Origin of the sequence: Celeribacter halophilus (assembly GCF_900114135.1) — a bacterium.
Taxonomy (GTDB): domain Bacteria; phylum Pseudomonadota; class Alphaproteobacteria; order Rhodobacterales; family Rhodobacteraceae; genus Celeribacter; species Celeribacter halophilus.
The window spans coordinates 237,438-295,108 of the sequence record NZ_FORY01000001.1 but is presented as its reverse complement, the minus strand read 5'-3'; the positions used below and the strand labels follow the sequence as shown (position 1 = coordinate 295,108).

Here is a 57,671-nt window from a genome sequence, read left to right as displayed (position 1 = left end):
CGTAAGGCAGCGTTGCGCCCACTTCGCTCGAAAGAGCACGCAGGATCGCCCAGTTCTCTTTCGCCTCACCCGGCGGGAAAGCCGCACGAAGCGCCAGTTGCGGACGCCCTTCGAGATTGACGAACAGGCCGGTTTCTTCGGTATAGGCCGCTCCGGGCAGGACCACATCGGCACGATGTGCGCCCAGATCGCCATGCGAGCCTTGGTAGATCACGAAAGGACCATCAGCGATTTCGACTTCATCCGCGCCGAGGTTGTAGATCACCTCCGCACCATTCGTCGCCGCATCAAGACCGCCTTCGGTCACAGCATTGACATCCATCGCCCCGACACGGCTTGCTGCGGTGTGCAGCACCATGAGTTTCGAGCCGGTGGCCTCGCAAAGCTTTTGCGCCGCAGCCAGAACCGCTTCGCCATCGGCCTCGTTGATTGCACCTGCGCCGACGATGACGATGGAGGGCTGATCGACAACCGCACCATAGTCCTTGTTCAACAGGCTTTCGAGCGCCGCGCGATCCGTGCCCACATGGGTGTAACCATAGGTCAGATCGACCGCCTCGCCGACCAGCCCGACCTCGGCACCTTTCACCCAAGCCTTGCGGATACGTGCATTCAGCACCGGCGCTTCGTCGCGCGGGTTGGTGCCGATCATCTGGATGAATTTCGCGTCATCAATATCTTCGATCTTCGCCGTGCCAGCATAAACGCCACGGTTGCCGATTGGCAGTTTCGCACCGTCCACACGACATTCCACATGGCCGCCAAGCCCTTCGACGAGACCTTTCAAAGCGTAAACCGCTTCGACAGGGGCCAGATCGCCCACGATGCCCGCGACTTTCTTGCCCTTCATGGCATTGGCTGCGGCAGCGAGGGCTTCAGCCCATGTCGCTTTGGTCAACTTGCCATTCTTACGGATGTAGGGCGTGTCGATACGCTGGCGTTTGAGACCGTCCCAGATGAAACGGGTCTTGTCGGAAATCCATTCCTCGTTCACGCCATCATGGTTGCGCGGCAGAATGCGCATCACTTCACGGCCCTTGGTGTCCACACGAATGTTGGAGCCAAGCGCGTCCATCACGTCGATGGTCTCGGTCTTGGTCAATTCCCAAGGACGCGCGGTGAAAGCATAGGGTTTCGAGGTCAGCGCGCCCACCGGACACAGGTCAATGATGTTGCCCTGAAGGTTGGAGGCCAGCGTCTCGTTCAGATAGCTGGTGATCTCGCTGTCCTCGCCACGGCCTGTCTGGCCCATCTGGGTGATGCCCGCGACCTCGGTCGTGAAGCGCACGCAGCGGGTGCAGGAAATACAGCGGGTCATCGCGGTACTGACGAGCGGGCCGAGGTTCAGCTCCTCGGTCGCGCGTTTGGGTTCACGGTAGCGCGAGAAGTCCACACCGTAAGCCACCGCCTGATCTTGCAGGTCACATTCGCCCCCCTGATCACAGATCGGGCAGTCGAGCGGGTGGTTGATGAGCAGGAACTCCATCACCCCTTCGCGGGCTTTCTTCACCATCGGCGAATTGGTTTTCACCACCGGCGGCGCACCTTCCGGCCCCGGACGCATGTCCTTGACCTGCATCGCACAGCTTGCCGCAGGTTTCGGCGGACCGCCCACAACCTCGACCAGACACATGCGGCAGTTGCCCGCAATGGACAGCCGTTCGTGATAGCAGAACCGCGGCACTTCGATCCCGGCCTCTTCACAGGCCTGAAGGATCGTCATAGCCGGATCGACTTCGATCTCGGTCCCGTCAATGATGATTTTGCGCTTGTCTGCCATTCTGCATCACCTGTTCTTCATGAGCTTGCCCAGCGGGGTCCGCTTCGCAACCTGCGCTTTGCCGAAGGCGCACATCGCCTCCGTATCCCGTTTTTCAATGCCGTTCGCGGCAAAGAAGCTTTCCGATTTCTCTGCAAGCGTGGCAAGAAATGCCGGATCTTGCAGCGTTTGTATCTCTTCGGCCCCGTAGCCCTTGGCGGTGATGGTTTCCATCATCGCTTTGGCCTGTTTGTTCACCCGCGCCGTGCGGGCCGACAAAGAGGGGCAGATCGTCGTCAGTTCTGTGACGATCATATTGTCCACGAGAACGGAGGTGATCTCCGCATCTTCCGTGATGCTTTGCGCCATCACAGGGCTCGCCATCAAGGCCATCAGGCCCGCATATGTCATCTGGCGGATCATTTTGTGCTCCTCAGAAAAGACCCGATCACAGAACCGCGCTTGATTTCCGCCTCGCCAAAGGCACAAAGCCCCTCCGCCGTGGTCGGATCAAAGCCGGCCTGACGCACATAGTCCTCGCCCAATCGACGGATGCGCGCCTCTTCCCTGTCGCTTTCGACATAGGCGCGGATTTCGTCGTCGCTGTAGCCCATTTCCGAGGCCTTGTTCTTGAGGCCCCAGAGAAAGGACAGACCTTTCAGCTTCTTGACGTCAATCGTCGGACATTCATCCGCCACTTCGACCGCGAGACCGGCCCAAAGCATATTCCGGTCGATCTCCTTGACCTCGCGAAGCGGCGGCAAATCTGCCGCAGCGGCCAGAGCTGATGTGCCAAGGCACAGGCTCAAAAGCATCGTCTTAACCAGTTTCATTGACAGGTTCCCTTTTGCAGAAAGGTTGCTGTCCCCATGTCGTCTCGTGACCTTCCGTTCATGCGGTCGGTCTTTTTTATCCGTCATACAACCGGACACAGGCCCGCGCCCCATCAGAGCGCCTGAACGCCCGATGTTGAAACCCGCGATATGTGTGTCCGTAGAAATCACGACAGCTCGGCTCCGTTACAAATTAAAAATGAGGTCGACGAGAAGGGCAACACCGACCACGACTGCAGCGATGAGGATGGCGCCGAACCAGCGCCGAAACGTTTCGCCCCATGTTTCGAGAAAAAACCGGACTTCCGTTGGATCGTCATTGACCCATCTGCCACATTTCTCGCACCAGTAATGTCCGAACCCCGGCCCATTTTCATGGCCGCAGTAAGGGCATTTTCCGTCGCGAGGGCGTGGCATTGGATCATAACGTAGAAACCTCCTCAGGCTCATTTACTCGGCAGCAAACGCTGCCGTCACACGGCCGGTTTTCTTGGCTTTGATACGGTCTTCGATGTCATCGCGGAAGTGACGGATCAGACCCTGGATCGGCCAGGCTGCCGCATCACCAAGCGCACAGATCGTATGACCTTCGACCTGTTTGGTGACGTCCAGAAGCATGTCGATCTCTTCGATCTCCGCATCCCCCGTCACCAGACGGTCCATCACACGCATCATCCAGCCGGTGCCTTCACGGCACGGCGTGCACTGCCCGCAGCTTTCATGTTTGAAAAACGAGGCCAGACGCCACACGGCTTTGACCACGTCCACAGAATTGTCCATGACGATCATACAGCCCGTGCCGAAGGAGGATTGGTTCTCCCGCATCCAGTCAAAGTCGAAGATCGCATCTTCGAGCTTTTCTTTCGGCAGCACCGGACAGGAGGCCCCGCCCGGAATGATAGCTTTCAGATTGTCCCAGCCACCGCGGATACCGCCACCGTGTTTCTCGATGATCTCGCGCACGGAAAGCGACATTTCTTCCTCGAAAACACAGGGCGTATTTACGTGACCGGTAAGCGCCATAAGCTTGGTGCCCGCGTTGTTCGGACGTCCGAAGGAGGCGAACCATTCCGGCCCGCGCCGCAGGATCGTCGCCACAACAGCAATGGATTCCACGTTGTTCACCGTGGTCGGGCAACCATAGAGACCCGCGCCCGCCGGAAACGGCGGTTTCATCCGCGGCATGCCCTTTTTGCCTTCAAGGCTTTCCAAGAGCGCTGTTTCTTCACCACAGATATAGGCCCCTGCCCCGTGGTGCAGATAGACGTCGAAATCATAGCCGGACTTGCAGGCATTGCGCCCGATGAGACCGGCGTCATAGGCCTCGTCAATCGCGGCCTGAAGGGCTTCTCTCTCGCGAATATATTCGCCGCGAATGTAGATATAGGCGGCACAGGCCCCCATAGCGAAACCGGCGATCAGCGCACCTTCGATCAAGGTGTGCGGATCGTGGCGCATGATTTCGCGGTCTTTACAGGTCGCAGGTTCGGACTCATCGGCGTTGATCACCAGATAGGCCGGACGCCCGTCGGATTCTTTCGGCATGAAGGACCATTTGAGACCGGTCGGGAACCCCGCCCCGCCACGACCACGCAGGCCGGAGGCTTTCATCTGGTCAATGATCCAGTCCCGCCCGTTGGCGAGAATACCTGCCGTGCCGTCCCAATGCCCGCGCTTCATGGCGCCCGCAAGGCTACGGTCATTCATACCGTAGAGGTTGGTAAAGATCCGATCCTGATCCTTGAGCATCGCTCTTGTCCCTTCAGTCCTGCTGACGCCCTGCGCGCCAAATCTGATAAATCACCACAAACGCCCACACGAAGGCGGCGAGCGCCGCAAGGTCAAACAGGAACGCGTATCGCGTTGGCAATCCGAGTTGCCCGCCCAACCATTGGACCCCGATCCAGACCAGCATTGTCGCGGCAATAACAATCGCGACCATCCGCGCCTGCCTCGCCACATGCCGGTCCTTATCGGAACCCATGTTCTTTCCCCTCAATACACGTCACCGTCTTTGACGCGTTTCGAGAATTCCGTTTCCCCGCCAGCGGCAAGGATTTTGGCCTGTTCGACCCATTTGGTCAGCCGCGCTGTCGACGCACCTTTGATGGCCTCGCCCAGCGTTTCAATGTCGTCGCTACCCAAAGCCGCCACCTGCGCATAGGTCGTGATCCCGCGCTCGTGAAGCTGGGCCTCGATCTTCGGCCCGACACCTTTGATCGCCTTGAGATCATCCGGTGCGCCTGTGGCTTTCGAAGCGGAAACCGCCGGCGTTTCTTCCGGAGCAACAGCTTCCTCCGCCACCGTCTCCGTCACGATGCCTTCTTCAGCCGCCGTGTCTTCGACCTCTTCGGTCACAACCGGTTCAGCCGCAACCTTGTCAACAGGCGCGACATCAACAGCCGTATCTTCTTCGACCGGATCAGCCTCGGGTGCCGCTGCCGCAGCCGCCGAACGCACCTCTTTGGTGTCGGTCGTATGAGGCTCCGGTGCGATCTCGTCAGCGGCAGATACCGGCTCGTCGCCAATGCCCGTCGTTTGCATCAGACCGGCAGAACTTACTTCCGCTTCCGGTTTGCCCACCGTCTCCGGTGCGTCTTCTTCATACCAGCCGATCCACAAAAGGATTGCGACAAGGCACGCCACCAGAACGCCGACAATAAAGGATGCGCCGGTTGAATAGCCCGCGATCCACATCAGCGCCAGAAAGGCGAGAATTCCGCAAATCGCGGCGATCAATCCAATTTTCGGCATCTTTGCCTTCATAGCTTCCGTCATCTGTTACTCCTGAAATTCCCTGTTGGTCACTCTGGCGGGCCGTTTGTTTTATGGCCTCTAGAGCTTGAGTATCAGTATTTCGCGCGTTTCGAGAATTCTGTCTCGCCACCTTCGGCAAGAATCTTTGCTTGTTCGATCCAGCCATCCCGTTCGATCCGGCCTTTGAACTTCAATCGGGCATCGACCCAAGCCACTTCTTCCGGCGTCCACTTGGCCACCTGATCGAAATGCCAGAAGCCCAGCTCGTTGAGCGTCTGTTCCAGTTTCGGCCCGACGCCTTTGAGCATTTTGAGGTCATCCGCCCCCGCCTTGCGCGGAGCTTTCATGGTGCGCGGCTTCTTCTCCGCGATCTCGCCCATCGCAGGTTCGGCTTTGGAGGCCGGTTTGCCCTTCGACTTGGCATCTGCTTCCTGCTTGGTCACGCCAGACTTGGACGCAGATTTGTTCGCAGCTGGTTTCGGTTCGGCTTTCTTGGCCGCCGCCTGTTGCACAGCGGATTTCGGCGTCGGCGCGGGTTTCGGCGTGTTGCCATGCCCTGCCCCTTTGGAAATCCACGGCGTCAGAAGCGGCACTTCGGTGCCGTCGATCCGCTTGAGCGTATCGCCAATATCGACCGCGCGCTGCACGGAGCCGTTATATTGCGCGCCCGTGCCCTTGTGTTCGGCCAGAACCACCGGACCACCGGCGGGTTCGGAAGAATACCGCCCGATCTGCGATCCCGGCACAGGCACATTGCCCGCAGCCATGTCGTCCAGCAGTTTGGAGAAATTCTCGGCACTCAGGTCTTCGTAGTAGTCCTTACCGATCTGGGCCATCGGTGCGTTGGCACAGGCGCCCAGACATTCGACCTCTTCCCACGAAAACTTGCCATCCGCAGAAAGCGTATGCGGCGTGGGGGCGATCTTTTCCTTGCAGACGGAAATGATGTCGCCGGAGCCGCAGATCATGCAGGTCGTCGTGCCGCAGACCTGAATATGAGCCACGGTCCCGACCGGTTGCAGCTGGAACATAAAGTAGAACGTCGCCACTTCCAGCACGCGGATATAGGGCATGCCGAGCATGTCACCTACATATTCGATCGCCGGTTTGGTGAGCCAGCCCTCCTGCTCCTGCGCCCGCCACAACAGCGGAATCACGGCAGATTGCTGACGTCCTTCGGGGTATTTGGCGATTTGTCCTTCGGCCCAGGCGAGGTTCGCCGGAGTAAATTCGAAAGACGCGGGTTGTTCGTGATAAAGACGGCGGAGCATTAGCGGTCGACCTCCCCGAAAACGATGTCCATGGTGGCGATGAGAGCGGAAACGTCAGCCAGTTGGTGACCTTTCGCCATGTGATCCATCGCCTGCAAGTGAAGGTAGCCCGGCGCACGCAGCTTGGCGCGGTAAGGCTTGTTGGTGCCGTCCGAATAGAGATAGACGCCGAACTCGCCCTTGGGCGCTTCGACGCAGGCATAAACCTCGCCCTCGGGCAGTTTGAACCCTTCGGTGTAGAGTTTGAAGTGGTGGATGAGGGCCTCCATCGAGGTCTTCATGTCCTTGCGCTTCGGCGGTGTCAGCTTGCCACGCGCCAGCACGTCACCCTGATTTTCCGGTTCGCGCAGCTTGGCGATACATTGCTTGATGATCTTGGTCGCCTCGGCCATCTCCTGCATCCGAACCATGTAACGGTCATAGCAGTCGCCGTTGGTGCCCACCGGAATCTGGAAGTCGAACTCGTCGTAGCATTCGTAAGGCTGGCTGCGACGCAGGTCCCACGCCATGCCGGAACCGCGCACCATCACGCCGGAGAAGCCCCAGTCGAGCGCTTCCTGTTCCGTGATCACGCCGATATCCACTGTCCGCTGTTTGAAAATGCGGTTGTCCGACAGCAAGTAGTGAATGTCGTCAAGCACTTTCGGGAACGCGTCGGCCCATGTCTCGATGTCGTCGATCAGATCCGGCGGCAGGTCCTGATGGACACCACCGGGACGGAAATAGGCGGAGTGCAAACGGGCACCACAGGCGCGCTCGTAGAAAATCATGAGCTTTTCGCGCTCTTCAAAGCCCCACAGCGGCGGGGTCAGCGCCCCCACGTCCATCGCGCCTGTGGTGACGTTCAGGAGGTGGTTCAGCACACGGCCAATCTCGGAATAGAGCACACGGATCAAAGAGGCGCGGCGCGGAATTTCAACGCCTGCGAGACGTTCGATGGCCAGACACCATGCATGTTCCTGATTCATCGGCGCCACATAGTCGAGGCGATCCAGATAAGGCAGGTTTTGCAGGTAGGTGCGGTTCTCCATCAGCTTTTCGGTGCCGCGATGCAACAGGCCGATATGCGGATCGGCACGTTCCACGATCTCGCCGTCCAGCTCAAGAACCATCCGCAACACACCGTGGGCCGCAGGGTGCTGGGGCCCGAAGTTGATGTTGAAATTGCGGATCTTCTGTTCCCCGCTGCCCGCATCGTGCGAACCGTCATCATAGGTGTTTTGCCGGATGTCGCCGTCCATCATTCAGATCCTCGCCATATTCGCTTGCCACCCGGCGGGCAGCTTGCCAAAGGTCTTTTCCACATAGGCATATTGCGGGGCCAGAAAGCGCGCCGCCTCATGCCGTTGCTTGTCACTCAGTTCCAGTTTCACGCCCTCATGGGCATGGGGGTCTTTCTCGACGGGTCTCTCCGCGATACCCAAAAACCGGCACAACGTCCCAAGCCCCTCGCCCGTCAGCAAATCTTCGGTGAACCCGACGAGCAGCTTGTCTTCGGGCACCGCCCGCTTCAGTTTCTCAATAATCCCCGCGTAATCTCCACGCGGGGCGATATGTTTTTCCAGATCACGGTTCACCACGCGGTTCATGATCCGCTTGGCCTTCACCTCGACTTCCTCACCGGGGCGGCGCTGGCGCTTGGCCTGCATCCGCACATGGGACCAAAGACGCTCCACAGGGTCGCGCATCAGGAACACAAACCGCACGTCAGGGGCCATATGCGCCATGTCGCGCAAACAGTCCTCCGACAAAAGCCCGTATCCCGGCGTGATGTCGCCCGCGAGTTTTTTGTCCCCGATTCCGTCCAGAAGATAGAACAGATAGTCCGACACCCCGTCTTCGCCCAGTTCCAGAATGCGCACGATCTCGTCGACATCCTTGATCTGGCGGTCGAGATTGGCCACTTTCCACCGGTTTCCGTTCTGGCGCGCCACGTCCTGACGCCGGACCAGATCCGCACGCAAACGCGCGAACACATCGAACTGGAACGCGTAATCCTCGTTCTCCACCGTGTCGAAATAGTGGATCTCCTTGACGGAGCGCATGTGGCAATCCGGATGGTCATGCAGATAGCGGTAAAGCGAGCTTGTGCCCGCTTTAGTCGCGCCAACGCAGATCATGATGGCCGGATCGCCGCTCACATCAGGCCCCCTTCTCGTCGCCGGGGAGGATGTATTTTGCCCCTTCCCACGGGGAAAGGTTGTCGAACTGGCGGTATTCCTGCACGAGGCTCACCGGTTCATAGACGACGCGTTTGAGCTCTTCATCATAACGCACTTCGGTGTAGCCGGTGGCCGGAAAATCCTTGCGCAGCGGATGGCCGCGGAAACCGTAATCCGTCAGCAAGCGCCGCAGGTCCGGATGGCCGGAGAAGATGATCCCGAACATGTCGAAGACTTCCCGCTCGAACCAGCCCGCAGAGGGGTGCACGGAGACGATGGACGGGATGGTTTCCTCTTCGCGCAGCGCAGCCACCACGCGGATGCGCTGGTTCTGATACATCGAAAGGAAATGGTAAACGACGTCAAAACGCTGTTCGCGGCTCGGATGGTCCACAGCGGTGATATCCACCAGTGTGGAGAAATTGCTGGTTCCGTCGGTTTTCAGAAACTCGACGAAATCAACAATCCCCGCAGATGTCACCCGCAGGGTCAGTTCGCCATAGGCCAGCTCGGAAGAAAGCACATCATTCGGGCGCTTCATCTCGATATGGGCGGCAAGTTCTTGGAGGGCTTCGCTCATCACATCCTCTCCTTAACGGACAATCGTGCCGGTGCGGCGCATTTTACGTTGCAGTTGCAGGATGCCATACATCAGCGCCTCGGCTGTCGGAGGACACCCCGGAACATAGACATCCACCGGCACAATACGATCACAGCCGCGCACGACAGAATAGCTGTAGTGATAATAGCCGCCGCCGTTGGCGCAGGACCCCATAGAGATCACATAGCGCGGCTCCGGCATCTGGTCATAAACCTTGCGCAGAGCGGGGGCCATTTTGTTGGTGAGCGTTCCGGCCACGATCATCAGATCGGACTGGCGCGGGGAGGCGCGCGGCGCGGTCCCGTAGCGTTCGATGTCATAGCGCGGCATGGAGGTGTGCATCATCTCGACAGCGCAACAGGCCAGACCAAAGGTCATCCAGTGCAAAGACCCCGTGCGGGCCCAGTTGATGATGTCCTCGGTGGAGGTGAGCAAAAAGCCCTTATCCTGCAGTTCCTTGTTGAGAACCTGCGTGGAATGCTCCTTGTCCACACCTGCGGTGTTGGCTCCGGTTGTCACGCCCATTCCAGCGCTCCCTTCTTCCATTCATAGCAAAAGCCCACGGTCAGCACGCCGAGGAACACCATCATCGACCAGAATCCCACCATTCCGATATCCTTGAACGCAACGGCCCAAGGGAACAGGAACGCGATTTCGAGATCGAAAATGATGAACAGGATCGACACGAGGTAGAACCGCACGTCGAACTTCATCCGCGCGTCGTCGAATGCGTTGAACCCACATTCATAGGCCGACACTTTTTCAGGGTCGGGATTGCGCACGGCGAGGATGAGGGCTGCGAAGATGAACACGAGGCCCAGCGCAATGGCGAGGCCGAGGAAAATGACGATGGGGAGATATTCCCGAAGCAAGTCTTCCACGAGCGGCTCCTTGATGGGCGCGCCTCTTCGCGGGACGGGATGTCAGGCGATCGCAGGCACGCTGCTTTGCTAGCTTGTCGTGGTTTATCCCTCTGCGGCACTGTGGTCAACCAACGCAAAGGTGAGAAAGACCCTTGTTACAAGGGGCTTTAGAAGATTTTTTTCGCCGACCGTCCGGTTTTGCTCTCCGGTGCGCCACAAATCACGTCCTGTTTTGATTCGCGGCTTAATTCTTAGTTTTTTTATCAGAATTATCCCAGATCACAACCGCAGACTTGCGAAGGGACACAAAACAAAACGGGCCGCTCAAACAGAACGGCCCGTGTCGATGATATGTCAAAGGGACCCCTGACCCATTGCTATTAAGCCAATGTCAAGCGAGGTGGAGGCGCTCGACCTCCGAGCGAATAATCCGCGCCAATGTTGCGCAATCCTCAAGGCTGAAGGTCAGCGGCAGGCGTATATCCATGATCGAGCGCAGCACGCGGTCACTTTCAGGCAGGCTTTGCGGCTCCGCATAGCGCCAGCTTTCATAACGCGAGGTAAAAGCAACCGGCTCGGGCGCCCCGAACCATTTCAGCTCCACGCCACGCTTCATACAGGCCGCAACCACAGCTTCGATCTTGGCGTCTGGCCATTCCAACAGCAGGAATTGAAAAGAGGAACCGACATAGTGCTCTTGCTGGGGCCGTTCGATCAGGGTCAGCCCCGCCGTGCCACGTAGCCCCTCTTCGAGCACACGATACCGCGCGTTCCACTTGTCCACCTGACTGTCGAGCGCCCGCAACTGCACCCGCAGAATTGCCGCACGCAGATGATCCATCCGCCCCGACACATTGGGCGTGGTGTATTTGATCTTTTCGAACACTTCAGGGGCCGGACCGGCGAGATGCTTGGGGTATAACATATACGATCCCGACAACATGATGGCCCGCGCGGCGATATCTTCGTCATCGGTGACGAGAAATCCCCCCTCCCCCGCATTGATATGCTTGTAGGTCTGGGTCGAATAGCAGCCGATCAGCCCGTGCCGGCCCGACGGTACACCTTCCCACGAAGCCCCCATTGTGTGGGCACAATCTTCGATCACAGCGACGCCTGCGCCGTTACAGATATACATGAGCGCATCCATATCGACGATATGCCCTCGCATATGGGAGAGCATCAGAACCTTCGCGCCCGTCTCCGCGATTTTCACCTGTAGGTCATCAAGATCGATCACCAGCCCCTCGGTCACGCCGACGAACACCGGCTTGGCCCCGACAGAGGCAATCGCGCCGGGCACAGGCGCAAGCGTAAAGGCATTGGTCAGAACTGGCTCTCCCGGCTGAACCTCCAAGGCGCGCAAGGCACACCCCAAGGCATACCCCCCCGACGCCACGGCCAGCGCGTAGGTCGCCCCCGTGTAGGCGGCAAACTCTTTTTCCAGTAAGGCGACCTCCCCCGCTTCGCCAGCTGCGGTGTTATACCGATGCAACCGGCCGGACCGCATCACTGCAACCGCCGCCTCGATGGCCTCTTCGGGGATAGGCTCCTGCTGGGTGAAGTTTCCGGTGAAAACCTCGGTGCTCTCGTTCGCGTTCATCCGATCAACTCCTTGGTGATCCGTGACAGGTCATTGTAATGCGCCAGCAAAGCCTCCGGCTCCAGCTTCTTCACCCCGTCTCCATCCGGCCCGAAGGTGACAAGCACACAAGGCACGCCCGCCGCTTTCGCCGTATTGCGATCCGTCTCGGTGTCCCCGACCAGAAAGGACTGCGCAAGAACGCCTCCGGCCTCTTCCACGGCGGCCACATAGGGTTTCGGATCCGGCTTCGACACGCCCACGGTCTTGGCCCCGATCATGGACCCGAACAGATCACGCACCCCCAGCCTCATCAGCAAACGATCTGCCAGATCCTCCGGCTTGTTGGTGCAAATCCCCACGGCATAACCACTTGTACGCAGCCCTTCGACCGCCTCCACAGCCCCGTCATACAATCGCGTATGCGTGTCGATCTCCTCGGCATAGGCCTCAAGCAGGATCGGGTATTGCTCCATCACCTCCGCCGCTGTGAAGCCCGGTCTGACCTTCGAGAACCCGAGACCAAGCATCGCTCGCGCCCCGCGAAAGGCCGTATGCGCATCGCCCACAGGATCAAGCACATCTCCATAGCCCAGATTGCGGAAACAACTGTTCGCCGCAGCGATCAAATCCGCCGACGTATCCGCCAGCGTTCCATCAAGGTCGAAAATCACGGTTTTCATCGTATCGGGTCTCCTGCAACATCATCAAAGCGGTATTCTTTGGCAAAGACCCGCGCAAACCTGTAATCAGGCGTCAGAAACTGTGATGCGACTACTCTTGCGGCTTTGCGCATCATGGGTAAAACGGCACAGAGATAAAGAAAAGAGCAGATCGGGACGAAAATCATGGCAACAGCCCTCATTCTTCTGGCCGCAGGACAGGGAACACGGATGAATTCCGACCTGCCGAAGGTTTTACACCCGATCGGCAACGCCCCGATGTTTGCCCATGCGCTGGCATCCGGCGCAGCACTGGCGCCTGAGCGCACGGTGCTCGTCGTAGGTCATGGTGCAGATCAGGTTGCCGCCGAGGCTGCCAAGATCGACGACAACATCCTCATCGCCCGCCAGAACGAACAGCTTGGCACAGCGCATGCGGTATTGAAGGCGAAAGAGGCGCTGTCCGGTTTTGAAGGCGATGCCATCGTGTTGTATGGCGACACGCCCTTTATCTCCGAAGCCACGATCTTGCGCATGGTCGAAGCGCGCAAAACGGCGGATGTGGTCGTGCTGGGCTTTGAAGCCGCGGATCCGGCCCGCTACGGACGGCTGGTGACGGAGGGCGACACGCTTCGCCGGATCGTCGAATACAAAGACGCTTCCGAGGCGGAACGCGCCATCACGTTTTGCAATTCCGGCCTGATCGCGGCAGAGGCTTCTGTGCTGTTCGATCTGTTGGAACAGGTCGGCAACGACAATGCGGCGGGGGAGTATTACCTGCCCGACATCATTGAAATCGCGTGGAAAACCGGACGCACGGCAACGGCGGTGGCCTGCGATGAAGCCGAAACACTCGGCGTCAACACCCGCGCCGAACTGGCCCGCGCCGAAGCGATTTTCCAAGCTTCCAAACGCGCAGAGGCGCTGGAGAACGGCGTGACGCTCATGGCCCCAGAGACGGTGTTCTTCTCGCTCGACACCTATATCGGGCGGGACACGGTTGTGGAGCCGAATGTCATCTTCGGCCCCGGTGTCACCGTCGAATCCGGCACCCGCATCCGCGCCTTTTCCCATTTCGAGGGCTGTCATGTCTCGATGGGTGCCACCGTCGGCCCCTTTGCCCGACTGCGCCCCGGCGCGGAACTGGCGAACAATGCCCATATCGGCAATTTCGTCGAAGTCAAAAACGCCCAGATCGGCGAAGGCACCAAGGTGAACCATCTCACCTATATTGGCGATGCCGAGATCGGTGACGGCACCAACGTGGGCGCAGGCACGATCACCTGCAATTATGACGGCGTGTTCAAGCATCGCACGACCATCGGGCGCAACGCCTTCATCGGTTCGAACACCATGCTGGTCGCCCCCGTGACAGTGGGCGACGAAGCGATGACCGCCTCCGGTTCCGTCATCACCTCCGACATCGAACCGGGTGCTCTCGCGATTGCCCGCGCCAAACAGGTGAACAAACCCATGCTCGCCGTGCGGATGTTCGAAAAGTTAAAGTCTTTGAAGGCTAAAAAGCAAAAAGGTCAGTAAAATGTGCGGTATTGTAGGGGTTTTGGGCAATCACGAAGCGGCTCCCATTCTGGTTGAGGCGCTCAAACGGCTGGAATATCGCGGCTATGACAGCGCGGGGATTGCCACGGTTTCCAACGGCAAGCTCGACCGCCGTCGCGCCGTTGGCAAGCTGGTGAACCTCTCGGACCTTTTGGTGCATGAGCCGCTCGCGGGAAAGTCCGGCATCGGGCACACCCGCTGGGCCACCCACGGCGCGCCCTCGGTCACCAACGCCCACCCGCACAAGGCCGGTCCGGTCGCCGTGGTGCATAACGGGATCATCGAAAACTTCCGCGAATTGCGCACCGATCTGGCCGCGAAAGGCTACCCTGCGGCGACGGAAACCGACACGGAGACCGTGGCCTTGCTCTGCCAGAGCTACATGGATGCGGGCAAAGCCCCTGAGGACGCGGCGATGGCCACGATTGACGGGCTCGAAGGTGCGTTTGCGCTGTGTTTTCTCTTTGACGGCGAAGACGATCTTCTAGTCGCCGCACGCAAGGGCTCGCCGCTGGCCATCGGTCACGGCAAGGGCGAGATGTTCGTGGGCTCCGACGCCATCGCTCTGGCACAAATGACCGACCAGATCACCTATCTCGACGAGGGTGACCGCGCCATTCTGACCCGTAACGGGGTCGATATTTTCGACGCAACCGGCGCACAGGTCCAACGCCCGCGCCGCACCATCGCTATGGATGCCGCACGGATCGAAAAAGCCGGCCACAAACACTTCATGGCCAAGGAAATTGCGGAACAACCGACCGTGATTTCCGAAGCGCTGGCCTATTATCTCAACGCCGATGAAACGGGCATCACCCTGCCCGACCCCGGCCTTGATTTCTCCGCCTTCGACCGCATCGTGATGGTGGCTTGCGGCACGGCCTATTACGCCTGTTTCACGGCAAAATACTGGTTCGAACAGGTGGCCCGCATCCCTGTGGAGATCGACGTGGCCTCCGAATTCCGCTACCGCGAACCGCCCGTAAGTGCCCGAACTCTCGCGATTTTTGTCAGTCAGTCGGGGGAAACGGCGGACACTTTGGCCGCACTCAGATATATGTCGGACAAGGCGGACACGATCGTCTCCGTGGTCAATGTCGCAGAAAGCTCCATCGCACGCGAAAGCGACATTGCGCTGCCGATTCTGGCCGGTGTCGAGGTCGGCGTGGCCTCCACCAAGGCCTTCTCCTGCCAGCTGACCGTTCTGGCGCTGCTCGCTTTGGAGGCCGCCCACCAGCGCGGAGAAATCGACGGAGACACGCTGTCGAAACGGCTGACGGAACTGCGCAGCCTGCCCGGCCTTCTGACCCGTGCACTGGATCTAGACGAGACGCTGAACATCATTTCCAACACGCTCTCCGAGGCCAAGGACATTCTCTTCCTCGGTCGCGGCATGATGTATCCGCTCGCCCTCGAAGGCGCGTTGAAACTAAAGGAAATCAGCTACATACATGCGGAAGGCTATGCATCCGGCGAATTGAAACACGGGCCGATTGCCCTGATCGACAGCCACACGCCAGTCATCGTTTTCGCCCCGCATGACGCGCTTTTCGACAAGACCGTGTCGAACATGCAAGAGGTCATGGCGCGTGGCGGAAAGGTGCTTCTGGTCTCCGACCGCAAGGGGCTGGAAGTGGCTTCCGAAGGCGTCTGGCAAACGGTGCAAATGCCCGAAGTGCCCGACCTTTTCGCCCCCCTGCTCTACGCCATTCCTGCCCAGCTCATCGCTTATCACACGGCGGTCGCCAAGGGCACGGATGTGGACCAACCGCGCAATCTGGCGAAATCCGTGACGGTGGAATGAGCGGGCGACACAGGCCCGTTTCGCCCCGCCCAGACCGGTCGGCCCCGCGTCGGACTTATGTCGGACACCTGTCGGGCAGGCCCGCTGTGGCCCAATGGCACGTTGCGCGGCGCGGCACTCTCATCTATCACCGCCTGTAATTGGTCTGCTGGAAAGACCCGGCTGGAAGGAAAGCTGTCCCATGATGTTTGACGACGCGCTCGGAGCGCTCATGACCCACGCCGATACGGCCCGCGCGACCGAATTGGAAAACCGCTTCGGCGCTGGCAGCTATCTCGGCGTGGCCCCGCAGGCGATGGAAGAACTCGCGCGCAGCTGGCGTCAGGAGATCGGCACACCCGAACGCCTCGCACTGGCGCGTGCGCTTTGGGCCGATGGCCCGTTCGAAGCCCGCATCATGGCGGCGAAACTTCTGACCCAAGCGCGGATCAAGGACGATGCCGAAATCTGGGACCAGATTTGCGCATGGATTTCCGAGGCCGCCAACTGGGCCGAACTGGACGCGCTGGCCGCCGCCGGTGCGCGCAGGATCGTCACCGACCTGTCGCGGATGGAAACCGTCCATACGCTTGCCAAATCCGAACGCGTTCTGGACCGCCGCGCCGCCCTCGGCCTCTCGCTGCCGCTGGCGAAACTCGCCCACCCCTCCGAGGCGGAAGTCAACGCCATCGACGATGTGCTCTACTGGCTCACCCATGCGCTCGAAGATAGTGACAAGGACGTGTCGCGCATGGCCGATACATGGCTCAAGAGCCTCGGCAAACATGACCGCAAACGCGCCAGCATGGTGCGCCGTGTGGTGCAGTCTCGCGCAAGTGATGCCTGAAAGGCTTGGCGACACCGCCAAAGCGCCCTAGATTGCCCCGTATGACATCCGCAACGCCCCGCCTCATCGACCCGTTTGCCCGACCGATCACCTATCTTCGGGTGTCGGTGACGGACCGCTGCGATTTCCGCTGTGTCTATTGCATGGCGGAAAACATGACCTTTCTGCCGAAAAAAGAATTGCTGACCCTCGAAGAACTGGACCGCATGTGTTCCACCTTCATCGGGCTGGGCGTCGAAAAACTGCGCATCACCGGCGGCGAACCTCTGGTGCGGCGCGGGATCATGACCTTTTTCGATGGTATGACACGGCATCTGGACAGCGGCGCGTTGAAGGAACTGACCGTCACCACCAATGGCTCGCAACTGTCACGCTTTGCCAAAGTCCTCTATGCGGCGGGCGTGCGGCGGATTAACGTGTCGCTGGACACGTTGGACGCGGCAAAATTCCAGCGGGTGACACGCTGGGGACGGCTTGAACAGGTTCTCGGCGGGATCGCAGCCGCCCGCAACGCAGGGCTGCGGGTCAAGATCAACACGGTTGCCCTCAAGGGCTTTAACGAAGACGAACTCTTCACCCTCACCGACTGGTGCGCCCGCGAGGATATGGACCTGACCTTTATCGAAGTCATGCCGATGGGTGACTTGGGCAACGAGGATCGCGTCGGGCAATACTGGTCGCTCGACGACCTGCGTGCAGATCTCTCTGCGCGGTTCACCCTCACGGACCTGCCGGAAAGCACGGGCGGTCCGGCGCGCTATGTGCGGCTGGAAGAAACAGGACAGAAGATCGGCTTCATCACGCCTTTGACCCATAATTTCTGCGAAAGCTGCAATCGCGTGCGGATGACCTGCACAGGCGAGTTGTTCATGTGTCTGGGACAGGAAGACAACGCCTCCCTGCGTGACATCCTGCGCGCCTCGCCCGATGACGACACCCCGCTGATCCAAGCCATTGAGGCCGCAATCCTGCGCAAGCCCAAAGGCCATGATTTCGACTATTCGCGCCAACGTGCCGACGGTCAGGTCTCCCGCCACATGAGCCACACCGGCGGCTGATCCGCACGATCCCAACACCGCAAATGAAAAGCGCCCCCTGTCAAATGGGAGCGCCTTCGTGTTTCCTTTGTGCCTCAAATACTCAAATCCCGAATACACGGGCACAGACCTCCGTCACGCGGCTGTCTGTTAGGCTGCGGGCAAACGGCTTTCCACCATTTCCGCATACCACGAACAGCCCGCAGGCAGGGCTTCGTCGTTGAACATATATTTCGGGTGGTGCACAGGCGCGCCCGGACCGTTGCCGAGGATGATATAGGCGCCAGGGCGTTCTTCGAGCATATAGGCGAAGTCCTCGCCGCCCATCACCAGCGGGTATTCTCCGCAATCGCCCACGACTTTGGTGGCCGCCTCGATCGCATATTCGGTTTCCCGCTCATGGTTCACCATCACCGGATAGCCGAGGTGGTAGTCCACTTCGATCTCCGCGCCATAGGTCGCGCCGACACCGGCACAGATGGCTTCCAACCGTTCGCGGGCCTGTTTGCGCACATCGGCGTCCAGCGTGCGCACGGTGCCTTTGAGCAGCACGGTGGCGGGCAGGACGTTATGGGCTTTGGAAGAGCTTTCCACGGTGCAGATGGAGACCACGACCTGTTCGGTCGGATCAACATTGCGCGAGGCGATGGTTTGCAGGGCGATGACCAGATGCGCGGCGGTCACGGTGCTGTCGACGACCTCATGGGGTTTTGCCGCATGGCCACCCTTGCCGCGCACCACGATCTCGAATTCGTCCGCAGCGGCAAAGAACGGGCCGGGACGGATGGCGAATTTGCCGGCTTCGAGGTTGGGCCAGTTGTGCATGCCGTAGACTTCGTCGATGCCGAACCGGTCCATCAGGCCTTCTTCACACATCACACGCCCGCCACCGCCGCCTTCTTCGGCGGGTTGGAAGATCACCACGGCGGTGCCGTCGAAATTGCGGGTTTCGCAGAGGTATTTCGCAGCGCCCAGAAGCATTGCGGTGTGACCGTCATGGCCGCAGGCATGCATAACGCCAGGATTTTTCGAGGCAAATTCGGCACCGGTTTCTTCGAGAATCGGCAAGGCATCCATATCGGCGCGCAGCCCGATGGTGCGGCCTTTGGTGTCGGTCTTGCCCTTGATCACGCCCACGACGCCGGTTTTCGCCATGCCTTCGACAACCTCGTCACAGCCGAATTCGCGCAGCAGATCCGCGACTTTTTTCGAGGTGCGCGGCAGGTCGAACATCAATTCGGGGTTTTCGTGAATATCGCGTCGCCATGCGGTGATTTCCGGCAATAGCTCGGCAAGGCGGTTCTTAATCGGCATTTTCTTCTCTTTTCATCGTCTGGACAGGTCCGCCAAAGCGGCGGTTAAATAAGCGTTTTTCAAAACGCATCAGCCAAAGCCTTCGATCGGCTCCAGCACGAAGTGCCCTTTGGACACTTCGCGGTAGGTGGATTTTGCAGGCACATAGTCTGCGGGGAAAATCGGGGACGGAATCGGTTTGAAGGACAGGTCCGCCCTGATTTTCTTGTTATGCGGGTCGGCGATGGGCACGGCCAGCATGAGAGATTTCGTGTATTCGTGCTGCGGGTTCTCGAACACCGCCTGACGCGGGCCGATCTCGACAATCCGGCCAAGATACATCACCGCCGTGTGGTGGCTGACCCGTTCGACCACGGCCATGTCGTGGCTGATAAAGAGCATGGCGATGCCAAGTTCGGCCTGAAGCTCCATCAAGAGGTTCACCACCTGCGCCTGCACGCTCACATCAAGGGCGGAAACCGCCTCGTCCGCGATCACCAGCTTCGGATTGATCGAGAGGGCACGGGCGATGGCGACGCGCTGGCGTTGGCCACCCGACAGTTCGTGCGGGTAACGTTTCAGAAAGGCGCGCGGCAGCTCGACACGGTCGAACAGAGCCGCGACGCGGTCGGTGACATCGGAGCCATGCGCCAGCCCGTAGTTGCGCAGCGGTTCGGCCACCTGATCAATGAGCCGCACCTGCGGGTTGAGCGAGGCAAACGGGTCCTGAAAGATCATCTGCATGTCCTGACGCAACCGGCGCAAATCGCGCGGGTTCTGGTCCAGAACCTCTTTACCGTCCAGACGCACAGAGCCGCTGAGCGGATCGACAAGGCGCAGGATCGAACGCCCGCAGGTCGATTTCCCGCAGCCGCTTTCGCCGACAAGAGACAGCGTCTCCCCCGGCTTGATCGCAAAGGAGACATCTTCGACCGCGTGGACATTCGCCACAGTCTTGCGCAACAAACCGGCCTTCACCGGAAAGCGCGTGACCAGATTGTTCACTTCGAGAACCGGCTTTGTCCCCTCCGGCGCATAGGGCACCGGCGACACGGACACTTGCGGCACGCCGATCAGACGCATCGGTTCGGGCGCCGGTTTGCCGGTCATCTCGCCCAGCTTCGGCACCGCGGCCAAAAGCGCCTTGGTGTAATCTTCTTTCGGAGAATCAAAGATTTCCGCGACCGTGCCCTCTTCGACCACGTCGCCACGGAACATCACCAACACCCGATCCGCCATCTGCGCGACCACGGCCATGTCATGGGTGATGAACAGCACCGCCGTGTTGTGTTCGCGCTTCAGCCGGTCGATCAGCGCCAGAATCTCTGCCTGAATCGTCACGTCCAGCGCCGTGGTCGGCTCGTCACAGATCAGCAGCTTCGGCTCGCAAGCCATCGCCATTGCAATCATCACACGCTGGCGCATACCGCCGGACAGCTCATGGGGATACTGGCTCAGACGCCGCTCCGGTTCGGGGATGCGCACGTCTTTCATCAGTTCGAGCGCACGGGCGCGGGCCTGTTCCTTGCTCATCCCCTTGTGCAGACGCAGTCCCTCGCAAAGCTGGCGCTCGATGGTGAACACCGGATTGAGCGAGGTCATCGGCTCCTGAAAGATCATGCCGATATCGTCGCCGCGCAACGCCCGCATTTTCTCGGGGTCCATCGCGGTCAGATCAATGATCTCGTGTTCCTTGCGCAGCTTGATCTCGCCACCGGCAATCTTCCCGCCGCCGAACTCGATCAGGCGCATAATTGCCAGAGAAGACACGGATTTTCCCGAACCCGACTCACCCACAACACAGAGCGTCTCGCCCGCGTCGATGGAGAAGGACACATCCTTGACCCCGACCACAAGACCGCCGCGTGTCGGAAACTCGACCCGCAGGTGGGAAACGTCGATCAACGCTTGGCCGTCGGACGTATCGGGAGCCGAATCAGGAGTTTTATCAAGCATGAATCGCCTTTCAGATCAGGTGCCGGATCACCGCGCAAAACACCGTGAATCGCATAAGTGACAAGACCGTCCCGCGGGCCGGACGCGCCGCATAAGGACCGATCATGACGCTAAGCCTGCCACGCGGGGGCTGTCAAATCGGTTTGTCTGAAAAGCGGGCAAACGCTGAACCGGCAGGCAAAGAGAACGTCACGACATGGGCTTAACGCCATTTTTATCAAAGAAACTGCCTTGCTTTGCCTAAGTTTTTATCATTCGATAAATTTATATCACCGGAATCCGGCGAGTCGCCTTGCCTTGCGCAAGCAGGACCACGCAGGTTTCGACACAGTAACGCCGGTGCGGGGTCACAATAATTTGCGGTTTACGCAATCTCCCGTCACCGGTCCAACAAGGAGAGGTCATTCAATGACGTTTAAAACAGCCCTGATGGGTGCTGTCGCATCGCTCGCGCTGGTTCCTGCCGCTTTCGCCGAGCGCGGTGCGGACGGTCATGTCAATATCATCTATTACCAAGCGCCCTCGACGATGAACCCCTATCTCTCGGGTGGCACCAAGGAGCTTGAGTCTGCCTCATTGGTTCTGGAGCCTCTGGCACGCTACAACGAAGCGGGCACGATTGTGCCCTATCTGGCCGAGTCTGTGCCGACCGTGGAAAACGGCGGCGTGTCCGAAGATCTGAAAACGATCACATGGAAGCTCAAGGAAGGTCTCAAATGGTCGGACGGCACGCCGCTGACCTCCGAAGATGTGAAATTCACATGGGAATATTGCACCACCGAGGGCGGTGGTTGTTCCCAATCCGAGAAATACAATGATGTGGTCGAGGTCGAGACCCCTGACGAGCTGACCGTTGTGGTGCATTTCGGCGTGCCGAAGCCCTTCCCCTACGGTCCCTTCGTCGGCGCTCAGGCTCCGATCGTGCAAAAGGCCCAGTTCGCTGATTGTGTCGGCGAAGCGATGGCGTCCTGCACCGAAGAGAACTTCAGCCCGATTGGCACAGGGCCTTTCGTCGTGGACGAGTTCAAAACCAATGACGTGGTCTCGCTCTCCGCGAACCCGCATTATCGTGACCCGAACAAACCGGCCTTTGCGACCGCAACGCTGAAAGGCGGCGGCGATGCGCAATCTGCGGCGCGCTCCGTGCTGGAGACCGGCGAATTCGACTATGCGTGGAACACACAGGTGTCCCCCGACCTGCTCGAAGCCATGCTTGCCAAGGGCAAGGGCCAGCTTGTCAGCGCCTTCGGCACGCTCGTCGAGCGGATCATGGTCAACATGACCGACCCCGATCCGGCCTTGGGCGATGAACGCGCCACCGCCGCCCATCCGCACCCGATCCTCTCCGATCTGGCCGTGCGCAAGGCGCTGTCGATGGCCATCGACCGTGCGCTTCTGACCGAAATCGGTTATGGCGATGCAGGGCGTCCGACCTGTAACGTGCTGCCCGCACCGGCGATCTACAACTCCACCGCCAATGATGCCTGCCTCACGCAAGACATCGAAGGCGCGAAAGCCATACTGGAAGAAGCCGGCTGGGTGGACAGCGATGGCGACGGCATTCGCGAGAAAGACGGCAAGAAACTGTCGCTTCTGTTCCAATCCTCGACCAATGCCATCCGTCAGGATTTTCAGGCGATCATCAAACAGTGGTGGGGCGAGATCGGTGTTGAAACCGAATTGCGCAACATTGACGCCTCCGTGTTCTTTGGCGGGGATGCCGGTTCGCCGGATACCTTCCAGAAGTTCTATGCAGACGTAGAAATGTATGCCAACAACTTCGACGGGACCGATCCGGAAGCCTATATGGCCAACTGGGAATGCAAACAGGCACCGCGCCCCGAAACCCAGTGGCAGGGCAACAACATGCCGCGCTTCTGCTCTGACGAGTATGACGCGCTGGTCGCGGAAATGGCGAAAACCGGTGACATCAACAAACGTGCCGAGCTGGCGAAAGCCATGAACGACATGCTGATGCAGGAATATGTCATCATCCCGCTGGTGGACCGTGGTCGTCTGTCCGCACATTCCAACACGCTGGGCGGTGTGATCCTCAACACCTGGGATTCCGAGCTTTGGAACGCGGCCGACTGGTATCGCATCAAAGAGTGATCTCTCTACGGGCGTCCCGACCCCTCGGGGCGCCCGCTCCCCAATGACAAAAGACCTGAACCAAGGCACCCTTCATGCTCCATTTCACGATCCGCCGTCTGATCCTCTCCGTTCCGACGCTTCTCTTCATTTCATTGGTGATCTTCCTGCTTCTGGATCTGGCTCCGGGCGATCCGATGGCCTCCATCCCGCTGACCGTGCCGCCTGAGGTGAAGGAAAAGATGCGCGAGGCTCTGGGCCTTGGCGAACCTGTCCATATCCGGTTTCTGAACTGGCTCTACCAGTTCTTCGTCGTCGAGCCGCAAGTGGCCTTCGACCATATCTTCGGCACCGATTTCTCCGAAGGCAAACAGCGGATCATCTCCTTCCAGTCGCGCTCCCCCGTCATGTCCGTCGTGGCCGAACGTATGCCGCAGACACTGTGGGTTGTGGGCCTGTCCTATGTCTTCGCCACGCTGATCGCCGTGCCCATCGGCATCTTCTCCGCCTATCGCCAGTATAGCTGGTTCGATCAGCTGGGCACGTTTATCTCCATGGTCGGGTTTTCCATCCCGACCTTCTTCTCCGGCGTCCTGCTGATCGTGGTGTTCTCCGTCATTCTCGGCTGGTTCCCGTCGATCTATGACACCACGCACACCATCACCGACTGGGGATCGTTCTGGTTTCAGGTCAAACAGATGGCCATGCCGGTCTTTGTCCTGACGCTCTACAACGCCGCGCAGGTCAGCCGGTTCATGCGCGCCTCGATGCTCGACAATCTCAATCAGGACTATGTGCGCACCGCCCGCGCCAAGGGCCTCTCCGAGCGCGTCGTCGTCCTTGTCCATGTACTGCGCAACTCCATGATCCCTGTCGTCACCGTGATTGCTCTGGGCGTGCCCAACATCTTCGGCGGCGCGATCATCACCGAACAGGTGTTTCAGGTGAACGGTCTGGGACAGATGTTGATCTCCGCGATCTACGCCTCTGACGCACCGATGGTGCAGACGCTGACCTTCATCTTTGCCGTACTCATCGTTCTGTTCAACCTCATCGCGGATATTCTCTACGGTATCCTCGATCCACGCATCCGCTACGATTAAGGGAGGTTGACCATGACCGATACAACAACCGCAGCCGCTATCCCCTCCGAAAAACCCCGCAACCAGTGGTGGGATGTCTGGGACCAGTTCAAAACCCACAAGGGCGCGATGGCCGGACTGGTCTTTTTCGTCTTTATCATTCTGGCGGTCTATCTCGGCCCGCTCCTCTGGACCATCGACCCGACGCACATTGACATCCGCGCGCGCAACACGGGCCCCTCTCTGGCCCACCCGCTCGGCGCAGACCAACTGGGCCGCGACATGCTGGCGCGGATGCTGCAAGGGGGACAGGTCTCGATCTCCGTGGGCCTGACCGCCATGGCGCTCTCACTGGTGCTGGGCACGTTCATCGGTGTGCTCGCAGGCTACTGGAAAGGTCTCGACGGGCTTCTGATGCGCTTCACCGACCTGTTCCTCGCCCTGCCGCTGCTGCCGCTGCTGCTCGTCATCATCATGCTGTTCCGCGACCCGCTGCGTTCCGTCTTCGGGCTGGAAACCGGCATCTTCATCCTGATCGTCTTTGTCATCGGCATCACAAGCTGGATGCAGGCGGCGCGGATCGTGCGCGGCGATGTTCTGGCGCTCAAGGAACGCGAATATGTGCTGGCCGCACGCTCCATCGGCACCTCTTCGGGCAAGATCGTTGTGCGCCATATCCTGCCCAACATCATGTCACCCATCATGGTCTCGGCCACCTTGGGCATCGCCAATGCGATCATCACGGAAAGCGCGCTGTCCTTCCTCGGCCTCGGCTTTCCGCCGGACTATCCGACATGGGGCCGCCTGCTCTTTGATGCCAAGGATTTCATCCAGCAATATCCCGAACGCGTCATCTGGCCGGGTCTGGCGATCTCGCTCACGGTGCTGGCGGTGAATTACATCGGTGACGGGCTGCGCGATGCGCTCGACCCGCGGATCAGGGGCCGGTAGGGCACAGCCCCAAAACACAAAACGGAAAACACAAAACGCGCCGAGACCACTGTCCGGCGCGTTTTTTCCTGCGTGTTTGAACGGGGTTTATTCCAGATGCTGCTTTTTGATCCGGCGCAGACCAAGCCAGACGGCCAACACAACCAGCGGCGTGAGCATCGACTGAGCCAGACCTTTGGACAGCCCCAGAGGCTCCAGCGCCGGATAGACCAGATAACCCGCAAGGCTCACCGCATAGTAGCTGATCGCCACGACCGAGAGCCCCTCGACCGTCTCTTGCAACCGCAGTTGCAGATCGGCGCGTTTGTCCATGCTTTCCAGCAGTTTCTGGTTCTGGGCCTGACGCCCGACATCGACCTTGGTGCGCAAAAGATTCGCCGCCCGCGCGGTCCGTTCGGCAAGGCTCTCAAGCTGTGATTTCGCCGCCTGCACCGTGCGCATGGCCGGATCGAAACGCCGCATCATAAATTCGCTGAAGAGCTGACGCCCCTGAAACCGGCTTTCGCGCAGCACCTCGATCCGCTGATTGACGATGGCCTCATAAGCCCCCGTCGCGCCAAAGCGGAAGTTGGTCCGCGTCACGATGCTCTCGATCCGTGTGGAGAGGCCGAGAAGGTCTTCCAGCGTGTCTTCCGTGGAGACTTCCGACTTGGTGGTGAGACGGACCATCAGATCGGAGAGTTCCTTTTCGATATCCGCCAAGTCTGCGACCACTTTGCGCGCCTGCACCAGCCCCAGCATCGACATGGCCTTATAGGTCTCGATCTCGCACAGACGTTGCAGAACCCGCCCGATCCGGCGCTGGCCGCAATCCGCATCGGGGAAAATGGCAAAGCGCATGTGACCCGCCGCATCGATCCGGAAATCTCCGGCAACCACCATCGCCCCGTCCAGCACACGCGCCACGGCGAGGCTTTCGCGTTCGAACCAATCGTCCATCAGGGCAATGATCCGCGCGTCGTCTTCCACCGTCTCGACCCGAATTAGCGCCGAGGTGATCCGCTGTCCCGGTGCCTCTTTCAGCCAGTCTTCGGGGAAGAGTTCAAAGGTCGTCCGGTCAAAGGCATGATCGGAAAGCCCGTCTGCGAAGATCGTGTAGGTCACAAATTCCGTGTGGCTTTCCCATTTCAGGCGGTATTTGCCCAAAGGTCCGGTGTAATGCGTGGCTCCCGGTGCCGGATGGGCTGCGCCGAACCGGTCCAGAAGTGCCAGAAGATGCGCCCGATCCAGATCGCGGTCGCGCCGGGCCGCATCCCCTGCGGAGCGGATGGCCAGATAGGCGGCGCGGGCATTGCTGCCCACTTCGGGAAAGGGGCGGGCATGCAATTCATTGGCCAGCTCGTAGCGGCGCGGGTGGTCGGTCAAAGGGGCCATAGGCGATCTCGTCTCAAGCGTCATATTTCGCCTATAGACTGCCACCCCGCCTCATGGCAAATCATTTTTTCAATGTATATCAGCCACTTAACGGAATGCGACGGTATACAAAACTCATGCCCCGCCCAATTCCTCGGCCACGACATTCATCCAGTAGGCCACGCCGATGGGGATCAGCTTGTCGTTGAAGTCGAATTTCGGCGTGTGGACAAAGGCCGCGCCGGGACCATCGCCATTGCCGATAGAGACATAGGCACCGGGGATTTTCTCCAGAAAATAGGCGAAGTCCTCGCTGGCGCCGATGGCGGGGGCTTTGGTGTCGGCCATTTCTGCGCCCAGAGAGGCAGCGTGGGCCCTGCCCGTTACGGCGACCTCCTCTGACGTGTTCACCAGCGGCGGATAGCCCCGCTCATAGTCCACATGCGCCTCAACGCCGCAGGCCATAGCGCAGCCCTCGGCCAGACGGGTGATCTCGCGTTGCAATGTGTCGCGCACCTCGGGCCGGTAGCTGCGTGCGGTGCCCGCGACCAGAACTTTGGCCGGAATAATATTCGCACTCTCGCGCTCGCCCCCTGCCACATGGCCGATGGAGACCACGGCCCAATCGGTCAGCGCCACATGGCGCGACACCACATTGCCAAGGCTCGCCATGAACTGCCCCGCCGCCACGGTCGGATCGGTTGCTTTCTCCGGCGATGCACCGTGGCCGCCGGTGCCCTCGAACACGATCTCCCAATCGTCAGAAGCGGAGGTATAGGGGCCGACACGGGTGGTCATCTGTCCCAGCGGGTCCAGCGGTCCGTTATGCACGCCATAGATCGCATCGGTCGGGAACAGATCGAACAACCCGTCCTTGATCATCTCGTTGGCCCCGCCACCGCCCTCTTCGGCAGGTTGGAAGATGAACCGCACCGTGCCCGCAAAATCCGGATTGGCGGCCAGTTTCTCCGCCGCACCCAAAAGCATGGTCGTGTGCCCGTCATGGCCGCAGGCATGCATCTTGCCCGGCACTTGCGATGTATAGGGCACGCCGGTGTCCTCGGTGATATGCAGCGCATCCATATCGGCGCGCAGGGCGATGACCTTTTGCCCCGGACGCTTGCCCTTGAGCGTGCCCACGACACCGGTCTTGCCCAAGCCGCGATGCACCTCCATCCCCAGCCCTTCGAGAAACTCCGCCACAAGCGCAGAGGTCCGCACCTCTTCAAAAGCGGTTTCGGGATGGGCATGGATGTCGTGACGGATCGCGATCATTTTCTCCATGAACGCGTGGTCTGCGGTAATCTCTTCGGGGGTGGTGTGCTGCATGAGGGCCTCCTGTTGTCGAAAAGCCTGCCCGAAGTTCAACGGATTGAAAAGCCTGCCTTTTGCAAATCGGCTGTGCGCGGGGCAGACGCCGCCCCTGCCCGACCAAACGCATAAAAACGCCGCGCCGATACAGGATCAGCGCGGCGGCTTGCTTCATCTCTGGCGGCTGAAATCAGTCCGCAGGGCGACCTTCCGGCGGCGGACCGTCAGGACGTGGACCTGCACCCGGAGGGCCCTGACGCACAGAGGCGTCACAGCTTGCGTCACCGTCTTCGAGAGCACAGCCATATTGCGCGGTCATACAGGCCAGAATGGCGTTCGAGCCTTCGGCCCCTGCATGGTAGTGATAGCCCAGCGCCTCGGTGGCGTGACCGTTACAGTCGTCCAGCCCGTCAACCACCACGCCTTCGGAATTGGCGCGATTATAGATCAGATAGCCATCCATCGCGATCCCGATGGGCGTGGCGTCATCCAGCACCGCCGCGTCTTGCGCGGAAGCGACCTCTTCGGCCTCCTGTTCGTCCGTCACGGGTGCTCCCGGAAGGCAATCCGTCACCGCGTGATAATGGTAGCCGACATGCAGGTTCACATGCCCGCCGCAATCATCCAGAGGGGCAATCGTATGCGCCGCGACAATCGCTTCCTGAGGCGCAGAGGCGTCCAGACGCACACCGTTATAGGCTACGCCCGCCCCCTGATCGAGACGACCGACCTCGGAAGCCGCTTGCGGTTCAAGCGGGATCACATAGGTCACGCTGACCCCGTCATCGAGATATTCCGGCAGGCACTGCACACAGTAGTTCTGATACTCTTCCGCCACATCGGGACGCGCCGCCCCGTCACAGGATTCGAGCGTATCGGTCACGCGAATCTCGCCGGTTTCCGGATTGTAGAGCGCCCATTCGTCATCCCCGAAAAATTCGTCGAGATGTTCCACAAAGCTGCCATCCACATCAATCAGCTCGTTCTCGCCGAACCACTTGCCGCCTTTGCTCGCATCATCCGAGATATTGGTCGGACACCACGGGCCGGGCGTATAGGCGATGGGTTCCGGCTTGACCGTGATGGAGAAACACCGCGTCTGCGTGCCCTCGGAGAGCGTGCAATCCACGACCTCCGGACCGGAGACGACAACCGCCTCGGAGAAAAACGCCGCGATCTCTTCGAGGCGTTGCGCTTCGGCTTCGGTTGTGTCGGCGGTGGCAGGCAGAGCCAGCGCCAAAGTGGCTGGCACCGCGATTGCGGCCGAAAGGAAATGAGGAACGGTCCGTCTCATGGGGGATAGTCTCCGGTGAGGGCATGATCTTTGCCCTGTGCTGCGCGAAACCTGCGCGCCAGTTCGTGTTGAGTAGATTATACGCAGCGGGGCGCATATTCCGTCACTCTTTTTTGACTGTATCGGATTTTTTGTGATCCGGGGCATTTTCCCGTTCCGGCTCTGTTCAGGCCCAAACGCAAAAAGGGCGACCCGTGGGCCGCCCTTTCCGTCATCTGTTGCGTCAAACTCAGTCGAGTTTCGGCAGAAGCGCGTTCATCGAGTCCTTGGCGTCGCCGTAGAACATGCGCGTGTTCTCTTTGTAGAACAGCGGGTTTTCGATACCCGAATAACCCGTGCCCTGCCCGCGTTTGGAGACGAAGACCTGCTTCGCTTTCCAGACTTCAAGAACCGGCATACCCGCAATCGGGGAGTTCGGGTCTTCTTGAGCTGCGGGGTTCACGATGTCGTTGGAGCCGATCACGATGACCACGTCTGTGTCAGGGAAGTCCTCGTTGATCTCGTCCATTTCCATCACGATGTCATAAGGCACCTTGGCCTCGGCCAGAAGCACGTTCATGTGACCGGGCAAACGGCCCGCCACGGGGTGAATGGCGAAACGCACATTCTTGCCCTTGGCACGCAGCTTGTTGGTCAGTTCCGACACGGCGGCCTGCGCCTGCGCCACGGCCATGCCGTAGCCCGGAACGATGATGACGCTCTCGGCCTCGTTCAGAGCATTGGCCACGCCGTCGGCGTCGATGGCCACCTGTTCGCCCTCGACCTCCATCGCCGGACCGGATGCGCCGCCGAAGCCGCCGAGGATCACGGAGATAAAGGAGCGGTTCATCGCCTTACACATGATGTAGGACAGGATCGCGCCCGAGGAGCCGACCAGAGCCCCCACAACGATCAGGAGATCATTGGAGAGCGAGAAGCCGATCGCGGCAGCCGCCCAGCCCGAGTAGGAGTTGAGCATGGAGACCACGACAGGCATATCCGCGCCGCCGATACCCATGATCAGGTGATAGCCGATGAAGAGTGCGGCCAGTGTCATGATGAACAGCGGGAAGAACGCGCCCGTGCCCATATACCAGAACAGGCAGATCAGCGAGAGGGCCGCAGCACCTGCGTTGAGTGCATGACCGCCGGGCAGTTTCTTGGCCGTGGAGGAGACTTTGCCCGCCAGTTTGCCATAGGCGATCACGGAACCGGTGAAGGTCACCGCCCCAATAAAGATGCCCAGAAACAGTTCGACCTTGAGAATGTTCAACTCGACCGGAGACTTGTGCGCCACGAGTGCGGCGAATGTGCCAAGCTCTTCGCCACCATGAAGACCGGCCACATGGCCCATAACGAAATGCGCGTTATAGCCCACAAAGACCGCCGCCAGACCGACGAGCGAGTGCATCGCCGCGACCAGTTGCGGCATCTCGGTCATTTCGACCTTGTTGGCGACATACCAGCCGATGGTCCCGCCGCCCGCGATCAGCAGGAGCGACAGGAGCCACAGCCCCGCGCCCGGTCCGATCAGCGTGGCAAAGACCGCAAGGCCCATGCCAACGATGCCATACCACACCGCACGTTTCGCGCTTTCCTGTCCCGACAAACCGCCAAGGGAGAGGATGAAGAGAACAGCCGCGACCACATAGGCCGCCGTCGTAAATCCGAAATCCATTGCCTCTACTCCTTACGATTTCTGGAACATGGCGAGCATACGCCGTGTCACGAGGAAGCCGCCGAAAATGTTGATGCCCGCCATGAAGATCGACACGGAGGCCAGCAGGATCACCAGCCAGTTGCCCGATCCGATCTGCAACAGCGCGCCCAGAATGATGATCGAGGAGATCGCGTTGGTCACGGCCATGAGCGGTGTGTGCAAGCTGTGCGACACGCCCCAGATCACCTGGAAGCCGACAAAGACCGACAGGACAAAGACGATGAAGTGCTGCATGAAGCTGGCAGGAGCCACGAGACCCACGCCCAGAAGCAGCGCCGCACCGATGGCGATCAGTGTCACCTGTTGCTTGGTCTGCGCCTTGAAGGCGGCGACCTCTTCGGCGCGTTTCTCCTCGGGGGTCTTCTCTTTGACCTCCTCTTTCGGCTTGGCCGCAATCGCTGCCACTTTCGGCGGCGGCGGCGGGAAGGTGATCTCGCCCTCATAGGCCACGGTCGCACCGCGGATCACGTCATCTTCCATGTCATGCACAATCTGACCATCCTTCTCAGGCGTCAGGTCAGTCATCATGTGGCGGATGTTGGTGGCGTAAAGCGTCGAGGCTTGCGTGGCCATGCGCGACGGGAAATCGGTGTAGCCGATGATGGTCACGCCATTCTCGGTCACGATCTTCTCGTCTTTTACAGTCTGTTTGCAGTTGCCGCCCTTTTCAGCAGCCAGATCGACGATCACCGACCCCGGCTTCATCGCGGCAACCATATCCTCGGTCCACAGTTCCGGCGCTTCGCGGTTCGGAATGAGCGCCGTGGTGATCACGATGTCCATTTCAGGCGCAAGCTCGCGGAACTTGGCCAGCTGCGCTTCGCGGAACTCGGGGCTGGAAACAGAGGCATAACCGCCCGTCGCCGCACCGTCCTGTTGCTCTTCCTCGAAATCGAGATAGACGAATTGCGCGCCCATGCTCTCGACCTGTTCGGCCACTTCGGGCCGCACGTCGAAGGCATAGGTCACAGCGCCAAGAGAGGTCGAGGTGCCAATCGCGGCCAGCCCCGCAACACCGGCACCGACCACAAGAACCTTCGCTGGCGGAACCTTGCCCGCAGCGGTGATCTGACCGGTGAAGAACCGCCCGAAGTTGTTGCCCGCCTCGATCACGGCACGATAGCCCGCGATATTGGCCATAGAGGACAGCGCGTCCATCTTCTGCGCCCGCGAAATCCGCGGCACCATTTCCATGGCGATCACATTGGCGCCTCTGGCTTTCGCCGCCTTCATACCGGCTTCATTGCCCGCCGGATTGAAGAAGGAGATCAGCGTCTGGCCCTTTTTGAGACGTTTCATTTCCGTCGCATTGGGCTGGCGCACCTTGGCGACAATGTCGCAGGCCTTCCAGAGCGCGGCAGGCGTCTTGATGATCTCGACACCGGCCTCTTCATAATCCTTGTCCGAGAACCCGGCGAGCGCACCCGCTCCGGTCTCGATTGCACAGTCATATCCAAGCTTCTGAAGCTGCTTGGCGCTTTCAGGCGTCAGCGCGACACGCGCTTCCCCCTCAAAGACTTCCTTAGGAACACCGAATTTCACGTGTTGATCCTCTTTCCCCAGTCCTAGTTCTCTGTTGACCACTTCCCTACCCAATTGCCCCCACTTAGCGCAACATTATTGCGCAAACATGAGCACATATGTGACGGCAGGTCACAGCCAACGTCGTGTGTTTTCTGCCCAGGTTTGAAATTCCTCGTGAAATTTCGTCCTGAGCCAGTTTTCTTCCTCGGCAATAAAACGTCTCCGGATCACCGCCATAAAGACAGGAACCAGAGCCACCCCAGCCGGGTTGCCGCAGAGTAAAGAAAACCCCGCAAGTGTAAAGGCATCGCCCAGATAAATCGGGTTGCGAGTGAATGTGTAAATGCCGTTTGTGACAATCGCGGCGGGCACCCGATGCGGGATCAGCGTGGTGCGGTGCCGCCACATGGCAAATGCCGCCAGAACCATGAGCAAAAGCCCAAACAGGATCAAAAGCCCGCCGATGATTTTGACCCATGCGGGCAGGTCCATCTCCAACCCGAGTCGGGCCGATCCCCAAGAGAGCGCCATGAACGCCAAAAGCCAGACTGGCGGGTAATCAAAATACTTCATACCGCAGACCCTAGCCCCACACGGCCCGAACCGCTAGGCTTTCCCGATGAAACTGCGCCCTTTGACCCACAAAGATGCCCGCGCCTGTTACGCGCTGTTCCACCGCACCGTCCACGGCGGCACGGGGGCGTTCTATGACGCAGCCCAACGCGCTGCTTGGGCGCCCGCCCAGCCCCATTCCTCCGATGCAGGATTCGAGACATGGCTTGAGACTTGGGCAGAGCGCCTGACCGCAGGGTTTTCGGTCTGCGCCACGCGCTGGGGCCGGATCAGGGGCTTTTTCACAATGGGACATGACGGGCATATCGACTTTGCCTATGTCGCCTTGGAAGAGATGGGAAAGGGCACGGCGGGACGGCTCTATGAGGCTTGCGAGGCCGAGGCCCGCCGTCTTGGTCTCAACCATATGGAGACAGAGGCCAGCCACCTTGCCCGCCGGTTTTTCGAGCGGCGCGGCTGGACCGTGGTGGCGCGTCAAACCGTGATCCGCGACTCGGTCGGGATCGAGAATTTCCGCATGGAAAAACAGCTTACGCCCTGAACTTGCCCCCACCCCCTACGCAGAGCCGCCCTCTGCCACTCAGGCCAGAGCGGGCTTTTTGCGGCGGGTTTGCGAAAAGCTGTGAACTGCAGAGCCGAACGCCTCGAACAAGGGCCGCGAGACCGGATCTTCGCCCGCGCGATATTCCGGATGCCATTGCACGGCCAAGGTGAACCCCGGCGCATCTTTCACATAGATCGCCTCCGGCGTGCCATCGGGTGCGTAGCCTTCAACCACGATCCGCGCGCCGGGTTTCTTGATCCCCTGCCCGTGCAGCGTGTTGGTCATCACTTCGGACGCGCCCAGAAGCTTGTGGAACACACCGCCTTCGGCAAGGCGCACGGGATGGCGCAGGGCGAATTTCTCTTCCAGCGTCCCGTCCGGCGGCATCCGGTGGTTCATCCGCCCCGGAAGGTCGCGGATTTCGGGGTAAAGCGTGCCGCCCATCGCGACATTCACCTCCTGAAACCCACGGCAAATGCCAAAGAACGGCTGGCCTTTTTCGACACAGGCCCGAATGAGCGGCAGGGTTACCGCATCGCGGCAGCGATCAAAGGCCCCATGCGCTTCGGTTTCCTCTTCGCCATATTCCGACGGATGCACATTGGGCCGCCCACCGGTGAAGAGAAACCCGTCGCAGACCTCCATCAACTCGTCCACGCAGACAAAGTTCGGATGCGCCGGAATCAGAAGCGGCAGGCAATTCGAGACCTCGGCCACGGCTTCGGCATTCATGCGCCCACCGGTGTAGGCGGGATAGCTGTCGTTGAGTAGGTCGTAATTGCCAATGATGCCGACAACCGGTCGTGTCATGATGTGCCTCTCCTTTTTGCCAAAGATAGCCGCTTTCGCATCAGAGAAAAGGCCAAGTCGCGCGCAGAGCCTCTGCATCTGCGCGCGATTTCATGTCTTAGCTGTGAATTTCTGCGCAAATCGCAGGTGGTGCTTAGTTTCGCGCCTTTAGTTCAAGTCGACGGGCATGCAAAACCGGTTCGGTATAACCCGAAGGCTGCACACGACCTTTGAACACCAGATCGCAGGCGGCCTTGAACGCGATGCCGTCATAGGACGGGGCCATCGGCGTATAGAGAGGATCACCAGCGTTCTGACGGTCCACCACTTCGGCCATTTTCTTCATGGCTTCCATGACTTGCGCCTCGGAGACAACGCCGTGGTGCAGCCAGTTGGCCAGCCCTTGCGACGAAATCCGGCAGGTGGCGCGGTCTTCCATCAGGCCCACATCGTGAATGTCGGGCACTTTGGAGCAACCCACCCCCTGATCGACCCAGCGCACCACGTAGCCCAGAATCCCTTGGGCATTGTTTTCCACCTCGTCGCGGATTTCCGCCTCCGACCAGTTCACGCCCTTGGCGACGGGAATGGTGAGCAAATCCTCAAGCGTGCCGCGCGGTCCGCCCTTGGCAATCGCGTCCTGCACCGCAAAGACATCCACCGTGTGATAATGCGTCGCGTGCAATGTCGCCGCTGTGGGGCTGGGCACCCAAGCGCAGGTCGCGCCCGCTTTCGGATGGCCGATCTTGGTCTCCAGCATCGCATTCATCAAGTCCGGCATGGCCCACATGCCCTTGCCGATCTGCGCGCGCCCCTTGAGACCACAGGCCAGCCCGATATCGACATTGCGATCCTCATAGGACTTGATCCACGGCTGGTCCTTCATCTCGCCCTTGCGGATCATCGGCCCCGCTTCCATCGAGGTGTGAATCTCGTCGCCGGTGCGATCAAGGAAACCGGTGTTGATAAAGGCCACACGATGTTTCGCGGCACGGATGCATTCCTTGAGGTTCACCGAAGTGCGGCGCTCCTCGTCCATGATCCCGAGCTTCACCGTGTTCGGCGCAAGGCCCAGAATCTTCTCGACACGGCTGAACATCTCATCGGCAAAGGCGACCTCTTCCGGCCCGTGCATCTTCGGCTTGACGATATAGACCGAGCCTTCGCGGGAGTTGCGCGGCCCTGTCGTCTTTTGCAGGTCATGCAGCGCGATCATCACCGTGACCAGCGCATCCATGATCCCCTCACCGATCTCGCGCCCCTCGCCGTCAAGCACCGTCGGGTTGGTCATCAAATGCCCGACATTGCGCACCAGCATCATCGCACGGCCCTGAAGCGTGATCTCCGCCCCATCGGCATCGGTGAACACACGGTCGGGATGCAGCGCACGGGTAAAGGTCTTGCCCCCCTTGCTGACCTCCTCGGTCAGATCGCCCCGCATCAGCCCCAGCCAGTTGCGATAGGCGCCGACCTTTTCCTCGGCATCCACAGCCGCCACCGAATCCTCGCAATCCATGATTGCGGACACCGCCGCCTCGACCAGAATATCGGAAATCCCCGCCTTGTCCTGCTGACCCACCGGCGTCGACGGATCAATAACAATGTCGATATAGAGCCCGTTCTTCTGCAACAGGACATGGCCCGCGCTCGACCCCGCAAACTGCGCCGGATCGGCCAGACCTGTCTGCCCCATTGACCCCTCGACCAAGAGCATCCCGTTCACAACATCCAGCTTGCTCACATCGGCCCAAGAGCCGCCTGCCAGCGGAGCCACACGGTCCAGATGCGCCTTGGCCCATGCGATCACACGCCCGCCGCGCTCGGCGTCATAGCCCTTGCCGGAGGGCAGGTCGCCCAGCGCATCCGTGCCGTAAAGCGCATCATACAAAGAGCCCCACCGCGCATTCGCCGCATTGAGCGCATAGCGTGCATTGGTGATCGGCACCACAAGCTGCGGTCCCGGCTTGGTGGCAAATTCCTCATCCACCTTGGTGGTCTCGATCTTGAAGTCGGGGCCTTCGGGCACGAGATAACCGATCTCTTCGAGAAAGGCCCGATAGGCCGCCGCGTCATGATCCTGCCCCTTGCGCTCAAGATGCCACACATCGATTTTGGACTGCAAAGCCTCGCGCTTTTCCAGCAGCGCACGGTTCTTCGGCCCGAAATCACGCACCATCCCCGCAAGCCCGTCCCAGAACGCCGCCGCCGTCACGCCCGTCCCCGGCAGGGCTTCCGCCTCGATGAAATTGGCAAAAAGCTCAGCCACCTTCAGGCCGGATCGGTCCACGCGCGTCATTTGGGAATCACCTTTCAGAAATGTTTTGGAAACCAAAACGTCATTAATAGAGCTTCCTATCGGAAACAAGTTTTCATGCGTGCCCCGTTGCAGCCCCCGCGCACGAGGCATACCCTCCCCGCCAAAACGAGTCTCATATATAAGAGAGTTTTCCCATGAAAGACGCGGCCCCCGAGACCATCTATCTGAAAGATTACACCCCTTTCGGATACAAGATCGAAAGCGTTCACCTCACCTTCCGACTTCACCCCACCGCCACGCGGGTGATCTCGAAAATCGCCTTTGCGCCCAACCCCGAAGCCACGGACAAACGCTTCTTTCTACATGGCGAAGAGCTGTCACTGATCTCCGCCAGGATCAACGGCGAGACCATCACCCCGCGTCCGGTTGAGGGTGGTCTGGAAGCGGATGTGCCCGAGGTGCCGTTTGTGTGGGAGGCCGAGGTGGAAATCTCGCCGGAAACGAACACCGCACTTGAAGGGCTCTATATGTCGTCGGGCATGTATTGCACCCAATGCGAGGCCGAAGGTTTCCGCAAGATCACCTATTACCCCGACCGCCCCGATGTCATGGCCACCTTCACTGTGCGTATAGAAGGCGACCAGCCCGTCATGCTCTCCAACGGCAACCCGCTGACTGCCGGCGAAGGCTTTGTCGAATGGCATGACCCGTGGCCGAAACCCTCCTATCTCTTTGCCCTCGTGGCGGGCAATCTGGTCAACCACCCCGACCGCTTCACCACACAATCGGGCCGCGATGTCGAGTTGAACATCTGGGTCCGTCCCGGCGACGAGGGCAAATGCGCCTTCGGGATGCAGGCGCTCAAAGATGCGATGGCATGGGATGAAAAGACCTACGGGCGCGAATATGACTTGGACATATTCAACATTGTGGCTGTGGACGACTTCAACATGGGCGCGATGGAGAACAAGGGGCTGAACGTCTTCAACTCGTCTTGTGTTCTGGCCTCGAAAGAGACCTCGACAGATGCCAATTTCGAACGGATCGAAGGCATCATCGCGCATGAGTATTTCCACAACTGGACCGGCAACCGCATCACCTGCCGCGACTGGTTCCAGCTTTGCCTGAAAGAGGGCCTGACCGTCTACCGCGACCAGATGTTCTCCGGCGACATGCGCAGCCATGCTGTGAAACGGATTGAAGAAGTTCTGCAACTGCGCGCCCGCCAGTTCCGCGAGGACAACGGCCCGCTCGCCCATCCGGTGCGCCCCGAGAGCTTTGTCGAGATCAACAATTTCTACACTGCCACCGTCTACGAAAAAGGCGCGGAAATCATCGGGATGCTGCGCCGCCTTGTGGGCGATGAGGCCTATCGCAAGGGCTGTGATCTCTACTTCGAGCGCCACGACGGACAGGCCGTCACCATCGAGGACTGGCTCAAGGCCTTCGAGGATGTCACAGGCCGCGATCTTGCACAATTCAAACAATGGTATTCTCAGGCGGGCACACCGCGCCTGAAAATGTCCGAAGAGTGGAACGACGGCACGCTCACCCTGACATTCGCGCAATCGACCCCGCCGACACCCGGCCAGAGCGAGAAGAAACCGCAGGTGATTCCGATTGCCGTGGGCCTGATCGGCCCGAACGGGGACGAGGTGGTGCCGACCACAGTGTTGGAGATGACCGAAGCCGAGCAGAGTTTCACCTTTGATGGTCTGGGTGCGCGTCCCGTGGCCTCTGTGCTGCGCGACTTCTCCGCGCCGGTGATTCTGGATCGTGCGATGGATGACGACACCCGCGCCTTCCTTCTGGCCCATGACACCGACCCGTTCCAGAAATGGGAAATGGGGCGGATGCTGACCAAGGACATGCTGGTGGCGATGATCGCCGACGATGCCGCGCCTGCCGAGACCGCGCTTGACGCGATCAAGACGGTGTTGACCGACGAGAACCTTGATCCGGCCTTCCGCGCTTTGGTCTTGGGGCTACCCTCCGAAGACGATCTGGCCCAGACGATTTTCGACGCCGGTCAGACCCCTGATCCGGCCAAAATCCATGCGGCGCGCAAATCCCTGCGCCACACACTTGCCATACATTTGTCCGACGTTTTTCCGACACTTGGCCGACAGCTTGAAACGCCGGTTTTCGTGCCCGACGCCGATGGCTCCGGCAAGCGGGCGCTGCGGCATGCCTTGCTGGCGCTGGAGACGCTTCTTGACGGTGGCAAAGCCGCCCGTGCGCTCTTTGCCCGCGCCGACAACATGAGCGATCAAGGTGCCAGCCTACAGGCGCTTCTCGCCGCAGGACTTGGTCAAGACGAAATCAAAGCCTTTGAAAAACAATGGGAAAACGACCGTCTCGTGATGGACAAATGGTTCATGATGCAGGTGTCTTTTGCCGCGCCGGACAAGGCCGCAAGCACAGCACTGGCCCTGACGCAGCATCCGGATTTCACCATCAAGAACCCGAATCGCTTCCGTGCGGTCTTCGGCGCGTTGGCAGGCAACCACGCGGGCTTCCATGCGGCGGACGGGAAAGCCTATCAACTTCTAGCCACCCACCTGATTCAGCTTGATAAAATAAACCCTCAGACCACCGCACGAATGAGCGGTGCTTTCGAGACATGGAAGCGTTATGACGCCGACCGTCAGGGCATGATCCGCACCGAACTGGAACGGATTCTGGCCACGCCGGACCTTTCGCGCGACACAACCGAGATGGTCACGCGGATTCTCTCTGCCTGACCTGCTCCGACCGCTGCCCCTGTTTGCGCAAACAGGGGCAGCGTCACAAAAAGTTGAAGATTTTCCGTAACTTGGCAAATCCCGTTATGTAAGAATGTCACATTCAATTTCTGAAATCTTATGCCATATTACGGGCATCGCGCGACGTAACTTTATTTGTGAACAGACAGGGAAACCCTATCCAATGCGTAAACTTCTTCTCTCCACCGTCATCGCGGCCACCGCCGCCACCGGCGCTTTTGCCCAATCCGCCTCCGACGTCGCCAAAGCGCGCCGCGCTTTCTACACGCTCGTGAACTTCGAAATGTCCACACTGGGCGGCATGGCACAGGGCAAGGTCGACTACGACGCAGATCTCGCCAGCCAGTCCGCAGGCGATCTCATGACACTGGCCAGCCTACACACCGCCGACTATTTCGCACCGGGGTCTTCCAACGAAGACATTCCGGGAGAAACCCGTGCAAAATCAGACATTTGGGACGACATGGAAGGTCTGCAAGAAAAAGGCATGGCCTTTTATCAGGCCGTCGCAGAGCTGAACGAAGTGGCGGGCAACGGTCTTGAGGCACTGCAACCGGCCATGGGCAAGGTTGGCGGCACCTGCAAAGCCTGCCACGACGACTTCCGCGCCAAAGATTTCTGATCTGAAAGCGAGGCAGACCGATGTCGGAACAGCTTGAGAAAACCTATGTCTGGGATCCGGTTGTACGGGTTCTGCACTGGGCCTTGGTGATCGCGTTTTTCACGGCCTTCGGGCTTGGGAAATTCGGCCCTGATATCATGACCTTGCATTTCTACGCAGGCTATACAGTAGCCGCAATTGTGGTGCTTCGGGTGCTCTGGGGGTTCTTCGGCTTTTACACGGCACGGTTCTCCAGTTTCGTCAAAGGTCCGGGCAAGGTGATCGCCTATGCCCGGACGCTGCCCTCGAAACAACCGTCGCGATCTTACGGGCATAACCCTGTGGGCGCGCTCTTTGTTGTCGGGGTGCTGATCGTTCTGGCCATGCAGGTGACAAGTGGCCTGTTGTCCGACCCTGAAGATTACGTCAACGTCGGCCCTCTGGCGCAATATGTGTCCAGTGACATTTCCCGCAAGGCACTGTCGCTGCATGAGCCGCTGTCGTTCTTACTGCTGGCGATGGTGATCGCCCATATCGCCGCAATCCTTTGGTATAAACGGCGCAAGGGCGAAAACCTCGTCGCACCAATGATCACGGGATATGCGGAGTTGCCGCCGGAAAAAATCCCGCATCACTCATAGGATCAAGGCACCAACGGGTGCCTTTTTCTTTACTCTGCACCCCACCCTCACAGGGGACCGGGGAGGGTTTCTTCGGACAGAACCACATTGGCCTCGACATTGCCCACACCGGGCAGTGTCATGATCCGGCGCCTCAACACCCGTTCAAAATCCGGCAAATCCTGTGCCACCACCCGCAGGCGGTAGTCGAACAGCCCTAACACATGCTGCACCGTCTGCACCTCGGGAATAGCGCGCACGGCGCGTTCGAAATCGTCGAGGCTCACCCGCCCCTTGGTGGCCAGCTTGACCCCCAGAAAGACGGTCACGCCAAAGCCCAGAGCCTCAAGGTCAAGATCGACACGTCGCGCACCGAACACGCCTGCCTCACGCAGCCTCTTGATCCGCCGCCATGTCGCGGGCTGGCTCAAACCGAAAGCCCGCCCCAACGCCCCCGCCGATTGCGTTGCATCCTCGCAAAGTGCGCGGATCAACTGGCGGTCGATGTCATCAAGATCAATCATAGCGGCACCGACTGGCTGTCTTTAATCGTCGCCACCTGCATCAATGCCTCGATATCGGTCATATGCGGCAGGGTCAGGATTTTCTCACGGTAAATCCGCTGATACTCCGGCATATCCCGAGCGATCACCAAAAGCCGCGCATCGACACGCCCCAGAAACGTGCCGATGGAAATCACTTCCGGCACCTCCCGAGCCGCTTGAATGAATTCATCAAAGGCGCGCGGTTCGGTCTTGTCCAACGTGATGCGCAAGCTGACCTCCACCGCATAACCCAAGGCCCGCCAGTCCACCTGTTCCCGAATGGCTTTGACAATGCCCGCATCGCGCATCCGCTCCAGGCGACGGGCAAATGTCGCAGGCGTCACACCGGCACGTTCCGCCAGTTCGGAGGCCTGTGCGTCCGGCTCGGCCTGTATCTGGCGCAGGATTCTGCGGTCGGTATCGTCAACTTGCATGATTTTTTACTAAACCCATAATATTAAGAATGAATTCTTCTCATAAATCGCAATACAGGTCAAATTTTGATGCCACAAACCCTTTCTGATGCGCGATAAAGACCGCAGACACAGCGCCATAAACACCGGCACACTGTGACTGACGAAAGCAAAAAAGGGAGCGCCCATCATGCGCGTTTATTACGATCGCGATTGCGATGTGAACATCATCAAAGACAAAAAAGTCGCCATCCTCGGCTACGGCTCGCAAGGTCACGCCCACGCGCTCAACCTGCGCGACTCCGGTGCGAAGAACCTCGTCGTCGCCCTGCGCGAAGGCTCCCCCTCCGCCAAGAAAGCCGAAGCCGAAGGCCTTCAGGTCATGGGCATTGCAGAAGCCGCCGCATGGTGTGACCTGATCATGTTCACTATGCCCGACGAGCTTCAGGCGGAAACCTACAAGAAATACGTCCACGACAACCTCAAAGAAGGCTCCGCAATTGCCTTTGCCCACGGTTTGAACGTGCATTTCGGTCTCATCGAGCCGAAAGAAGGCGTTGACGTGATCATGATGGCCCCGAAAGGTCCGGGTCACACGGTGCGCGGCGAATACACCAAAGGCGGCGGCGTGCCCTGCCTCGTGGCTGTGGACACCGACGCCACCGGCAAAGCGCTTGAGATCGGCCTGTCCTACTGCTCCGCCATCGGCGGCGGTCGCTCCGGCATCATCGAGACCACCTTCCGCGAAGAATGTGAAACCGACCTCTTCGGCGAGCAGGCTGTGCTCTGCGGCGGTCTTGTCGAGCTGATCCGTTGCGGTTTCGAAACGCTGGTCGAAGCCGGTTACGCGCCGGAAATGGCCTATTTCGAGTGCCTGCACGAAGTGAAGCTCATCGTGGACCTGATCTACGAAGGCGGCATTGCGAACATGGATTACTCCATCTCCAACACCGCAGAATACGGCCAATACGTCACCGGCCCGCGCATCCTGCCCTACGAGCAGACCAAGAAAGCGATGAAAGAGGTTCTCTCCGACATTCAAGCGGGTAAATTCGTGCGTGACTTCATGCTCGAAAATCAGGTTGGCCAGCCCTTCCTCAAAGCGTCCCGTCGCGCCAATGACGAACACCTCATCGAGGAAACCGGCAACAAGCTGCGCGGCATGATGCCGTGGATCACCGCCGGTAAAATGGTGGACAAAGAGCGCAACTAAGCGCACCTTTCAATCTCGGAAAAGGGGGCCTTCGGGTCCCCTTTTTCGTGGCAAAATGCCATGCCGCATCAAAGCGAGGGGCGGCTATATGTCCCTGTGACTTACGTGCAAAGCCCTTGCGGGGCTGGGAAAATGCTGCGCTATATGCAGGCAAAGGAGCCTCCCATGACCGATCCGCAGGACGACTACACCCCCGAAGACCTCACCCCCTCCGATATGGACGATATCCGCGCCGAACGCGCCCGCATGTTCACTCTCGGTTTCTGGAAAAGCCTTCTGGCGGGTCATGAGGGCATGGGGGACACGTTCTGGGCGGGGAATTATCTGGCCGCTCTGTTTTTCATTCCGGTCTATGTGCTGCTTCTGGCCATTCCGCCCCTCTACGGGTTGTTCCCGTATCTTTTCGCGGCCTTCGGCGTCTACCTGCTGTTTGTGGCCCGTGCCGTTGCCAAGGCCCAACCCAAAGGCAAGTTGAAAACCGCCTCACGCTGGAAGCAGATGTTCTGGAAGATCTTTGGCGTGGCATGGACCCTGATGAACGCGACAATGTGCCTGACCATGTCGCCATTTACCGGCGGGGTTTGATCTCCGAATTGCCTTGGCGTGGCCATAATCCTGCACGATTTTCCCCGCAGGTGTGAGGGAGAATTTAACCACGGAAGCGCCATGAAGATCAAACCCGCACTCACCGCCCTTCTCCTGACCGCCTCTCCCGCCTTTGCCGACGGGTTTGTGCCGGATTACGCAATGATCCCGCTGGCCTCGCACCATTACGGGGACTGGGGCGAAGACGATGATGACGATTTCAACGAAACCAATCCGGGGCTGATGCTCACATGGGCAGAACGCGCCTATGATCTGAACTACACCGTCGGAGCCTATCGCGACAGTCAATCCGACACATCGGTGCACCTCTCCGCTGCGAAAATGTGGAAGATCGGCGAGTATGCGCAGGTCGGGATTGTCGGCGCCTACCTCCACTCTTTCGGAGATGGCTACACCGGCGTGGCCCCGTCCATTCAGTTGAGCTACAAATATCTCTTCCTCAACGCCGCCACAGGCTACGACGACGGGGTTTACGGCGTGATCTCAACAGGCTTCATCATTCCGATCGGACGCTAAACCTTTCGCCCGCAGATAACAGCAAAGGCGGCCTCGAAAGCCGCTTTTGCTTGTCTTGTCCGACCACCTGAACGGTGCAGTGTCGGCTTACTGCGTCGCCGCTTTGACCGCCGCCACAACATCCGCGACAGCCGCGTTCAGGATAGCTTCATCGACGCTCTCGGCCATCACGCGGATCAAAGGCTCCGTGCCGGACTTGCGGATCAACAACCGCCCGTTGCCCGCCAGCCGCGCCTCCGCATCCGTGATCGCCGCTTTGACATGCGCCTCATCCAGCGGCTTTTGCCCCGTGCCGTAGCGCACGTTCTGCAAAAGCTGCGGCACAGGCTCGAAAACCTGCGTCAGTTCAGAAGCTTTCTTGCCCGTCTCGACCATCGCCGCGAGGAATTGCAGCCCCGCCAAAAGCCCGTCGCCCGTCGTGGCATAATCGCTCATCACGATATGGCCGGATTGTTCGCCGCCAAGGTTAAAGCCCCCTGCCCGCATCCGTTCCACCACATAGCGGTCCCCCACGGAGGTGCGCTCCAGTGTCAGTCCTTCGGCTTCAAGAAACCGCTCCAGCCCGAGGTTCGACATCACCGTGGCAACCAGAGCCCCGCCTGCGAGCTTGCCCTGATCGGCCCAGGATTTCGCCATCAACCCCATGAGCTGATCTCCGTCGGCAACCTGTCCGGTCTCGTCGAGGATCATCACACGGTCAGCATCACCGTCGAGACAAATGCCCACATCCGCCCCATGCGCGACCACAGCCTCGGCCGCCGTCTGCACATAGGTAGAGCCACACTGGTCATTGATGTTGTAGCCGTTGGGCGCGGTGCCCACAGGGATCACCTCAGCCCCCAACTCCCACAAGACTTCGGGCGCTGTGCGATAGGCCGCGCCATTGGCGCAGTCGATCACCACTTTCAGCCCCGCAAGCGTCATGCCCCGCGGCAAGGTCGATTTCACCCGCTCGTTATAGCGGAAACGCCCATCGTCGATGCGTTTTGCGCGACCGATGTTCTTGGCCTGCGCAGGCTCGACGCCTTCTTCCATCAAACGCTCGATCTCGCTTTCCGCTTCATCGGAGAGTTTGAACCCGTCAGGACCGAAGAACTTGATGCCGTTGTCCTCTGCCGGATTGTGCGAGGCAGAGATCATCACCCCCACGTCGGCCCGCATGGAGGTCGTCAACATCCCCACAGCGGGCGTCGGCACCGGCCCGAGCAGGAACACGTTCATCCCCGTGGAAGTGAACCCCGCCGTCATCGCGGTTTCAAACATATAACCCGACAGGCGCGTGTCCTTGCCGATCACCACGCGATGCGCAGATGATCCGTCACGCCGGAAATAGCGCCCCGCCGCCGCGCCGAGTTTAAGCGCCATCTCTGCGGTCATGGGATGACTGTTGGCGCGTCCGCGCACCCCGTCCGTGCCAAAGAATTTACGTGTCATTATTGCCTCCTGTAACCGCCTGCCAGAGCGCCAGTGCCTGTCGTGTCTCTGCCACATCATGAACGCGGTGAATTTGCACGCCCTGCGCCACCCCCGCAAGCGTCACCGCTATTGAGCCCGGCGCGCGGGCCTGTGCCTCTGCGGCCTTGCCGATCCGTCCGATAAACCCTTTGCGCGAAGCGCCCAACAGCACTGCACAGCCAAGGCTGTGAAACAACGACAGACGGTTGAGCAACGCGAGGTTATGCACCTGTGTCTTGCCGAACCCGATCCCCGGATCAACAAGAATATGCCCGCGCGGGATGCCCGCAGATTCCGCCGCCGCGACACGTTCTGCCAGAAAATCGAAGACATCCAGCAGCACATTGTCATACTGCGGGTTCTCCTGCATCACCTCCGGATCGCCCTGCGCATGCATGAGACACACCGGCGCGCCCTGCGTAACCACGACCTGCGCCAGATCGGGGTCATGGGTAAAGGCATAGACATCATTCACCAGAGACGCACCGGCCTCAAGAGCGGCTTCGGCCACGGGGGCCTTGCGCGTATCAATCGAGATCGGCACGGCGCTTTCGGCGCGGATGGAACGGATCACGGGAGCGGTGCGGGCAATCTCGTCTGACACGGGCACATAGTGCGCACCGGGGCGCGTGCTTTCTCCGCCGATGTCGATGATATCCACCCCATGCGCCAACATATGCCGCACTTGCTCAAGCGCCGCTTCGGGGCGGGCAAACTTGCCGCCATCCGAAAAACTGTCCGGCGTGACATTGAGAATGCCCATCAGGTTGGGACGCTGCAAATCCAGCCCCGCCAGAGCCGCCCGCGGCGCGGTCAGCCGCTGAAGCACCTGTTCGGGCACCTTTTGCGCGGGAATGATCTCCGGGGACGCATGACGACAGAGACACTCGACATGGGTGAACCAGCACCAGCCCCCCGCCTGCCTATACGCCCCTGTCGGGCGGGCCGCATCCACCTGCGGGATCGGACGGTAGTAAACAGCATCAGTCATCAGAGCAGCAGTCATGAGAGCAGCGAGATCTCCCCATTCGGGTCACGTATTTCTGCCCCTTCGATATCGCAATCGCCAAGACACAGGATCGCAGCGGCAGATACCTCCTGCCCGAGCCATGCGACCATCTCCGCAATCCCCTCTTTCGGGCCATGCACCGCATCCAGAACCAGCTTCGACGGAGCCCAAACCGAAATCTGCCCCTGTTTCATCGCCCAGTCCAGTTCTGTGCGCGTCGCACGCACGACACAGCGCGGATCACGGGCAGCAAGCGTCCATGCGTTTTGTTCGATTGCCAACAGGTCGATCCGCCGTTGCGCGGCCTTATGACCGGCTTTCGGCCAGTCGCCTTCAGGCAGGCCAACGGTCAGGATCGCGGGGCGCGGATCTGCCGCAATGGCATCAATCCACGCGGATAGATTGGCGCTTTGCAGCGCCTCCGGCGTCAAATGCACGATCAATGGATGGGGCACGGGGGCCTCCATGACCTCTGCATGACCAACCTGGTCGGCGCTCCGCACGATCTCGACGCCCAAGGCACCGGGGCCACGGTCGAGCTTTTCGATCCGCACAAAGACCCGAAAGGCGCGCGGTTCGGCCAGAATGCGCTCGGCAATCCGTTCCGCAAGGGTCTCCAGCAGGTTGAGTCGTTCGGCGGCGAGTTCTGTATGGATAGCCTCAGTCAAGCGATCATAGGACAGGATACGATCCACATCATCGTCAATCGGACCGGACACCGGCGTCAATTCGACCACAATGTTGAAAGAAATGCGCTGACGCACGCCGCGCTCGGCCTGAAACGCCCCGATTTCCACCTCGACCACATGGTCCCTGAGAGAAATCCGGTCCAAGGGAGCCGCCCCCGAAGTGGCAGCGGCGCGGGTTTCGGGATGTTCAAATGCCTGTCGGATTTCGGACACGGTGGGCCTCATTCTTGAGATTTGGCCTTTGCTACAGCGTTGCCCGCACGGGGCCAAGACCAATCTGGCCCTCCGGCATCCCGCTTCGGCAAATGGCAAAACCCCGCCGTTTTCACGACGGGGTCTGAAACAATTCCGTGACTGCGCCCGGATCAGGCCTGCGGCATCCGGTAGAACAGGTGCACACCGATCTGAGCAGTTTTCGCAAAGGCCCGTGCCCAACGCGGGTTCACGGCCCGCGTGTGGTAATGCGTGGCCCCTTGGGTCAGGGTGCGCGGCGCGCCGTCCAGCATCAGCTTGGCGACCTTGGACACCTGATCCCATGCCGCTTGCTCACGCACGACATCGGCGTGACCATCGCAGGTATAGGTAAACTGGCATTGATACTTTTTACCCGTGCCCTGATGCACCACGCCGCAGACCGTATTAGGGAAGGCGGACGAGGACACACGGTTGAGGATCACCTCGGCCACGGCAAACTGGCCTTTGACGCTCTCGCCACGGGCTTCAAAATACAGCGCTTCGGACAGGCATTGCCATTGCTCGTCGCCTGTGGCTGCGGGCTGGCTGGCCAGAAAGTCTTGCGTGTAGGAAATCGTCTGCGTTTTGGATTTCGGCTTGAAGCTCGACAGAAGGCGTTCAATCGCGTCTGCATCGACGCTCTCAAGCCCGCTGCGCTCCTGTTTCAACAGGGCGTTCAACTCAAGGCCAAGCACAGGGCTCGGGTCGTTCGAATGGCTCACGGTCACTTCGGCAGACATCTGGGCCGGAAGCGTCGTTACGCCGAGCGTCACTGCAAGCGCGAACGCTTTGAGCTTTGCTGGGATCTGCATAGGGTTGCCCCTCCATTGCGTCCCAACAGTCGGGACCTCACGGGTGGAATTCAAAGGCGGGGCATAGGTCATATGCCCTCAAAGGTCCACCCTAGGGGCCGAATAGCAGTTATGCGCAGGTCAAGCGAGAAGCGCAATTCCGCCGGACGACCACAGAAATCAGGCCATCATCCGCCTTTATTTTCAGCGCTTTGTCATGTTTTTGTGACTATTTTACATCTGCGACCACAAGCTGCGCCGCAGCCAGCCGCGCCACGGGCACGCGGAAGGGCGAACAGGACACATAATCGAATCCCGCCTCCCGACAAAAGGCAATCGATTCGGGGTTACCGCCATGTTCACCACAAACCGCAACCGTCACATCGGGTCGCGCCAGACGCCCCCGCTCGGCTCCGATTTTCAGCAATTCCCCCACGCCTTCGAAATCGAGCATGTGGAACGGGTCTTCGGGGAACACACCCTGCTGCACATAGGCGTTCATAAACCGTCCCGCATCATCACGTGACAGGCCATAGGCCATCTGCGTCAGATCATTGGTGCCAAAGGACAGGAACGCCGCATTCTGGGCAATGTCTCCGGCGCGCAAAGCCGCACGCGGCGTTTCGACCATCACGCCGAGACGATAGGTGAACTCCGCGCCGTTTTCCGTGCGCACAGCGGCGGCCACCCCGTCGATCTGGGTTTTGACCAGCTCCACCTCGCGTTTGGCCGAAACCAGCGGGATCATGATCTCCGGCACCACGGGCGCGCCGTGTTTGTTGGCCTCGATCGTCGCCTCGAAAATCGCACGGGCCTGCATTTCGTAAATCTCTGGGAAGGTAATCCCCAGCCGCACCCCGCGCATTCCCAGCATCGGGTTGAACTCTGAGAGCCATTCGATCCGGCGCGTCACATCGGAGAGCGGCAAATCGAGCGCCTCGGCCAATTCCTTGGCCCCTTCGCGATCCGAGGGCAGGAATTCATGCAAAGGCGGATCAAACAGCCGGATACAGACCGGCAGCCCTTCCATAATGCGGAACAACTCGATGAAGTCGGACCGCTGCATGGGCAAAAGGCGCGCGATGGCCTCGGCGCGGTCTTCGTGGCGGGACGCAAAAATCATCTCCCGCATCACGGTCAGACGGTCACCCTCGAAGAACATATGCTCCGTGCGACAAAGTCCGATGCCTTCCGCCTTGAAATCGCGGGCCAGTGCGGCATCCATCGGCGTGTCGGCATTGGCCCGCACACCGATATCGCGGATCGCATCGGCCCATTCCATCAGCTTCAGATACCAATGGTCTTTCACCGGCGGCAACATATCCACCGCCCCCAAAAGCGCCACACCCGCAGACCCGTCAAGGGTCAGAAGATCGCCTTCCTGAAGCTTTCGGCCATCTGCAAGTTCCAGCGTCCGTTCCCGCGAATTGATCCGCATGGAGGCCCCGACCACACAGGGCACCCCCATGCCACGCGCGATCACAGCCGCATGAGAGGTCACACCACCACGTTCGGTCAGAATACCGACAGAGGAATGCATCCCGCGAATATCCTCGGGCGTGGTTTCCCGCCGCACAAGGATGCAAGGATCCCCACGCGACTGATAACTCTGGGCCACGCTGGAATTGAACACGATCCGCCCCACGGCGCCGCCCGGAGAGGCCGCAATGCCTTGAGCGATCACATCACGCTTGGCACTGGGGTCAACCTGTTGGTGCAACAATTCGGTCAGGGAGCGCGCTGGCACACGGGTGATTGCCTCTGTGCGCGGGATGATGCCATCCTCGGCCAGCTGCACCGCAATTCTGAGCGCCGCACGCGAGCTGCGTGGCACGCGCACAGCATCAAGAATAGAGAGTTTGCCGTTCTCGATGGTAAATTCCACCTGCATTTCTTCGCGCAAGCGGGTCCGGCATTTTTTGGAAATTTCGACCAGAGTCGCGAAAATCTCAGGCTGGGCCTCTTCGAGCGAGGGGCCGCGGGTGTCGCGGGTCAGATAGAGCGCATCCACTTCGCCGCTCACCGCCTCGCGTCCCTGCGACTGGCGCTTATACCGTCCTTTGATCAAAGGCGCGCCCGTGTCAGAGTCGACAAGCTGGATCACCCCCGCGCCGCTTTCTCCCGGCCCGACGCCCAAGGCCATCGCCTGAACGATCAGACCCAGCCCCGCATCCGCTGGCGCACCTTTCGCCTGCCGCAACAGACGCGCTGTTGTGCCCTCCCACGCGCGCGCCATAGAGCGCAGAACTTGGCCGAGCTGTTCGGCGGCATCTTGTGGGAAAGGTTCTCCGGTCTCGTCCTCATGGGCTTCAAGCGCCGACTTGAGCGCCTCGGAGACAGGCGTGGACGCATCAAATTCGAACAATTCAGGATCAAGACGCTCCACATGAACCGCGAAAGATTGCACAAATCTGAGATAGAGCGCATCTGCTGCCTCAGCCCCGTGCGAGGCGGTCAACTCCGCGTGGCGTGCATCATTCATACCGATGTTGAGAATGGCCCCCGGCCCACCCCAATCCGGATCTTCGGAAGACGGGCGCACGGACAACAAGGGCGCATCACCGAACACACGCAAAAGCGCTTGTTTGTCAAACTTCTGTCCTTCGGCGAGGTGATGAACCGCATCAAATGATAGCGCCACAGTTTCCGGCACCGGCAGATCAAGACGGATAAGCCGTTGCAGGCACTTTGCACGCCCGCCATGCGTGTTCACCGCAATGGGAGCCACGCGGCGGATACGGGTGAACCCTAGAATATCGCTTTCTTGCTGCACTGCGGCACCTCCCTGATAGAGGGAAAGCTACGCCCGCGCCCCCTGTGAGCGCAACCGTTATCCGCTATGACCACGAGAAATGACGCACGACCGTTGCCGCCGCGCGTCTCCGAGGGGTGTCAGCTTTCGATATGCGTGAGGTCGGCCACCGAAAGACAGATGTCACGGATACGCCCCAAGAGGTTCAAACGATTGCGGCGCACCACATCATTGTCGGCATTGACCTGCACCGCCTCGAAAAACGCATCCACTGCGGGGCGCATATCGGCCATAGCGGACATGGCGGCGGTAAAGTCTTCCGCCTCCATCGCGGGCTTGATTTCAGCCTCTGCCGTGTCGAGCGCGGCAAAGAGTGCTTTTTCCTCATCACTCTCGGCAAATTTCAGGTCGGGACCATAGCTGTATTCAACGCCATCTTTCTCCTCGGCCTGTGTGAGGATGTTGTTGGCGCGTTTGAAACCCTGAATCAGGTTGGTGCCATCTTCCGTATCAAGCATCTGTTGCAGCGCGCGAGCACGTTTGACCAGAAGCGTGATGTCGTCATTGCCGTCCATGACAAGACAGGCGTCAATCACATCGTGACGGATGCCCTCATCGCGCAGGAAGACTTTGAGACGGTCATGGAAGAAGGCCAGCAGGTCTTCGGACGTGTCCGGCACACCGCCCGCAGCAGAGTTCACAGCGGCTTTTTCGTCATCCGAAAGTTTGTCGGAGATCGCATCGAAAGCCGCGCCGAAAACGCCGTGTTCGGCAATCTCGCCAAGGATTTCCTTGAGCGTATCGATAATACCGTCGTTTTCATCGGCAACCGCGATCTGATGCGCCAGAAGCTGCGCATCGACGAAACGATCAAGATGCAGGCGAACATCATTGGTAAGCAGCAGACGGATCACGCCAAGCGCCGCACGACGCAGGGCAAAGGGGTCTTTCGACCCCGTGGGCTTTTCGTCAATCGCCCAGAAACCGGTGAGCGTGTCCAGCTTGTCGGCCAGTGCAACGGCGACCGTCACCGGCTCGGTCGGCACATCATCCGACGGGCCAAGCGGGCTGTAGTGATCGCGGCAGGCATCGGCCACGGCATCGGACAGCCCTGCCGATTTGGCGTAATAGCGGCCCATAATGCCTTGCAACTCGGGGAATTCGTAGACCATTTCGGAACTGAGATCCGCCTTGGCAACGGTCGCGGCCAGCGCCGCCTCCTCCGCATCGGCCCCGACAATGGGGGCAATCTCGCGGGCAAGGCTTGCAATGCGGGTGATGCGGGCGGCCTGACTGCCGAGTTTGTTATGGAAAGTGACATTGGCAAGAGCGGCAGACATGGCCTCCATACCATCGCGTGCAACAGTGCGATTGTCGTTTTCCCAGAAAAATTTCGCATCCGACAGACGCGCCGCCAGCACCTTCTGGTTCCCCGCCAGAATGGTCGCGCCATTGTCCTTGGTTTCGCGGTTGGCAACGGTGACGAACTTCTCGATCCGGCCCGTGGCAGGGTTGCGCACGGAGAAGAATTTCTGATGCTCTTTCATCGAGGTCTGGAGCACCTCTGGCGGCAGACCGAGAAAGTCCTCTTCAATATCGCCCATGAGCACAACCGGCAATTCCACCAGCCCCGCCACTTCGGCCAGAAGCCCCTTGTCCTCGACCACTTCAAGCCCCTGCGCGAAAGCCTGATTGTTGGCGTCATGCCAGATGTGATCGGCGCGTTCCTGCGGATCGAGCATGACAAAATTCTGTTTGAGCTTTGTCACATAGTCGTCAAAGCCCGAAACCGTGAATGTCTTGGGCGCCATAAAGCGGTGCCCGAAGGCAGTGTTGCCGGCCTTGATGCCGTCGATCTCCAGATCAACCACCTCGGCTCCGTCCTCTTTCGAGAGGATGCAGAGGATGGAATGCAGCGGGCGCACCCATTTCAGGCTGCCTGAGCCCCAACGCATGGATTTCGGCCACGGAAAGTTGCGGATCGCATGTTCCAGAACCTCTGCCACGATCTCTGCCGCCGGACGGCCCGGCTTGGTGATCTTGGCGAAATAGACCTGACCCTTTTTCTCGTCGCGGATCTCGAGGTCATCCTTGCTTACCCCTGCCCCGCGCAAGAAGCCTTCGAGGGCTTTTTCCGGCGCACCGACACGCGGACCTTTGCGTTCTTCCACCGTGGTGGGCGACGCGTCCAGAAGCCCTTCGACCGACAATGCCAAACGGCGCGGTGTGGCAAATGCCCCTGCGCTCGCATAGGTCAGACCGGCCTCGACCAGACCGTTCGTCACCAGAGATTTCAAATCCTCCGAAGCGCGTTTCTGCATCCGCGCGGGGATTTCTTCGGAGAAAAGCTCGATCAGCAAGTCAGCCATAGGTCAGTTTCCTTCAGGTGCGGGCGGACAGCCCGCGGGGGCGGGATCGCCATCATAGACGGCTTTCCCGCAGCGGTTGATCTGGTTCCAGGCAAAGCCGCGGCCATCGGGATAGATGGCGACCACACGATCAATGCCATAGGGGGTGTTTTCTGCGCCTAGAAAGGCGATGGCGCGTCCGGCCTCAAGATCGGCACCGATGGTTGCCGCGTCGAAACACTTGAACCATTTCTGCGCCACCAAAGGGGCCGCGTTTTCGTAAGGCTGGAAGGTCTCTGTCATCATCGACAGGGACAAAGGCGTGGTGAAACAGGCGCGGAACTTGATGGGAGAGGTCTCCGCATCAATCCCTGTGAAATTTTCCGCAAGGATGTCTTCTTGCACGCCTTCAAACGTGGTCACACGGATCGTGGCCGCCGGAGCATCCGCCGGGATCGCGTCATAATAGGCGTAGACCTGCGAATAATAGAGGCCAGCGCCGAAAACGAGTGCGGAGATCACGATACCACCTGCGACCAGTTTGCCGTTCATGCCTCTTCGACCTCGGGCGTCCAGCCGCCCGCCGTGGTCTGGACAAACGCATCGGCACAGGCTTTGGCCAGTGTCCGCACACGTCCGATATAGGCCTGACGTTCGGTCACCGAGATCACACCGCGCGCATCCAGCAGGTTGAAGAGGTGCGAGGCCTTGATACATTGATCATAGGCCGGATGGACCATGATGATGCGCTTGCCGGTTTTCGGGTCTTCGGCAGGCTGCGCCAGAAGCGCATGACATTCTGCCTCGGCCTCTTCGAAATGCTTCAAAAGCATCTCGGTATTGGCCGCGTCAAAGTTGTGGCGGGAATATTCTTCCTCGGTTTGCTTGAACACATCGCCATAGGACAACGCGATCGGAGCGTCCGGATCGTTGTAGGGCATGTCCATAACGTGATCGATGCCCAGCACATACATGGCCAGACGTTCCAGCCCGTAGGTCAATTCGCCGGAAACGGGTCTGCAGTCATGGCCGCCGACCTGTTGGAAATAGGTGAACTGCGACACTTCCATGCCATCGCACCAGACTTCCCAACCAAGGCCCCAAGCGCCCAAGGTCGGGCTTTCCCAGTCGTCCTCGACGAAGCGGATGTCGTGCAATTCGGCATCGATCCCGATGGCCTTCAGGGAACCGAGATAGAGATCCTGCAAATCCGGCGGGCTGGGTTTGATGAGCACCTGATATTGGTAGTAGTGCTGCAAGCGATTCGGGTTTTCACCATAGCGCCCGTCCGTCGGACGGCGCGAGGGCTGCACATAGGAAGCGGCCCAAGGCGTCGAGCCCAGAGAGCGCAGCGTCGTCGCCGGATGGAAGGTCCCCGCCCCCACTTCCATGTCATAGGGCTGGAGCACGGCACAGCCTTTCGCGGCCCAATAGGCCTGAAGCCTCAGGATGATTTCCTGAAAGGAACGCGGTTTGTCTACAGTCTCGGACATGGGAGGTCTTTCGCCAGAGTTTCGTCACCAGAGTTTCAACGCCGGGCTTTCGTCGCCGGTTTGAGCGCGTCAAACGCGGCTCTTCAATAGGCAAGCCCGAGGGGGGCGTCAATGTCAGCCATGCAGAAGACCCGCCTTCGCCGCCCGAATTGACTGCAAACCGACCGATTTAGATCACACCTCCTTCATTTCTGCACATGTGGGACCGTGTGCATGTTGACCTCGGCCTGAAACCTGCTTTCTTAACGCGCGATGACAGAATACCGGACAAGGGCAACAGCCCGTTCGCCAAGAAGTAAGGGTTTTCATGACTAGGTTTTTTGCAGTTGCGCCTCTCGGCGTTGCCGCCTCTCTGTTTCTCACCACGGCGCTTTGTGCTGAACAATGGATTCAGATCGAGGCGCAACCCTCCCTCACACAAGCCACGGAGGCCGCACGTGGCTACGCTGGCGAATTGCCCAATGTCGTGGGGTTCAACCTGCCGGGCCGCTGGCACGCCATCGCGCTTGGCCCTTACGAGACCGAAGCCGAAGCCGAAGCCGCCCGCCGCGCGCTGCGTGCTCAGGGACGTATTCCCGGTGACAGCTACCTGACCGACGGCTCCGGTTTCCGCGATGCCTTCTGGCCGGTAGGTGTTAATGTCTCCACACTTGCCCCTGTGGAAGCACAGCAGGCCATAGAGGCGCCCACCGAACAAGTCATCGACGCTGCGATCACTCCGGTCGAACTGGATGAGACGCCCGCGCAGGCCCGCGCCTCCGAGCGGCAGCTGGACCGTCCGGCACGCGAAGCCTTGCAAAGGGCGCTCCATTTTGCCGGCGTCTACAACTCCGGCATCGACGGTGCTTTCGGCCCCGGCACACGCCGCGCCATGTCCGAGTGGCAGGCCATGCAAGGCTATGAGGCCACGGGTGTCCTGACCTCGCGCCAGCGCTCCGAGGTTCTTAAAGCCTACCAGGATGTCATCGACAGCCTTGATCTCACCCCCGTGGTGGACGAGGTGGCCGGTGTCTCGATCACCCTGCCCGCAGGGATGGTGGAATTTGCCGAATACTCGCCGCCGTTTGCGAAATATACCGCCAAAGACGGCTCCGAAGCACAGGTGCTTTTGATCTCGCAAACCGGCGACGAGGCCACTTTGGGCGGGCTTTACGAGATCATGCAGACGCTTGAGATCGTGCCGATGGACGGCCCGCGTTCGCGCGACAAGAACAGCTTCAGCCTCACCGGCACCAACACCCGCATCACCTCCCACACCGAGGCACGACTGGTAAATGGCACGGTCAAAGGCTGGACCCTGATCTGGCCGACGGGTGACGAGAAACGGCATCAGATGGCGCTGGAGGCCATGCAAGCCTCTTTCGCCCCCACCGAAGGCGTCCTGCCCGATGCTTACGGAGACGGGGCCGCGCAGGACATTGATCTCATGGCCGGTCTCGACATCCGCCGCCCTGAAAAAGCCGGCAGCGGTTTTTACGTCGATGACAAGGGCACGGTACTGACCGACGCCGAACTGGTCGCAAGCTGTGCCAAGATCACGCTGGACGAAACCTATGACGCAACGGTCGCGGCCTCTGCCGATGGCATGGCGCTATTGACCCCGACAGAACCTCTGGCTCCGCTTGCCGTGGCCCGTTTCGACAGCCACCTGCCGCGCCTTCAGTCCGAAGTCTCGGTCTCCGGCTTTGCCTATGAGGGCCGCCTTGGTGCGCCCACGCTCAACTACGGGCTGATGGCAGAGCACAAGGGCCTGTCCGGTGAAGAAGACCTCTTGCGCCTCGCCATGACCGCACTGCCGGGTGAAGCGGGCGGTCCGGTGCTCAACAGTGCCGGCGCTGTGATCGGTATGCTTGCCCCCGGTTCCGCCGTGGTGCCGGAAGGACGCAGCCTTCCCGAAGATGTGGCCTTTGCCTATGACATGGAAAAACTTGCAGGCTTCCTGTCGCAAAACGGCGTGGCTATGGCCGCATCTGACGGCAACACCTCGGAGGCCGATCTGGTCTCCATCGGGCGCGACATGACGGTTCTGGTGAGCTGCTGGAACTGATCTCCGGCGCTATATAGCAAAGCTTCAAAACCACAAAACCCCGCCTCTCCGGCGGGGTTTTCTTTGACTGAGCGCAATGGGAAGACGCCTTCAACCGCGCCAGAAACGAATGGTAAACAGCGCGAAAACCGACATGACCTCCAGCCGCCCGATCAGCATCGCGATGCACAAAATCCACTTGGCAGGCTCGTTCAATGTCGCAAAATTCCCCGCAGGTCCGATGATATCTCCCAGCCCCGGCCCCACACAGGCCAATGCCGTGGCGGCACCGGAAATTGCCGTGATAAAATCCAGCCCTGTCGCCGCCAGAAGCACCGCTGTGACGCCGAGTGTGACGATGAAAAACGAAAAGAAAGCCATAACAGAGGACAGCACATCCTCAGTCACAGGGTGCCCTTGATAGCGCGGGGTGAAAACACCGTTGGGGCTGTGGATCTTGCGGATTTGCGCCCGCATCGAGGCCCACAAAAGCTGATAGCGGAAAATCTTGACCGAACAGGCGGTTGACCCCGCGCATCCGCCGATCAGACCAATGAAGAAAAACGCCACCGCAGGAAAAGCGCCCCAAAGCTGGTAATCCACCGAGGCATAGCCTGTGCCGGAAATGATCGACGTAACATTGAACAGACCTTCGCGGAAGGAATGTTCGAAATGGTCGGCATTGACCACAAGACGGTAGACTGAGAACCCGACCGTCAGACCGAAGATAATCGTCAAATAGGCATGGATTTGCGTGTCACGCCAGAAAGGTTTGGCCGTGCCGGCGATGAGCTGCACATAGCGCACGAATGGCAGGCTGGCGAGTATCATGAAGAAAGCGGATACATATTCCGCAGGCCCCTGAAAGGCTCCGAAAGACGCATCATGAGTAGAGAACCCGCCGGTGGACAGCGTGGTGAGCGCATGGTTGAGCGCGTCGAAAATTGTCATGCCCACCAGCAAATAGCCCAGAAAGCACAGGACCGTCAGCGCCACATAGATGACCGAAATACGCGCTGCGATCTCCCCCGCGCGCGGCAGGACTTTTCCATCCGTATCAAAGGCTTCCGTGCGAAACACCTGCATCCCGCCCACTTTGAGTTCGGGCAGGAAGACCATAGCGACCACAATGATCCCGACGCCACCGAACCATTGCAACAT

The 57,671-nt window shown here is 59.7% G+C and carries 50 protein-coding genes (2 of these 50 cut by a window edge); 15 read left to right on the top strand and 35 right to left on the bottom strand.

Going from position 1 to position 57,671, the window contains the following annotated elements; genetic code table 11:
- The 14 genes from nuoG to BM152_RS01310 all read right to left on the bottom strand — a co-directional run.
- Nucleotides 1–1,780, bottom strand: the 5' portion of a protein-coding gene (nuoG, locus tag BM152_RS01380; RefSeq protein ID WP_066603533.1) for an NADH-quinone oxidoreductase subunit NuoG. 239 nt of this gene lie to the left of the window's left edge; only the first 1,780 of its 2,019 coding nucleotides appear in the window; its start codon is at nt 1,778–1,780; its stop codon lies beyond the left edge, outside the window.
- 6 nt (nt 1,781–1,786) lie between these two features.
- The gene (locus BM152_RS01375; RefSeq protein ID WP_066603527.1) at nt 1,787–2,182 is read right to left on the bottom strand and encodes a DUF5333 domain-containing protein; all 396 of its coding nucleotides are present in this window, start codon (nt 2,180–2,182) and stop codon (nt 1,787–1,789) included.
- Nucleotides 2,179–2,592, bottom strand: a complete 414-nt coding sequence (locus tag BM152_RS01370; protein ID WP_066603524.1) for a DUF5333 domain-containing protein — start codon at nt 2,590–2,592, stop codon at nt 2,179–2,181. Before BM152_RS01370 ends, BM152_RS01375 begins: the two co-directional genes overlap by 4 nt.
- A gap of 450 nt (nt 2,593–3,042) precedes the next feature.
- Nucleotides 3,043–4,341: an NADH-quinone oxidoreductase subunit NuoF gene (gene nuoF / locus BM152_RS01360; RefSeq protein WP_066603514.1), complete on the bottom strand. Its 1,299-nt coding sequence runs from the start codon at nt 4,339–4,341 to the stop codon at nt 3,043–3,045.
- Nucleotides 4,342–4,354: 13 nt separating this feature from the next.
- Nucleotides 4,355–4,576: a DUF5337 domain-containing protein gene (locus tag BM152_RS01355; RefSeq protein ID WP_066603512.1), complete on the bottom strand. Its 222-nt coding sequence runs from the start codon at nt 4,574–4,576 to the stop codon at nt 4,355–4,357.
- Between the two features lie 11 nt (nt 4,577–4,587).
- Nucleotides 4,588–5,370, bottom strand: coding sequence for a helix-hairpin-helix domain-containing protein (locus BM152_RS01350; protein ID WP_066603508.1), 783 nt, complete (start codon nt 5,368–5,370; stop codon nt 4,588–4,590).
- Between the two features lie 71 nt (nt 5,371–5,441).
- Nucleotides 5,442–6,620: an NADH-quinone oxidoreductase subunit E gene (locus BM152_RS01345; RefSeq protein ID WP_066603505.1), complete on the bottom strand. Its 1,179-nt coding sequence runs from the start codon at nt 6,618–6,620 to the stop codon at nt 5,442–5,444.
- Entirely contained in the window at nt 6,620–7,864 is a 1,245-nt protein-coding gene (locus BM152_RS01340) for an NADH-quinone oxidoreductase subunit D (protein ID WP_066603502.1), read from the bottom strand. The genes BM152_RS01345 and BM152_RS01340 overlap by 1 nt, the downstream gene beginning before the upstream one ends.
- Nucleotides 7,865–8,761, bottom strand: coding sequence for a sulfotransferase (locus tag BM152_RS01335; RefSeq protein ID WP_066603496.1), 897 nt, complete (start codon nt 8,759–8,761; stop codon nt 7,865–7,867).
- A gap of 1 nt (nt 8,762) precedes the next feature.
- Nucleotides 8,763–9,362, bottom strand: a complete 600-nt coding sequence (locus tag BM152_RS01330; protein WP_066603492.1) for an NADH-quinone oxidoreductase subunit C — start codon at nt 9,360–9,362, stop codon at nt 8,763–8,765.
- Between the two features lie 12 nt (nt 9,363–9,374).
- A complete protein-coding gene (locus BM152_RS01325; protein ID WP_066603489.1) occupies nt 9,375–9,908 on the bottom strand; it encodes a NuoB/complex I 20 kDa subunit family protein in 534 nt (177 codons plus the stop codon).
- A complete protein-coding gene (locus tag BM152_RS01320) occupies nt 9,899–10,264 on the bottom strand; it encodes an NADH-quinone oxidoreductase subunit A (protein ID WP_066603485.1) in 366 nt (121 codons plus the stop codon). Before BM152_RS01320 ends, BM152_RS01325 begins: the two co-directional genes overlap by 10 nt.
- A 373-nt stretch (nt 10,265–10,637) precedes the next feature.
- Nucleotides 10,638–11,849: a DegT/DnrJ/EryC1/StrS family aminotransferase gene (locus BM152_RS01315; protein ID WP_066603478.1), complete on the bottom strand. Its 1,212-nt coding sequence runs from the start codon at nt 11,847–11,849 to the stop codon at nt 10,638–10,640.
- Complete coding sequence (locus BM152_RS01310) at nt 11,846–12,511, bottom strand: HAD-IA family hydrolase (protein WP_066603476.1); 666 nt, start codon at nt 12,509–12,511, stop codon at nt 11,846–11,848. Before BM152_RS01310 ends, BM152_RS01315 begins: the two co-directional genes overlap by 4 nt.
- A 165-nt stretch (nt 12,512–12,676) precedes the next feature.
- Here BM152_RS01310 and glmU point away from each other — a divergent pair, with 165 nt between their 5' ends.
- The 4 genes from glmU (at nt 12,677) to moaA (ending at nt 17,738) form a co-directional block, all read left to right on the top strand.
- Nucleotides 12,677–14,029, top strand: a complete 1,353-nt coding sequence (gene glmU, locus BM152_RS01305) for a bifunctional UDP-N-acetylglucosamine diphosphorylase/glucosamine-1-phosphate N-acetyltransferase GlmU (RefSeq protein ID WP_066603473.1) — start codon at nt 12,677–12,679, stop codon at nt 14,027–14,029.
- Nucleotide 14,030: 1 nt separating this feature from the next.
- Nucleotides 14,031–15,854 carry a glutamine--fructose-6-phosphate transaminase (isomerizing) gene (glmS, locus tag BM152_RS01300; protein WP_066603470.1) on the top strand — a complete coding sequence of 608 codons (1,824 nt, stop codon included), beginning with the start codon at nt 14,031–14,033 and terminating at the stop codon, nt 15,852–15,854.
- 181 nt (nt 15,855–16,035) lie between these two features.
- Entirely contained in the window at nt 16,036–16,680 is a 645-nt protein-coding gene (locus tag BM152_RS01295) for a DNA alkylation repair protein (RefSeq protein ID WP_066603466.1), read from the top strand.
- Nucleotides 16,681–16,721: 41 nt separating this feature from the next.
- The gene (gene moaA, locus BM152_RS01290; protein ID WP_066603461.1) at nt 16,722–17,738 is read left to right on the top strand and encodes a GTP 3',8-cyclase MoaA; all 1,017 of its coding nucleotides are present in this window, start codon (nt 16,722–16,724) and stop codon (nt 17,736–17,738) included.
- A gap of 129 nt (nt 17,739–17,867) precedes the next feature.
- Here moaA and BM152_RS01285 read toward each other — a convergent pair whose 3' ends face one another.
- Together BM152_RS01285 and BM152_RS01280 are read right to left on the bottom strand one after the other, a co-directional pair.
- Nucleotides 17,868–19,031 (bottom strand): M20 aminoacylase family protein, encoded by a 1,164-nt coding sequence (locus BM152_RS01285; RefSeq protein ID WP_066603459.1) that lies wholly within the window; start codon nt 19,029–19,031, stop codon nt 17,868–17,870.
- A gap of 69 nt (nt 19,032–19,100) precedes the next feature.
- Nucleotides 19,101–20,966 carry an ABC transporter ATP-binding protein gene (locus tag BM152_RS01280; RefSeq protein WP_066603457.1) on the bottom strand — a complete coding sequence of 622 codons (1,866 nt, stop codon included), beginning with the start codon at nt 20,964–20,966 and terminating at the stop codon, nt 19,101–19,103.
- Nucleotides 20,967–21,374: 408 nt separating this feature from the next.
- Here BM152_RS01280 and BM152_RS01275 point away from each other — a divergent pair, with 408 nt between their 5' ends.
- The 3 genes from BM152_RS01275 (at nt 21,375) to BM152_RS01265 (ending at nt 25,090) form a co-directional block, all read left to right on the top strand.
- On the top strand, nt 21,375–23,078 hold the full coding sequence (locus tag BM152_RS01275; RefSeq protein WP_066603451.1) for a peptide ABC transporter substrate-binding protein: 1,704 nt from the start codon (nt 21,375–21,377) through the stop codon (nt 23,076–23,078).
- 74 nt (nt 23,079–23,152) lie between these two features.
- The gene (locus BM152_RS01270) at nt 23,153–24,160 is read left to right on the top strand and encodes an ABC transporter permease (RefSeq protein WP_066603448.1); all 1,008 of its coding nucleotides are present in this window, start codon (nt 23,153–23,155) and stop codon (nt 24,158–24,160) included.
- Nucleotides 24,161–24,172: 12 nt separating this feature from the next.
- Entirely contained in the window at nt 24,173–25,090 is a 918-nt protein-coding gene (locus BM152_RS01265; RefSeq protein WP_066603446.1) for an ABC transporter permease, read from the top strand.
- Nucleotides 25,091–25,177: 87 nt separating this feature from the next.
- On the opposite strand, the gene BM152_RS01260 is transcribed toward BM152_RS01265, so the two are convergent.
- The 6 genes from BM152_RS01260 to BM152_RS01235 all read right to left on the bottom strand — a co-directional run bounded on the left by BM152_RS01260 (nt 25,178) and on the right by BM152_RS01235 (nt 32,844).
- A complete protein-coding gene (locus BM152_RS01260) occupies nt 25,178–26,464 on the bottom strand; it encodes a DUF3422 family protein (protein ID WP_066603439.1) in 1,287 nt (428 codons plus the stop codon).
- Between the two features lie 114 nt (nt 26,465–26,578).
- A complete protein-coding gene (locus BM152_RS01255) occupies nt 26,579–27,772 on the bottom strand; it encodes an amidohydrolase (RefSeq protein WP_066603437.1) in 1,194 nt (397 codons plus the stop codon).
- A 172-nt stretch (nt 27,773–27,944) separates the two neighbouring features.
- Nucleotides 27,945–29,048, bottom strand: coding sequence for a YHYH protein (locus BM152_RS01250; protein ID WP_066603435.1), 1,104 nt, complete (start codon nt 29,046–29,048; stop codon nt 27,945–27,947).
- A 229-nt stretch (nt 29,049–29,277) separates the two neighbouring features.
- Nucleotides 29,278–30,705, bottom strand: a complete 1,428-nt coding sequence (locus BM152_RS01245) for an NAD(P)(+) transhydrogenase (Re/Si-specific) subunit beta (RefSeq protein ID WP_066603432.1) — start codon at nt 30,703–30,705, stop codon at nt 29,278–29,280.
- A gap of 12 nt (nt 30,706–30,717) precedes the next feature.
- Nucleotides 30,718–32,289 carry a Re/Si-specific NAD(P)(+) transhydrogenase subunit alpha gene (locus tag BM152_RS01240; protein ID WP_066603430.1) on the bottom strand — a complete coding sequence of 524 codons (1,572 nt, stop codon included), beginning with the start codon at nt 32,287–32,289 and terminating at the stop codon, nt 30,718–30,720.
- Nucleotides 32,290–32,400: 111 nt separating this feature from the next.
- Nucleotides 32,401–32,844 carry a methyltransferase family protein gene (locus BM152_RS01235; RefSeq protein ID WP_066603428.1) on the bottom strand — a complete coding sequence of 148 codons (444 nt, stop codon included), beginning with the start codon at nt 32,842–32,844 and terminating at the stop codon, nt 32,401–32,403.
- A 46-nt stretch (nt 32,845–32,890) separates the two neighbouring features.
- Here BM152_RS01235 and BM152_RS01230 point away from each other — a divergent pair, with 46 nt between their 5' ends.
- Complete coding sequence (locus tag BM152_RS01230; protein ID WP_066603425.1) at nt 32,891–33,385, top strand: GNAT family N-acetyltransferase; 495 nt, start codon at nt 32,891–32,893, stop codon at nt 33,383–33,385.
- 39 nt (nt 33,386–33,424) lie between these two features.
- Here BM152_RS01230 and BM152_RS01225 read toward each other — a convergent pair whose 3' ends face one another.
- The gene (locus tag BM152_RS01225) at nt 33,425–34,198 is read right to left on the bottom strand and encodes a gamma-glutamyl-gamma-aminobutyrate hydrolase family protein (protein WP_066603418.1); all 774 of its coding nucleotides are present in this window, start codon (nt 34,196–34,198) and stop codon (nt 33,425–33,427) included.
- A 133-nt stretch (nt 34,199–34,331) separates the two neighbouring features.
- Nucleotides 34,332–36,473 (bottom strand): malate synthase G, encoded by a 2,142-nt coding sequence (locus BM152_RS01220; RefSeq protein WP_066603416.1) that lies wholly within the window; start codon nt 36,471–36,473, stop codon nt 34,332–34,334.
- A gap of 155 nt (nt 36,474–36,628) precedes the next feature.
- Here BM152_RS01220 and pepN point away from each other — a divergent pair, with 155 nt between their 5' ends.
- The 3 genes from pepN to BM152_RS01205 all read left to right on the top strand — a co-directional run bounded on the left by pepN (nt 36,629) and on the right by BM152_RS01205 (nt 40,441).
- Nucleotides 36,629–39,178: an aminopeptidase N gene (gene pepN / locus BM152_RS01215; protein ID WP_066603414.1), complete on the top strand. Its 2,550-nt coding sequence runs from the start codon at nt 36,629–36,631 to the stop codon at nt 39,176–39,178.
- A gap of 184 nt (nt 39,179–39,362) precedes the next feature.
- A complete protein-coding gene (locus BM152_RS01210; RefSeq protein ID WP_074913883.1) occupies nt 39,363–39,821 on the top strand; it encodes a c-type cytochrome in 459 nt (152 codons plus the stop codon).
- A 20-nt stretch (nt 39,822–39,841) separates the two neighbouring features.
- Complete coding sequence (locus tag BM152_RS01205) at nt 39,842–40,441, top strand: cytochrome b/b6 domain-containing protein (RefSeq protein WP_066603411.1); 600 nt, start codon at nt 39,842–39,844, stop codon at nt 40,439–40,441.
- A gap of 47 nt (nt 40,442–40,488) precedes the next feature.
- On the opposite strand, the gene BM152_RS01200 is transcribed toward BM152_RS01205, so the two are convergent.
- Both BM152_RS01200 and BM152_RS01195 read right to left on the bottom strand, forming a co-directional pair.
- Entirely contained in the window at nt 40,489–40,944 is a 456-nt protein-coding gene (locus tag BM152_RS01200) for an Lrp/AsnC family transcriptional regulator (RefSeq protein WP_066603408.1), read from the bottom strand.
- Nucleotides 40,941–41,399: an Lrp/AsnC family transcriptional regulator gene (locus BM152_RS01195; RefSeq protein WP_066603406.1), complete on the bottom strand. Its 459-nt coding sequence runs from the start codon at nt 41,397–41,399 to the stop codon at nt 40,941–40,943. The genes BM152_RS01200 and BM152_RS01195 overlap by 4 nt, the downstream gene beginning before the upstream one ends.
- A 169-nt stretch (nt 41,400–41,568) precedes the next feature.
- On the opposite strand from BM152_RS01195, the gene ilvC reads away from it, so the two are divergent.
- The 3 genes from ilvC (at nt 41,569) to BM152_RS01180 (ending at nt 43,713) form a co-directional block, all read left to right on the top strand.
- Complete coding sequence (ilvC, locus tag BM152_RS01190) at nt 41,569–42,591, top strand: ketol-acid reductoisomerase (RefSeq protein WP_066603401.1); 1,023 nt, start codon at nt 41,569–41,571, stop codon at nt 42,589–42,591.
- 165 nt (nt 42,592–42,756) lie between these two features.
- On the top strand, nt 42,757–43,176 hold the full coding sequence (locus BM152_RS01185) for a hypothetical protein (RefSeq protein ID WP_066603398.1): 420 nt from the start codon (nt 42,757–42,759) through the stop codon (nt 43,174–43,176).
- An 81-nt stretch (nt 43,177–43,257) separates the two neighbouring features.
- Nucleotides 43,258–43,713 (top strand): hypothetical protein, encoded by a 456-nt coding sequence (locus BM152_RS01180; RefSeq protein ID WP_066603390.1) that lies wholly within the window; start codon nt 43,258–43,260, stop codon nt 43,711–43,713.
- An 87-nt stretch (nt 43,714–43,800) separates the two neighbouring features.
- Here the strand turns inward: BM152_RS01180 and glmM are convergent, their stop codons facing one another.
- From glmM to BM152_RS01140, 8 genes are all read right to left on the bottom strand, one after another.
- Nucleotides 43,801–45,147 carry a phosphoglucosamine mutase gene (glmM, locus tag BM152_RS01175; RefSeq protein WP_066603387.1) on the bottom strand — a complete coding sequence of 449 codons (1,347 nt, stop codon included), beginning with the start codon at nt 45,145–45,147 and terminating at the stop codon, nt 43,801–43,803.
- Nucleotides 45,137–46,159 (bottom strand): dihydropteroate synthase, encoded by a 1,023-nt coding sequence (gene folP / locus BM152_RS01170; RefSeq protein WP_066603750.1) that lies wholly within the window; start codon nt 46,157–46,159, stop codon nt 45,137–45,139. Before folP ends, glmM begins: the two co-directional genes overlap by 11 nt.
- A gap of 11 nt (nt 46,160–46,170) precedes the next feature.
- Nucleotides 46,171–47,091, bottom strand: coding sequence for a dihydroneopterin aldolase (locus BM152_RS01165; RefSeq protein ID WP_066603384.1), 921 nt, complete (start codon nt 47,089–47,091; stop codon nt 46,171–46,173).
- Between the two features lie 140 nt (nt 47,092–47,231).
- On the bottom strand, nt 47,232–47,912 hold the full coding sequence (locus tag BM152_RS01160) for a cell wall hydrolase (protein ID WP_066603382.1): 681 nt from the start codon (nt 47,910–47,912) through the stop codon (nt 47,232–47,234).
- Between the two features lie 208 nt (nt 47,913–48,120).
- Entirely contained in the window at nt 48,121–50,664 is a 2,544-nt protein-coding gene (locus tag BM152_RS01155; protein WP_082715359.1) for a putative PEP-binding protein, read from the bottom strand.
- Nucleotides 50,665–50,783: 119 nt separating this feature from the next.
- Entirely contained in the window at nt 50,784–53,012 is a 2,229-nt protein-coding gene (gene glyS, locus BM152_RS01150) for a glycine--tRNA ligase subunit beta (protein WP_066603379.1), read from the bottom strand.
- A 3-nt stretch (nt 53,013–53,015) separates the two neighbouring features.
- Nucleotides 53,016–53,543, bottom strand: coding sequence for a DUF6446 family protein (locus BM152_RS01145; protein WP_066603377.1), 528 nt, complete (start codon nt 53,541–53,543; stop codon nt 53,016–53,018).
- Nucleotides 53,540–54,484, bottom strand: a complete 945-nt coding sequence (locus tag BM152_RS01140; RefSeq protein ID WP_066603374.1) for a glycine--tRNA ligase subunit alpha — start codon at nt 54,482–54,484, stop codon at nt 53,540–53,542. Before BM152_RS01140 ends, BM152_RS01145 begins: the two co-directional genes overlap by 4 nt.
- Nucleotides 54,485–54,791: 307 nt before the next feature.
- Here BM152_RS01140 and BM152_RS01135 point away from each other — a divergent pair, with 307 nt between their 5' ends.
- Entirely contained in the window at nt 54,792–56,531 is a 1,740-nt protein-coding gene (locus tag BM152_RS01135) for a serine protease (protein ID WP_066603368.1), read from the top strand.
- 90 nt (nt 56,532–56,621) lie between these two features.
- Here the strand turns inward: BM152_RS01135 and BM152_RS01130 are convergent, their stop codons facing one another.
- Nucleotides 56,622–57,671, bottom strand: the 3' portion of a protein-coding gene (locus tag BM152_RS01130; RefSeq protein WP_066603366.1) for a TrkH family potassium uptake protein. It continues 399 nt past the right edge of the window; the window shows 1,050 of its 1,449 coding nt (coding positions 400–1,449); its start codon lies beyond the right edge, outside the window; its stop codon occupies nt 56,622–56,624.

What these genes read in the sequence shown, in the direction of transcription:
- BM152_RS01330 (WP_066603492.1), bottom strand. Translation starts at nt 9,362, where the DNA reads ATGAGCGAAGCCCTCCAAGAACTTGCCGCCCATATCGAGATGAAGCGC.
- BM152_RS01295 (WP_066603466.1), top strand. Translation starts at nt 16,036, where the DNA reads ATGATGTTTGACGACGCGCTCGGAGCGCTCATGACCCACGCCGATACG.
- BM152_RS01315 (WP_066603478.1), bottom strand. Translation starts at nt 11,849, where the DNA reads ATGAACGCGAACGAGAGCACCGAGGTTTTCACCGGAAACTTCACCCAG.
- BM152_RS01200 (WP_066603408.1), bottom strand. Translation starts at nt 40,944, where the DNA reads ATGATTGATCTTGATGACATCGACCGCCAGTTGATCCGCGCACTTTGC.
- BM152_RS01235 (WP_066603428.1), bottom strand. Translation starts at nt 32,844, where the DNA reads ATGAAGTATTTTGATTACCCGCCAGTCTGGCTTTTGGCGTTCATGGCG.
- BM152_RS01370 (WP_066603524.1), bottom strand. Translation starts at nt 2,592, where the DNA reads ATGAAACTGGTTAAGACGATGCTTTTGAGCCTGTGCCTTGGCACATCA.
- BM152_RS01250 (WP_066603435.1), bottom strand. Translation starts at nt 29,048, where the DNA reads ATGAGACGGACCGTTCCTCATTTCCTTTCGGCCGCAATCGCGGTGCCA.
- BM152_RS01325 (WP_066603489.1), bottom strand. Translation starts at nt 9,908, where the DNA reads ATGGGCGTGACAACCGGAGCCAACACCGCAGGTGTGGACAAGGAGCAT.
- BM152_RS01160 (WP_066603382.1), bottom strand. Translation starts at nt 47,912, where the DNA reads ATGCAGATCCCAGCAAAGCTCAAAGCGTTCGCGCTTGCAGTGACGCTC.
- BM152_RS01140 (WP_066603374.1), bottom strand. Translation starts at nt 54,484, where the DNA reads ATGTCCGAGACTGTAGACAAACCGCGTTCCTTTCAGGAAATCATCCTG.
- folP (WP_066603750.1), bottom strand. Translation starts at nt 46,159, where the DNA reads ATGACTGATGCTGTTTACTACCGTCCGATCCCGCAGGTGGATGCGGCC.
- ilvC (WP_066603401.1), top strand. Translation starts at nt 41,569, where the DNA reads ATGCGCGTTTATTACGATCGCGATTGCGATGTGAACATCATCAAAGAC.
- BM152_RS01195 (WP_066603406.1), bottom strand. Translation starts at nt 41,399, where the DNA reads ATGCAAGTTGACGATACCGACCGCAGAATCCTGCGCCAGATACAGGCC.
- BM152_RS01310 (WP_066603476.1), bottom strand. Translation starts at nt 12,511, where the DNA reads ATGAAAACCGTGATTTTCGACCTTGATGGAACGCTGGCGGATACGTCG.
- BM152_RS01285 (WP_066603459.1), bottom strand. Translation starts at nt 19,031, where the DNA reads ATGCCGATTAAGAACCGCCTTGCCGAGCTATTGCCGGAAATCACCGCA.
- BM152_RS01205 (WP_066603411.1), top strand. Translation starts at nt 39,842, where the DNA reads ATGTCGGAACAGCTTGAGAAAACCTATGTCTGGGATCCGGTTGTACGG.
- glmM (WP_066603387.1), bottom strand. Translation starts at nt 45,147, where the DNA reads ATGACACGTAAATTCTTTGGCACGGACGGGGTGCGCGGACGCGCCAAC.
- BM152_RS01345 (WP_066603505.1), bottom strand. Translation starts at nt 6,620, where the DNA reads ATGCTCCGCCGTCTTTATCACGAACAACCCGCGTCTTTCGAATTTACT.
- BM152_RS01280 (WP_066603457.1), bottom strand. Translation starts at nt 20,966, where the DNA reads ATGCTTGATAAAACTCCTGATTCGGCTCCCGATACGTCCGACGGCCAA.
- BM152_RS01180 (WP_066603390.1), top strand. Translation starts at nt 43,258, where the DNA reads ATGAAGATCAAACCCGCACTCACCGCCCTTCTCCTGACCGCCTCTCCC.
- BM152_RS01185 (WP_066603398.1), top strand. Translation starts at nt 42,757, where the DNA reads ATGACCGATCCGCAGGACGACTACACCCCCGAAGACCTCACCCCCTCC.
- BM152_RS01225 (WP_066603418.1), bottom strand. Translation starts at nt 34,198, where the DNA reads ATGACACGACCGGTTGTCGGCATCATTGGCAATTACGACCTACTCAAC.
- BM152_RS01355 (WP_066603512.1), bottom strand. Translation starts at nt 4,576, where the DNA reads ATGGGTTCCGATAAGGACCGGCATGTGGCGAGGCAGGCGCGGATGGTC.
- glmU (WP_066603473.1), top strand. Translation starts at nt 12,677, where the DNA reads ATGGCAACAGCCCTCATTCTTCTGGCCGCAGGACAGGGAACACGGATG.
- moaA (WP_066603461.1), top strand. Translation starts at nt 16,722, where the DNA reads ATGACATCCGCAACGCCCCGCCTCATCGACCCGTTTGCCCGACCGATC.
- BM152_RS01260 (WP_066603439.1), bottom strand. Translation starts at nt 26,464, where the DNA reads ATGGCCCCTTTGACCGACCACCCGCGCCGCTACGAGCTGGCCAATGAA.
- BM152_RS01210 (WP_074913883.1), top strand. Translation starts at nt 39,363, where the DNA reads ATGCGTAAACTTCTTCTCTCCACCGTCATCGCGGCCACCGCCGCCACC.
- BM152_RS01220 (WP_066603416.1), bottom strand. Translation starts at nt 36,473, where the DNA reads ATGACGCGCGTGGACCGATCCGGCCTGAAGGTGGCTGAGCTTTTTGCC.
- nuoF (WP_066603514.1), bottom strand. Translation starts at nt 4,341, where the DNA reads ATGCTCAAGGATCAGGATCGGATCTTTACCAACCTCTACGGTATGAAT.
- glyS (WP_066603379.1), bottom strand. Translation starts at nt 53,012, where the DNA reads ATGGCTGACTTGCTGATCGAGCTTTTCTCCGAAGAAATCCCCGCGCGG.
- BM152_RS01165 (WP_066603384.1), bottom strand. Translation starts at nt 47,091, where the DNA reads ATGAGGCCCACCGTGTCCGAAATCCGACAGGCATTTGAACATCCCGAA.
- BM152_RS01350 (WP_066603508.1), bottom strand. Translation starts at nt 5,370, where the DNA reads ATGACGGAAGCTATGAAGGCAAAGATGCCGAAAATTGGATTGATCGCC.
- pepN (WP_066603414.1), top strand. Translation starts at nt 36,629, where the DNA reads ATGAAAGACGCGGCCCCCGAGACCATCTATCTGAAAGATTACACCCCT.
- glmS (WP_066603470.1), top strand. Translation starts at nt 14,031, where the DNA reads ATGTGCGGTATTGTAGGGGTTTTGGGCAATCACGAAGCGGCTCCCATT.
- BM152_RS01275 (WP_066603451.1), top strand. Translation starts at nt 21,375, where the DNA reads ATGACGTTTAAAACAGCCCTGATGGGTGCTGTCGCATCGCTCGCGCTG.
- BM152_RS01270 (WP_066603448.1), top strand. Translation starts at nt 23,153, where the DNA reads ATGCTCCATTTCACGATCCGCCGTCTGATCCTCTCCGTTCCGACGCTT.
- BM152_RS01135 (WP_066603368.1), top strand. Translation starts at nt 54,792, where the DNA reads ATGACTAGGTTTTTTGCAGTTGCGCCTCTCGGCGTTGCCGCCTCTCTG.
- BM152_RS01340 (WP_066603502.1), bottom strand. Translation starts at nt 7,864, where the DNA reads ATGATGGACGGCGACATCCGGCAAAACACCTATGATGACGGTTCGCAC.
- BM152_RS01145 (WP_066603377.1), bottom strand. Translation starts at nt 53,543, where the DNA reads ATGAACGGCAAACTGGTCGCAGGTGGTATCGTGATCTCCGCACTCGTT.
- BM152_RS01255 (WP_066603437.1), bottom strand. Translation starts at nt 27,772, where the DNA reads ATGCAGCACACCACCCCCGAAGAGATTACCGCAGACCACGCGTTCATG.
- BM152_RS01230 (WP_066603425.1), top strand. Translation starts at nt 32,891, where the DNA reads ATGAAACTGCGCCCTTTGACCCACAAAGATGCCCGCGCCTGTTACGCG.
- BM152_RS01375 (WP_066603527.1), bottom strand. Translation starts at nt 2,182, where the DNA reads ATGATCCGCCAGATGACATATGCGGGCCTGATGGCCTTGATGGCGAGC.
- BM152_RS01245 (WP_066603432.1), bottom strand. Translation starts at nt 30,705, where the DNA reads ATGGATTTCGGATTTACGACGGCGGCCTATGTGGTCGCGGCTGTTCTC.
- BM152_RS01265 (WP_066603446.1), top strand. Translation starts at nt 24,173, where the DNA reads ATGACCGATACAACAACCGCAGCCGCTATCCCCTCCGAAAAACCCCGC.